Origin of the sequence: Amycolatopsis endophytica (assembly GCF_013410405.1) — a bacterium.
GTDB lineage: Bacteria > Actinomycetota > Actinomycetes > Mycobacteriales > Pseudonocardiaceae > Amycolatopsis_E > Amycolatopsis_E endophytica.
Map to the genome: position 1 here is coordinate 1,598,353 of NZ_JACCFK010000002.1, position 57,671 is coordinate 1,656,023.

Genomic DNA, 57,671 nt, shown 5'->3' on the forward strand with positions numbered 1-57,671 from the left:
GTGCCCGGCCGAGGATGCCGAGCATGTCCGCGACCTGCGCCTCCCGCACGGCGGGATCGGCCCGGTAGTCCAGGTGGGTGGCGTAGACGCGTACCGGCGCGCGCCGGACCGCGACGGTCACCTCCGCGAAGCCCGGCGCCGGGGCCGGTTCCGCGTCCGGGGTGAGCGTGGACCACCGCGTGATCTCGTGGTTTCGCGCGGCCAGGATCGGGTAGCGGCTGAGCACCGCGACGCCGTACTGGCGGCGCGGCGCACCGGGCGCGGGCGGCTCCAGGTCGTAGACCGGCGCGAAGAACACGTGCATGCCCAGCGCTCGCGCGAGTTCGCCCGCCTCGTCGCGGTACTCGCTGCGGGCGTCCCAGTGGACGTCGACCTCCTGCAGCCCGATCACGTCCGCGTGCAGATCGCGCAGTGCGGCGGCGGTGCGGTCCAGGTCGAAGACGCCGTCCTCCCCCGCGCCGGCGTGGATGTTGTAACTGGCGACCGTGAGCACGGGCCGGGGCGAAGCGGCGGCCGGAGCCACCCCGAGAGCCACCACCAGCGCGACGACCATCGCTGCGAGACGCATGAAGATCACCTTAGGGGCGCGAGGCAACCTTCGGGGTGTCCGGCGCGTGAACCTCCGGAAGGAGGGGGAGCGTCATGACAGCGGGCACGACGGCGACCGTGTTCTCGGACGCGGGCCTGGTGACGGCGGCCGCCGACGGGGACGCCCAGGCGATCACGGACCTGGTCGACGCCCTCACGCCCGTGCTGGTCCGCTACTGCCGGGCACGGCTCGGCCCGGCCGGGGACGACATCGCGCAGGAGGCGTGCGTGGCGATCCTGCACGCGCTGCCCCGGCTCGACGGCTCGTTCACCGCGCTCGTCTACGACCTGACGGCGGAGAAGGTGGACGCCGCGCACGTGCCGGAAGCGCCGTCGCCGGTGATGGCCCTGCCGCCGGGTGAGCGGGAAATCGTGGTGCTGCGGGTCGCGGTCGGGTTGTCGGCGGAGGAGACGGCGGAGGCGCTGGGGATGCCGGTCGCGGCGGTGCGGGTCACGCAGCACCGGGCGCTGGACCGTCTGCGCCGGTCGCTGGAGCAGTGACGTCCCGGAAGTCCGGGCCGGGCCCGTCGATGTTCCCGGCCGGGACGCGGCGATGGTCCGTTCGTTCACCCGGAAGGCGACGGGGTGGTCGTGCGGCGCTCCGGCGGGCCCGATGGTGGCGAGCCGCCCCAGCTCCCGCGCGCGGAGGTAGGCGCGCTCACGATCGGTGAAGGTCATGCCCACCAGCCCGGTACCTCCAGCTTGATGGAGGTCAATTCGGCGGGGTGGTTCCCGGCCGGAAACCGACGAGCACCCCGAGTGCCGCGATCAGCCCGGCGAGGAAGTACCACGCGTCCCCCAGCGCCGCCGACGCGATGATGGCCAGGACGAGGACACCACCGGCCGCGGCCCATCCCGAGACGTTCGGCTCCGCCATGACCTCCACCATCCTCCTCGGCGGGCGCCACCGCACCACTGATCGCCGAACTCACCCCGAAAGGGCAATTCGGACATGCGTGCCGGAGTGCACCGGGCCTCCAAGCCGAGGTAGCGCGCGACGCCGTGTTCCACCTCCGCCATCTCGTCGCGATCCAGGTAGCCGACCGGATCACCCTGGACGTAGGCGGCGTCGATCGTGTGGATCTGATCCACGAGGAACCGTGTCCGGGTCGCGCATCGTGGCCGCGGCCTGCCCGCCGTCTTCCGCTCGCCCAGAGCTTCAGATCACGCCCTCCTCCACCTCGGCACCAGCCCTGGCCAGCCGCTCGGCCAGCTCCCGGATGGTCGGCGCGGCAAAGAAGTCCGCGAGCGGGATCTCCTGCCGCAGTTCCCGGGCCGCCTGCTCGATGAACCGGATCGCCTTCACGCTGTCGCCGCCGAGGGTGAAGAACCCGTCGTCGCGTCCGACGGAGGGCACCTCCAGCACCGAGCACCACAACCGGGCCAGGCCGGTCTCCAGCTCGCCGCTCGGCGGTTCCGATCCGGGTGCGCTCCCGGCGACGGCCAGTGCCGTGATGCGAGCGCGGTCGATCTTTCCGTTGCCGCTCAACGGGATCTCGGGCAGCACCAGCAGCCGGGACGGCACCATGTGCGCGGGCAGCTGCGTCGCGGCGAACGTGAGCACCTCCGCCTCGTCCACCGCGGCCCCGGCCGGGACGACGGCGGCCGCCAGCGCGCCCGCGGCGACCACCGCGACCGCCCGCGTGACCGAGGGATGCCGAACCAGCGCGGCCTCGATCTCGCCCAGCTCGATCCGGTGCCCCCGCACCTTGACCTGGTTGTCGCGGCGGCCCAGGAACTCCAGCACCCCGCCGGGGTGGTAGCGGCCGACGTCCCCGGTGCGGTACCAGCGCGTGCCCTCGTGCACCACGAACCGTTCCGCCGTCAACTCCGGCGCGGCCCGGTAGCCGCTGGCGACACCGTCGCCGCCGATCCACAGCTCGCCCGGCACCCAGTCCGGGCAGTCGCGACCGAGCTGGTCGACGACGCGGTAACGCTGGTTGCGCAGTGGAAACCCGTAGGGCACCGAACGCCACGACGGGTCCAGGCCGGACACGTCGAACGCGTTGGACCAGATCGACGCCTCGGTCGCGCCCCCGAGCGCCACCAGCCGGGCCTCCGGCGCCACGGCGGCGAGCCGCCCGGGCAGGTCCAGCCCGACCCAGTCGCCGGACAACAGCACCAGCCGCAGGTCCGCGGGCAGCACCGGCGTGGCGCCCTCGGCCACCACCAGCAGCATGTCCAGCAACGCGGGCACCGAGTTCCACACCGTGACCCGGTGCTCGGCGGCCAGCTCCGCCCAGCGCCGCGCGTCGCGCCGGGATTCCTCCGGGATGGTGACCACCGCTCCCCCGGCCGCGAGCAGGCCGAACACGTCGTAGACGGACAGGTCGAAGTCCAGCGCCGACACCGCCAGCACCCGGTCGCCCGGCCCGGCGCCGTAGCGGCGGTTGACGTCCTCGATCGTGTTGGCCGCGGCCCGGTGGGTGATCTCCACCCCCTTGGGCTCGCCCGTCGACCCGGACGTGAAGATCACGTAGGCCAGGGCGTCCGGATCGGCCGGCACCGGAGCCGGAAGCGGCTCACTGTCCAGCAGCGCCGCCACGTCGTCGATCACGAAGCGCACCCCGGCGGTGGCCAGGATCCGCTGCCGCCTCGGCGCGGGCTGGTCGACACCCACCGGAACGTAGGTCGCACCCGCGGCGAGCACGCCCAGGACCGCGACGATCTGGTCCGGCCCCTTCGGCAGGCACACCGCCACCGTGTCACCCGGTGCCACACCGCGTCCGGCAAGCGCACCCGCGACCCGCAGCGCCCGGCCGGTCACGTCCGCATAGGACAGCGCGGAGCCGTCCGGCGCGATCACCGCTGTCGCGTCCGGGCGGCGCTCCGCCTGCCGGAAGACGGGCGTGTGCAGCAGCACCTCGTCCTGCGGGTCGGCGGTGTCGTTGACCCGGCGCCGCGATTCGTGTTGTGCCGCAGGCAGCACCGCCGGGACGGGCGCGTCCCACGAAGCGTCGGCCAGCCACCCGGTCAGGGTCAGGTAGGCGTCGAACATCGCGTCCAGCACCCCCGGCGGGAACAGCTCCTCGACCGCGTCCCAGTTGAGGTCCACGCCGGTGCCGTCCGGCCCGGCGCGCTCGACCACCTGATGGTCCAGCCACACCTGCGGCGTCTGGGACACGCCCCACACCTGGTCGGTGAACGGGTGGCCGGGATCGGTGCCGCCGGGCACCCCGAGCGCGCTGGTCAACACCACCGGCATGCTCGCGCCACCCTCGCCGGTGCGGCGCGCCAGCTCACGCAGCACCCGCACCGCCGAGAAGCTCCGGTGGTCCAGCGCCTGCCACAGCTCACGCTGCACGTCACGAACACGGGCCGTCCACGCCTGTCCCCCCTCGGGCCGGTACCCCACCAGCAGCAGCGAGGTGAAGTCACCCAGTACGCGCTCGATGTCGGGGTGGACGTCGCGGCGGTCGAACAACGTGAGCGTCAGCGTCAGGTCGGCTCGCGCGCTCCAACGGCCGAGCACCTCGGCGAACGCGGTGAGCAGCACCGCAGAGGGCGTGACGCCGTGGGCGCGGGCCTTCGCGGTGATGCGCGCCCACCGCGCGGCGTCCAGGGTCGTCGTGCGGCGGGTGAAGACCGGCCGGTCCACGGTGGCCGGATCGATGGCCAGCGGCAGCTGCGGCGCCGGGGGCAGCGTGTCCACCACGTCCAGCCAGTAACGCCGGTCCTCCTCGCGCGGCTCGCCCGAGGCCAGAACATAGTCGCGGAACGACGGGCCCGGCGAGGGCAGCGCGGCGGCGGGATCGGTGTAGAGCCGGGCCAGTTCGGTGTAGAAGACGAGGATGCTCAGTGCGTCGAGCACGAGGTTGTCGATGCCGATGGCGAGCCGGGTGCGGTCACCGGCGCGCACCGCCGAGATCCCGAACAGCGGCCAGCCGGCCGGATCGAACACCTGGTGCGACAACGCTTCCCGCTGCGCGGCGAACGCCGCCTCCGGGTCCCCGGCCGCTTCGGTGACCTCGATGGTGAAGCGCGGCGCCTCCGGCAGGATCCGCTGGTTCCCGCGCTCGTCGAACACCGCCCGCAGCATCTCGTGCCGCGCGACCAGCCGGTTGACGGCCTCTTCCAGCCGCGCCACGTCGAGGCCGGTGACGTCGTACTCGCGGTAGAAGTGGCAGCCGATCCCGCCGAGCGTGAAGCCCTCGGCGCGGCCGAGCCAGTACGCCTGCTGCACGTCGGTCGGCGGGAACGGCTCGTGCCGCCGCGCGGGATCGGCGACCAGCGGCCGCGCGGTGTCGGCGACGCCGTCGTGCAGGGTCGCGGCGAAATCGGCCAGCACCGGGTGGGCGAACAGCGTGCCCAGCGCGGCGCCGTCGAGCCCGTCGGCCCGCAGCCGCGCCACCACCCTTGTGCCGAGCAGCGAATCGCCGCCGAGGCGGAAGAAGTCCTGCTCCCTGGCCGGTCCGGCGACGCCGAGCACGTCCTGCCACACGGCCGCGACCCGCCGCTCCACGTCGGTCCGGGGCGGAGTGCCGACGGCTTCCTCACGGGCCGTCAGTGACGCGGCGAGAGCACGCCGGTCGACCTTGCCGTTGGCGGTCAACGGGAGCGCGGGCAGCGCCGCGATCCGCTCCGGGAGCATCGCGGCGGGCAGCCGCTCCGCCACGAACCCACGGAGATCGCCGGGCACGCCCGGCGCCACCACGACCACGCCCAGGCGGCGGTCCGGCGTGAGCATCGCGACCGCCCGCTCCACCGCGGGATGTGCCCGCACCGCGCTTTCCACCTCGCCCAGCTCGATCCGGTGGCCACGGATCTTGACCTGGTGGTCGGTGCGGCCCAGGAACTCGATCACGCCACCGCTCCGGTAGCGGGCCCGGTCGCCGGTGCGGTACCAGCGCCTGCCCTCGTGCTCGACGAACCGGTCCGCGGTGCGCCCCGGGTCGCCGCGGTAGCCGCGGGCGACGCCCGCCCCGCCGATCCACAGCTCGCCGGGCACCCAGTCCGGGCAGTCCCGGCCCAGCTCGTCGACCACCCGGCAGGTGACCGCGCGCAACGGCGTCCCGTACGGCACCGCCGTCCACTGTGGATCGACGGTGGCGACTTCCTGGACGGTGGAGTGGATCGCGGTCTCCGTGGTCCCGCCCAGCGCGACGAACCGGCAGCCCGGCGCCTGTTCGGCGAGCCTGGCCGGCAGGTCCACGGTCACCCAGTCGCCGCCGAGCAGCACCACGCGCAGCGGCACCGGCTCGGTGAGGACGGTCAGGAGCATGTCCAGCAACGCGGGCACGCAGTTGAGCACGGTGGCCCGGTGGCGGCGCAGCAGCCGCGCCCAGGCGAGCGCGTCCCGCCGCTCCTCCTCGGCGACGCAGACCACCGCACCGCCGCGGCACAGCGGCGCGAACAGGTCGAACACCGACAGGTCGAACTCCAGCGCCGACAACGCCAGCGTCGCGTCGGACTCGCCGAGCCCGAAGCGCCCGGTCAGATCGGCGATCGTGCTCATCGCCGCCGAGTGGGTGATTTCGACGCCCTTCGGCTCGCCGGTCGAGCCCGACGTGTAGAGCACGTAGGCCAGATCGTCCGCCGATCCCGGCACCGGTGCCGTCAGCGGCGTCGCCGGGGCGGTCAGTGTCCCGGCGTCGAGCGCGACCCGTACCCCGGCGGAGCCGAGGATCCGCTCCCGCCGCGACGGGGGCTGGTCGATCCCGACCGGCAGGTAGGCGGCGCCCGCGGCGAGCACACCCAGCACCGCCACCACCTGATCGGGCCCCTTCGGCAGGGACACCGCGACCAGCTCACCCGCGGTCACACCGCGTTCGCGCAGCTGCCCGGCCACCGTCAGCGCGCGGCCGGCCAGCTCGCCGTAGGTCATCACGCCGTCCTCGCCCCAGCGCAGGGCAGGCGAGTCCGGGTGACGCTCGGCGCGCGCGAAGAAGCCGTCGTGCAGACGGGTTTCCGGGGCGGGGTGGTCGCCGGTGTCGTTGGCCGTCGCCCGGACCGCCGCCTGCTCCTCCGGCAGCGCTGAGGGCACCGGCACGGTCCACGCGCCGGGCTCGGTGAGCAACCGGTCCAGCAAACGGCTGTAGGCGGCGAACATCGCGTCCAGCACGCCGGGGGCGAACGCGTCCTCGCGGGCGTCCCAGTTGACCAGCACCCCACCGTCCAGCTCGGTCACCTGCGCGTCCAGCCATACCTGCGGGCCCTGCGAGATGATCCACGACGGTTCACCGAAGCAGGACCGCACGTCGTCGGCGAACAACGGCCCCAGGCCCAGCGCGCTGGTGTACACCACCGGCGCCAGGACCTGCTCACCGTGCAGCCGCGACGCGTCCCGCAGCACCTCGACCCCGGAATACCCGGCGTGCGCGACGTCGGCGTGGAACCGGCTCTGCAGGGCCGACGCCCGCTCGGCGAACGACCCCGGCGCCGCCCCGTCCCAGGCCAGCAGGACCGACGAGGTGAAGTCACCGACCAGCCCGGCCACGTCGGCGTGCAGGGGTTCGCGGTCGAACAACGGCAGGTTCAGCAGGAACCGCGGCTCGGCGCTCCACGCGGTCAGGGTTTCGGCGAACACCGCCGCCAGCGCCATCGCCGGGGTCAGCCCGTGCCGCCGGGACTCCCGGTCCAGCGCGGCGAATTCGTCCGGCCCGAGGAGCCGGTGCCTGCGCACGACCGTCGTGGCGTCATCGGTCGCGTGCGCGGCGGCGGGCAGCTGCGGCGCACCGGGCAGGTCGGGCAGGCGGTCCTGCCAGTACGCGCGGTCGGCGCCGGTGTCCGGGCGCGCGGCGGCCCGCTCCGCGAGGTAACGCGGATAGCTGTAGTCCAACGGCGCGGGCTCGCTCGTGCCCGCGTAGAAGGCGGCGAGATCGGCCAGCAGGACACGCAGGCTGAGCGCGTCCGCGGCGACCATGTCGAGGTTGACGTGCATGCGGGTGCCCGAGGGCAGCAGGGACAGCTGCACGTCGAACACCTCACCGGAGGAGATGTCGAGCCTGCGGTGGGACAGGGTGCGGCGCAACCGGTCCAGCTCGGCGGTCACCTCGGCGGGGCCGAGGTCGCGCAGGTCGTGCACCCGCAGCCCGGGCCACGGGCTGTCCGCCGCGATCCGCTGGGTGCCCTCGTCCGACACCCGCACGCGCAGCATGCCGTGCCGCGCCAGCAGGGCCCGCACGGCGCGGTCGAGCCGGGCCGGGTCGGTGCCCGCGCCGTCGAACTCGTGGTAGAAGTGCGCCGCCACACCGCCGAGCTGCTGGCCCGGTTCGCGGCCCGCCCAGTACGCGTGCTGCATCAGCGCCAGCGGGAACGGCGCCGTTTCGTCGACCGGCACCCGCGCCGGTGCGGCACGGGTTCCGGTGGCGTCGGCGACGAGAGCCGCCCAGGCCTTCACCGTCGGCTCGGCGACGAGGGCGGCGAACGGGATGCTCAGTCCCGCGCGGCGCCACGCACCGGCCAGCCGCATCATCGTGATGGAGTCCAGGCCGAGCCCGATGAGGTCGTCGCCCGGATCGATCTCGTCGGCGGGCAGGTCGAGCAGGTCGGCCACGACCGCGGGCAGGGCCGCGGGATCGGTCAGATCGTGGGACACGAGGGGGTTCCCTTCTCGGATCGGCGGGTCACCAGGCGACCGGCAGCGCGGCGGGGCCGCGGAAGAACATCGCGGACTTCCACCGCACCGGGCCGTCGAGGCGCAGACCGGGCAGGCGGCGCGCGAGGACCCGCACCGTTTCCTGGAGTTCGGCGCGGGCCAGCGGGGCGCCCAGGCAGTGGTGGATGCCGTGCCCGAACGCGAGGTGCCCGGCGCTGTCCCGCGCGGGGTCGATCCGCGCGGGCCCCGGATAGCGCCCGGGATCGCGGTTGGCCGCGCCGATCGCGACCAGGACCGGCTCGCCCGCGCGCACCAGCTGCCCGCCCACCTCGACGTCCTCGGTGGCGTAGCGGGGCATGGCCGCGGCCGCCGCCATCGGGACTCCCCGGAGCAGTTCCTCGACCAGCGGGGCGGCGTGATCCGGCTCGGCGCGCACCCGGTCCAGCTGGTCCGGGTGCTCGGTGAGCAGGACCCAGGCGAAGTTCGCGATCTCGGAGGCGGTGGTCTCGTAACCGCCGACGAGGATCGCGATGCACAGCTCCACCAGCTCGCGCGGGGACAGGCTCTCGCCCTGGTCCTCCGCCCGCACCAGCGCGCTGATCAGGTCGTCGCCGGGCTCGGCGCGGCGGGACTCGGCGAGCCCGGCCATGTACCGCGTCAGCTCGCCGGTGCTCTGGGCCGCCTCCTCCGGTGTCAGGCCGCTCGTGGACAGCACCGCCTCGCTCCACCGCCGGAACCGGTCGCGGTCTCCGGCGGGAACGCCCAGCAGTTCGCAGATCACCGTGATCGGCACGGGCAGGGCGACGTGCTCGACGAGGTCCGAGGGCGCCCCCGCGGCGGTCAGATCGTCGACGGCATGATCCACCGCCGAGCGGATGCGGGAGCGGAGCCGTTCGACACGGGCGCGGGTGAACGCGCCCGTCACGAGCCGCCGCAGCCGCGTGTGACCGGGCGGGTCCATGGCCACGATGCCGAGCGGTTTCTGCGGGGTGACCCGCGGTGAATCACGCTCCAGCGACGCGGCCCGGCCGAACCGCGCGTCCCCCAGCACGAACCGGGCGTCGGCGTGGCGCGTGACGAGCCAGGCGGGCTCGCCGAAGGGCAACCGCACCCACGGCAGGCCCCCGGTGCACTGGGCCCGCTCGTAGGCAGGCGCGAGGTCCAGTCCGGTGGGCGAGTTGAACGGGTAGGGAACCGGCTCAGGCACGGGCGCTCCTCTGTCCACTCCGGACGGCCAGGTCGGCGAGCACGACCCGGTCCACCTTGCCCAGCCCGGTGCGCGGGAAGGAGTCCAGCACCCGCACGCGGTCCGGCAGCTTGAAGGCCGCGATCCCCAGCGCGGTGAGATGCGCGACGAGGTCGGCCCGGGTCGGTGGCGTCCCGTGTGCCACGACGAAGGCGCAGCTGCGCTCCCCCATCGCCTCGTCCGGGAAACCGACGATCGCGACGTCGTGCACGGCCGGATGCGCCAGCAGCAGGTTCTCCACCTCTTCGACCGGGACCTTGTCGCCGCCGCGGTTGATGACGTCCCGGCGCCGTCCCTCGACCACCAGGTGCCCGCTGGGCTGCCGCCGCACCAGGTCGCCACTGCGGTAGAACCCGTCGGGTGTGAAGGAGCGCCGGTTGTGCTCGGGGGCACGGAAGTAGCCGCGCAGCGTGTAGGGCCCGCGCACGAGCAGTTCCCCCGGCTCCCCGTCGGGCACGGGGCGCCCGTCCTCGTCGACGAGCAGCACCTCGTCGTCGGCGGACAACGGACGGCCCTGCGTGTTCGCCACCAGCTCGTCCGGATCGTCGAGCCGGGTGAAGTTCAGCAGTCCTTCGGCCATGCCGTAGACCTGCTGGAGCGCGCAGCCCAGCACCGGGCGCACCCGCCGGGCGGCCTCCTCCTTCAGCCGCGCGCCACCGGCCTGCACCAGCCGCAGGCTGCTCAGGTCCGGCTCCAGGAATTCGGCGGCGTCGAGCCAGACCAGCACCAGCGGGGGCACCAGCGCCACGGTGGTGACCCGCTCGCGCTCGATGAGCGGGAACGCGGTCTCGGGATCCGCGCTCGCGCTCAGCACGACCGTGCCGCCCGCCCACAGCGTGCCCAGGACACCCGGGCAGGCGAGGGCGAAGTTGTGTGCCGCGGGCAGCGCCGCCAGGTACACGGTGTCCCCGGTGGTCGCCGACACTTCCGCGCTGGCCCGCAGGTTGTAGGCGTAGTCGTCGTGGGTGCGTGGAATCAGCTTCGGCAACCCGGTCGTGCCCCCGGACAGCAGCAGCACCGCGATGTCGGCGGGATCGGCCGCGTCCTCGCCATCGGGGTTTTCGGTCAGCAGTTCGGCGAACGATCCGGTGACGAACGCCCGGCGCACCGTGGGCACCCGCTCGGTGATGGTCGCGGCGAGCGCGGCGTCGTCGCTCACGCAGGCCACCGCTCCGGCGAGCGTGCCCAGGTGCTCCAGTTCGGTTTCGCGGTGGGCGGGCAGCGCGAGCACCGGCACGACCCCCGCGCGGAAGCAGCCGAACAACAGCAACACGAACTCGGCGACGTTGGGCAGGTGCACCAGCAGCCGGTCGCCGCGGACGAGACCTTTTCGGCGCAGCCCGGCGGCGACGCGGCCGGCGTCGCGGTCCAGTTCGGCGTAGGTCCACCGCCGCTCACCGTCGACCAGCGCGGTCCGGTCCGGACCGCGGCGGGCGCTGTCGTGGAGCAGGCCGCCGAGGGTGCGGCCCTGCCAGTAACCGAGGTCGCGGTACCGCCGCGCGAACTCCGGCGGCCAGCCGGTGAATCCGTCGAGCGTCACGCGGCACCTCCCAGACGCAGGGGCAGCGACTCCAGTCCGTGCATCGCCGTGCTGAACCGCCATCGCAGCGACTCCGCGGGCACCGCGGCCTCGATGCGGGGAAAGCGGTCGAGCAGCCTGCCGAACGCGATCTCGCCCTCCAGCCGGGCCAGCGGCGCGCCCAGGCAGTAGTGGATCCCGTGCCCGAACGCCAGATGACCGCCCACCGGACGGGTGATGTCGAGCCGGTCCGGTTCGGCGAAGCGGCCCGCGCGGTTGGCCGCGAGCCAGGACACCATCACGAACTGCCCGGCCGGGATCTCCACCCCACCGAGTTCGACGGGCTCGGTCGTGTAACGCGGCGAGGACAGGTTGTTCGGGGTTTCGAAGCGCAGGAACTCCTCGATCGCGCCGGGCAGCAGCGACCGGTCCGAGCGCAGCAGCCGCAACTGGTCCGGGTGCTCCAGCAACGCGAGCATCCCGCTGCTGATCAGGTTCACGGTCGTCTCGAACCCGCCGGTGAGCAGGACGACCGCGGTCGCGATCAGCTCCGGCCGGGACAGGCGGTCGCCGTCCTCGCTCAGGTGCACCAGCCGCGACAGCAGGTCCGCACCGGGCTCGGCGCGTTTGGCGTCGACCAGGTCGCCGAGGTAGGCGGCCATCCGCATGGACGCCGCGCCGATCTCCTCCGGCGTGCTCGCCGCGACCATCGTGTGCGACCAGGAGGTGAACTCGTCCCGGTCGGCGAAGGGGATGCCGAGCAGCTCGCAGATCACCCGGATCGGCAGCGGATAGGCGTAGGCGGGCAGCAGGTCCACGACGTCCTGCCCGGCCATCGCATCCAGCAGTTCGTCGGTGATCTGTTCGATCCGCGGGCGCAACGGGGCGACCGTGCGGGTGGTGAACGCCGTGGCGACGAGCTTGCGCAGCCGGGTGTGGTCGGGCGGGTCCAGGTTCAGCAGGTTCTTCGCCAGGTCCGGTGAGAAAGCGCTCTCCACGTCCTCGCCGAGGCGCAGCCGTTCCAGCCGGTCGTAGACGCCGTCACTGGACAGCCGGGGATCGGTCATGGCGGCGCGGGCCTCGGCGTAGCCGGTGACGAGCCACACCGGGAACCCGCCGGGCAGCAGGACGAACCGCACGGGAGCGCCCTCGCGCAGCGAGGCACCGACCGTGTGCGCGTCCTGGATGAAGTCTTCACCGAGAGGCAGCGGTTGCAGTCCGGTGTCGGTCATGGATCCTCCGGGTCAGGCCAGGGACAGGTGCGGGCGGTAGGTCAGCGCCCAGTGGTGGAAGTCGAGGAGGCGTTCGAGCCCGGTGCGCACGCCGAGCGTCACCGATTCGGCCGGGGCATCGACGACGTCACGCACCCAGGCGGGGTCGAACACCTCGAACGCGGCGCTGCCGGGTTCGGCGAGCACACCGCGCGCCTGCTCCTGCAGCGCGACCGCGTACGAGGTGTCCTGAGTGGACGGATAGGGGCTCTTCACCCGTTCGGTGACCGACCGCGGCAGCAGTCCGGCGACCGCCTGCCGCAGCAGTCCCTTTTCCCGCCCGTCCACCATCTTCAGCGCCCACGGCGTGTTGTAGACGTATTCGACGAGCCGGTGGTCGGCGAAGGGCACCCGCACTTCGAGCCCGACCGCCATCGACATCCGGTCCTTGCGGTCCAGCATCGCCCGCACGAGCCGGGTGATGTGCAGATGGCTGCTGGTGCGCATCCGCCGCTCGAACGCGTCGTCACCGTCGAGGTGGTCCACGCGGGCGATCGCCGTCGCGTACTCGTCGGCCACGTAGGTGCCGATGTCCAGTGCCTCGCGCAGCTCGGGCCGCAGCGGTGCGGTGCGGTCGGCGGTGTAGGTGTTCTGGAACGCCAGCCACGGGAACGTGTCGGCGTCGCGGGCGGCCGGGTGGTGGAACCACAGGTACCCGCCGAACAGCTCGTCGGCGAATTCGCCGGACAACGCCACCGTCGACTCCGCGCGGATCGCCTGGAACAGCAGGTACATCGAGCTGTCGATGTCGCCGAGCCCGATCGGCATGTCACGGGCGCCGACGACCGCGCCGCGCAGCGCGGGATCGGTCAGCGCCGTCGAATCGAGCACCACGTCGCGGTGCACAGAGCCGACGTGGGCGCTCACCTCGCGGATGAACGGTGAGTCCGGAGTCTCCCGCAGCTCGTCGGGGCGGAAGTTCTCCTCGTAGCCGGCGAAGTCCACGGAGAACGAACGCAGCTTGCCGCCCCGGCCCGCCAGGTCCCGTGCGGCGAGCGCGGTGACAGCGCTGGAGTCGAGCCCGCCGGAGAGCAGGACGCACTGCGGCACATCGGCGACCAGCTGACGCGGCACGATGTCGCCCAGCAGCTCGGCCACCCGGCCGACGGTGGCCGCCGCGTCGTCGGTGTGCTCGGCCGTTTCCAGCCGCCAGTAGGTGCGGGCGCGCGCGCCCGAGCGGTCCACGCTGACCACCGTGCCGGGCTCGACCTCGGTCATGTCCTTCCACAGCGACCAGCCGGGCGCCTTGGTGAAGCCGACCAGCTCCCGCAGGCAACCGGTGTCGACCTGCCGCGTGAACCGCGGGTTGGCCAGGATCGCCTTCGGTTCGGAGCCGAACAGCGCCCCGTCCGGGGTGCGGTGCCAGTACAGCGGTTTGACACCCATCCGGTCGCGCACGAGCACGAGGCGGTCTTCCCGCGAGTCCCAGATGCCGAACGCGTACATGCCGTTGAGCCGTTCGGCCACGGCGTCGCCCCACTCCAGGTAGCCACGCAGCACGACCTCGGTGTCACTGGCGGTGGTGAACCGGTGGCCGCGCCCGGTCAGTTCGGCACGCAGTTCGGTGAAGTTGTAGGTCTCGCCGGAGTAGACGATCACGACCGGTCCGTCCGGAGTCGACGCTTCCATCGGCTGCCGTCCGCCGGGCAGGTCGATGACGGCGAGCCTGCGGTGCCCGAGTGCGACGCGCGGGCGTACCCAGGTCTGTCCCGCGTCGGGTCCGCGCGCGGTGAGTGATGCGGTCATCGCGTCGATCGTGGTCTGGTGCCCGGTGAGGTCGTCGTTGAAGGCGACCCAGCCGGTGATGCCACACATATGAGTTTCGCTCCCTGTTGTCAGCGCCGCCGGGCACCGAAGATTCGGTGGCCCAGGCGTTCGAGTGGATGGCCCGGCGGCGGCAGTTCCAGCGCACGCTCCAGCCCGGCGCGGTCGAGCACCGCGTTCCACTGTGGCAGCGTGAGGAACGTGGTTCCGGTGCCGGCGCGGGCGTCGGACGGTTCGGTGAGCAGGAACGCCTGCGAGGTGAGCACCCACGGCTCCTCGGCGGTGGGTTCGGTCAGCACCAGCCAGCCGCCCGGGGCGAGCAGGCTCGTCAGGTACCCCACGCTGCGATCGGTGTCGGCCGCGGCGTTGAGGACTCCGCCGGCCAGCACGATGTCGAACGTGCCGAGACCCGGCGGCTCCTTGTCCACATCGTACAGTCCGTAACGGACGGTGTCACCGAACCGTTCCCGTGCCTGGTCGACGAAATAGCGCGACACGTCGGTGAACAGGTAGTCCACCCGGTGCGCTGCCAGTGCGGGCAGCACGACCGAGGTGGTGGCGCCGGTGCCGCCGCCGACCTCCAGGATGCGCGCGCCACCGCGGCGGGCCACCAGACCGGCGACCAGTGCCGCGACCGCGCGGTGCTGGTACCGGGCCGTGACGGCCTCCCGGTAGATCTCGCGCGCCAGGTCCATCCGCCCCTCCGGGAAGAGCAGCGGAACGGGATCGCACTCGCCGGACAGCAGCGCCGGCAGCGCGCGAGCACAAGCGCGGGCGTAGTCGACCGTGGCCGTCGTGCCATGTACCTCCCGCCACGTCCGTTCGGCGGACTCCCAGGCTTTCTCCGGTGATTCGTCCGGACCGAACGGTCCGTGCTCGTCGAGCGCGGCGGCCCAGCGGCGCAGCAGGCCGCGGTGCCGTGGCGCGGCCTCGCCGACGGTTTCCCGCATCGACAGCAGTGCCGCCCGGCTGACCAGGTCCAGAGCGGCGATCCCGCGATCGGGGCCGAGGACGGCGATCTCCGCGTCGGCCGCGTGCGCTGCCGCTTCCGCCGGGTCCGGACCGTTGTCTCCGCCCGCGGCCACCACGTCGACCCCGAGGGCGGCCCACGCCGCTGTGTCCTCCGGGGCGAGCGGGCCGTCGACGACGACCCGGCCGAGCCGGTCGAGATCGGTCAGGCCCGCGGCGGGAGCGTGGGGTAGTGATCGGGCGAGCCCGGCCGGGAGGACGGCGGTGGTGATTTCCTCGTCCTCCAGCAGGGCGAGCGCCTTCGCCGGGTGGGTGGCGGGGTCGGCACGCAGCACGGCGTCCGGGAAGAGCGCCGGGTCCGGGAGGAAGACCGCGATCCGCCCGGCCCCGTGCCCGAGCGTGTCCGGCACCGTCGCGCCCGTGCTGGTGCGCGCGTGGAACAACCGCTGCCCACCGGCTTCCGACGTGACGTCGGCGACGGTGAAACCCGCGGCGGCCAGCTCGGTGCGCCATTCGGCCTCGCTGAGGAAGAACGCGCCACCACGCGGCACGGGTGTCCCGGCCGGGGGCGAGAGCAGGAACTGCATCCCGGTGAGCACGGCCGGATCGTCGCCGGCCGACTCGGTGAACACCAGTGCCCCGCCGGGCACGAGCAGATCCCTGATCCGGAGCAGCGTCTGTCCGATGTGGACCGCGTTGTGCAGAACGTTGCCCGCCACGATCACGTCGGCCGAGCCGGGCGCGAACTCCTGCTCGCTGAACGGCCGGTTGAGGTCCAGCGGCCGGGCCTGGACCCCGAACCGTTCGGCCGCGGCGACGGTGAACAGCCGCGAGACGTCGGTGAAGACATACCCCGGCGGTGGGCCACCGAGCGCGTCCAGGACCGCGGCCGTGGTGCGGCCGGTTCCCCCGCCCAGTTCCACGATCCGCGCCGGGGCCGCCGCCCGCACGATCTCCGCGCACCGCGCGTTGAGCCGGTCGGTGAACACGTTGGTCTGGTACGCGGCGAGCGCGTCCGCCGCGTCGGTACCGGAGAACAGCAGGTCCTGGATGCGCACCTCGTCACGCAGCAGTTCCGGCAGCCGGTCCAGCGCCCGCGCGTGCAGCTCCGCCATCAGCGGCGGGAACCCGAGCCGCGCGTACGCCTCCGCCAGCTCGCCGCGCTCGACGGGCTCGGGTGCGACGGTGAAGCGGTATTCCGCGCCGTGACGGGAGAAAACGCCCGCACCGGTCAACGAGAGCAGCCAGCGCTCCAGCAACCAAACGTGCCGGGGCGCGACGCGCAGTGCCTGACCGAACTCCTCGGCCGTGCCCGACGTGCGGGCCGCGGTGAGCAGCCGGGTCATCGCGCCGAGCCCGGCCAGGCCGAGACGTCTCAGGTCCTCGCTCACAACACACCCTCCTCGACGGTGGTCGCCGCTTCGGCCAGGTACTCGACGTGGATCGCGGGATCCGAGGCCAGCAGGCGTTCGGGATCGAGCACCTCGGCCGCGTAGTGCCTGCCGGGCGGGACGTCACCGCGCAGCACGGCCTGTACCGCGAACGCGGCCACCGTTCCCGTCGCCGCCGCGTTGCCGGGCGCGGTCAGCACCGCGGTCCCGGATTCCGCGCGGGCGACGATCGTCACCGACGTCTCGCCTCCGGCGAGGTCCAGTTCGCTCGCCCGGCACAGCGCCGCCACGGCCTCGTCGCGGTCCACCGCGTGCACCCGGCCGAAGGCGGCGCGGACGTGCTCACCGTGGACGACCGACCACCACTCGCCCCGCACCAGACCCAGTGCCAGCGCCACCCGTTCGTCCTCACCGCTGAGCAGCGGGATCGCCGTCACGGTGCCGGGGAAGAACGGCAGTTCCGTGTCCTCGTGACGGGTCAGCAGGCCCGCCTTCGGGCCGTGGTCCCAGCCCGCGAGCACCCGCGCCGCCCCGGCGTCGAGGTATTCGGCCGCCGACACCCGCGTGAACCGGTCCCGGACACCGACCTGCAGGACGAGATCACGCACCGCGCCCGCCCGCGACGCCAGCGCCCGCGGGAGCAGGCCGGTGAGCCCCGGCCGCAACCCCGCCGAGAGCACCGCGCGAATTCCGGTGGAGCCGAGCCGCGCGTACAGCGGGTCGTCACCGGCGACGTCCACGTAGTCCGCTCCCGCGCGCTCGGCCCCGCGAACGAGGCTGTCCCCCACCGCACGTGAAGGACCGGCGCAGTTGAGCAACACGGCGCAGCCGTTCGCGAAAGTGTCCACCGAGGACTCGTCGGTGAAGTCGACGGCGGCGTGATCGGCGCCGAGAGTGGCGGCGAACCGCTGCGCCGCACCCGGATCCCGGCCCCCGATCCGGAGCGGCACCCCGGCGTCCGCGAGACGACGGCAGGCCGCCGCACCCACGTCGCCGTAGCCGCCGACGACCGCGACCGGGCCGGTCACCGGCCCTGCTCCGGCACCAGCCGCCAGCCCTGGCTGCGGCTGCGTTCCCGCCAGAACTCGGCATAGCGCCCGCCCGCGGCCAACAGGTCCTCGTGCGTGCCGCGCTCGGCGACCCGTCCGCCGTCGAGCACCACGATCTGGTCCGCGGCCACCACCGTCGGCAGCTGGTGCGCGATGACCAGCAGCGTCGAGGTCCGCATCAGGGTACGCAGCGCCTCGCGCACGTACCGCTCGTTCTCCGGGTCGAGCGCCGCCGTCGCCTCGTCCAGCAGCACGATCGGCGCCCGCTTGACCAGCGCCCGCGCGACCGACACCCGCTGCCGCTCCCCGCCGGAGAGCGCGGTCCCGCCTTCGCCGACCGGTGTCCGCCAGCCCAGCGGCAGGCGCGCGACGATCTCGTCCACCCCGGCCAGCCGCGCGGCCTCCCGCACCTCCTCGTCGGTCGCGTCCGCGCGCCCGACCCGGATGTTGCCCTCCAGGGTGTCGTCGAAGAGGTAGACGTCCTGCAGCACCACGGACAGCTGGCGCATCAGGTCCTCGGTGGACAGATCGCGCACGTCCACGCCGCCGACCCGGACCACGCCCGCGTCCACGTCGAAGAACCGCATCAGCAGGCGGGTGATCGTGGTCTTGCCCGAACCCGACGGACCCACCACGGCGGTCATCGTGTGCGGCGCGACGGTGAGCGACACGTCCGCGAGCACCGGCTCGCCCGGCCGGTACCCGAAGGTCACCGACTCCAGCTCCAGCTGTCCCGGCCGGGACAGCGGCGCGGACTCCGCCTTCTCCGGCAACGGTTCCTCGTCGAAGATCGCGGCCAGCCTGCGCAGGTCGTTGCCCGCCATCCGCAGCATCCCGCTGTGCCCGGCGGCCTCGGTGAGCGGGCCGACGAACCGCGCGGCCAGCGCGAGCAGCGCCACCAGTGACACCGGATCGATCGCCGAGTTCAGCACCAGCACCACGCCGACGGCGACGAGCGCGGCGAAGGCCAGCTGGATCACCAGCCCGTTGGCCAGCAGCTTCGGCATCGTCTCGGCCAGCATCCGCCCGCCGGCGACCTTCTGCGCCTCGATCGCCTCGTCCAGCGGCCGGTACCCGGACACGCCGCGGCCGAAGGCACGCAGCGTCGGCTGGGTGCGGGCGAACTCCACCACCCGGCTGCCCGCCGTGGCGCTCGCCGCGTCCTTCTGCTCCTCCGCACGGCCCACCCAGGTCGAGGACCACCGGTAGGTCAGGTACAGCAGCGGCGAGACCACCAGCGCGACCAGCCCGAGCCGCCAGTCCAGGACGAGCATCGCGACCGCGACGGTGGCCGGGGTGAGCACGCCGCTCACCACGGGCGTGAGCATGTGGGCGAACACGTTGGTGACCATGAACGTGCCGTTGGTGGCGCTGCGGGAAAGCCGCCCCACCTTCTCGGAGCTGAACCACCCCAGCGGCAGCCGCGCCACGTGGTCGCCGAGCCGTTCGTGCAGCGTTTCGAGCGTGACCAGCGCGAGCGCGAAACCCTTCATCGCCTGCTGGTAGCGGGCCACGCAGGTGACCACCACGGCGGCCGCGAGGGCGCCGGACCAGCGCAGCGCGCCCCCCGTGTCACCGACGAGCAACGCCCGCAGCACGGGCACCAGGAACGCCATCGCGATGCCCTCCAGCACCGCGTAGGCCACCAGCCAGGCCAGGTAGACGCGCAGCTCGCGCCGGTGGGCCGGGCCCAGAATCCTCGACAGGTGCCGGATCATGCGTCGTTCCCCTCGCCGTGGTGGGCGGACCACATCCGCGCGTAACGGCCATCGCGGGCCAGCAGCTGCCGGTGCGTGCCCCGTTCGGCCACGCGGCCTTCGTCGAGCACGACGATCTGGTCGACACCCGTGATGGTGGACAGCCGGTGCGCGATCACCAGCACGGTGCGGTCGCGCGCGATCGCGGACAGGGCGTCCTGGATCTCGGCCTCGGACTCCGGATCGGCGTGCGCGGTGGCTTCGTCGAGGACGAGGACCGGGGTGTCGGCGAGCAGCGCCCGAGCGATCGACACCCGCTGCGCCTCGCCGCCGGAGAACACCGCGTCCTCGCCGATCACCGAGTCGTAGCCGCGGGGCAGGCGCAGAATCCGGTCGTGGATGCGCGCCGCGGTCGCGGCCGCGACCAGTTCGTCCTCGGTGGCGGATGGCCGTCCCAGCCGCAGGTTGTCCGCGACCGTGCCGTGCAGCAGCTGCACGTCCTGCAGCACGAACCCGACGTGGCGGTACAGCTCCTCCGGCAGCACGTCACGGACGTCGGCCCCGCCGACCCGGACGGCACCGGCGGTCACGTCGTGGAAGCGGGGCACCAGCTTCGCGAGCGTGGACTTGCCCGCACCGGAGCTGCCCACCAGTGCGGTGACGGTGCCGGGACGGCAGACCAGGTCCACCTCGTGCAGCACCGGCGCCCCGTCGGCGTAGGCGAAGGACACCCCGTCGAACACGACCTCGGCGCCAGCGGGCTCGCGCGGCTGAGTGGACACGGGGAGTTCGGGCGTGGTGAGCAGGCTCGTGATGCGGCCCGCGGCCGCGACCGCCTTGCGCTGCGCGGTGAGTCCCTGGTTGATCGTCAGCAGCGTGGACGGGATGACCACCGCGACGAGCACCTCGGCCAGCACGTCCACCGGCTCGACCCACCCCGCCGCGACGAACCAGGTCCCGCCGAGAAGCCCGGCCAGCGCGATCACCGGCACCGACAGCGCCATCGACGTGAACGCCTCCAGCCGCAGCACGGGCCGCACCCACCCGGCATACTTCGAGGCGTACCCGGTGACCGCGCGACGGTAGCCCTCGTGTGCCTTGTTGGTGCGGCCGAAGACCTTGACCACCGCGATGCCGTGCACGAACTCGGCGATCGCCGAGCTGACCCTGGCGAACCCGGTGTCCATCGCGGTCATCTTCTCGGCGAAGCCACGCATCATGAACGCGTAGGCGACGAGGTAGACCGGCAGCGTCACGATCGCCAGCAGCGCCAGCCGCCAGTCCACCCACACCAGGTAGGCGAGCCCACCCAGCGGCAGCACGATCGCACCGGCCAGCTCGACGTCGTGGTGCGCGACGAGGTGGTGCAGGTCGTCGATGTCGTCGAGCGCGGCCTTGCGGACGGCGCCGGAGTTGGTGCCGCCGTACCAGCCCAGCTCGACCCGCCCCAGCCGCGCCACCATGCGGCGGCGCAGGATCGCCTGCAACTTCCCGTCGGCCACGTGGGTCACCGACAGGGCGGCGCCGGTGCAGCTCCAGCCGAGGACCAGTCCGATCGCGATCACCAGCGCGGTGGTGACGACGCGGCCGGAGTCCAGCGGCCCGGGGGCGAGCAGCACCCGGGCCAGCTCGGCGATCCCGGCGAACGGCACGAGCTGGGTCAGCGCACCGACCGCGCCGAGCACGACGCCGGTGACGGTGAGCCCGCGGACGGGGCGGCGAAGCTCCTTCAACGCGGCTGCCGTGGGCGCGGCGGGCGGGGGTTCGGTGGTGCTTGCCGCGGCGGGCCTCGCCGTCGCCTCGACGACATCGGTCACGGTCGTGCCTCCTCTCGGGGTCCGGCCGCGCGCAGCGGCGCGGCCAGGTGGTCCGCCACGGTGGACACGTGTGGCGGTTCGATCACGCTGAAGTGGTTGCCGGGCACGTCGAGCACCGTGAAGCGGCCCAGGCAGGCCCGCTCCCAGAACGGCGCCGCGAGGTGCCCCACCCCGGCGGAGATGCCGAACGACTGCTGTTCGGCGGCGCGCAGGAAGGTCATGTCCCCGGCGTAGGGCTCGGGGTCGAACCGCGCCGCGATCATGCTGTGACGGCACACCCGGAACAGCGCGGGCACCAGCTCCGGGTCCACCGGCACGCCCGCGCGTTCGGCCGCCGCCCGCGCGTATCCGGCGAGCCGTTCCTCCTGGGGCACGGCGGAGCGTTCCCGCGCCGCCGCCGCGACCGCGTCGAGCCCCGGATCGCCGCTCACCGCGGCCAGCGCTCCGGCGGGCACCCGGCCCCCGTGCTCGGTCATCAGCAGGTCGATCGCGCGGTAGACGTCCTCGGCGGCGACGGCGGGGCCGAACACGGTGGCCACCGGGTCGAGGTCGAGGTTCGGCACGAAGATCGACTCGAAGGCCAGTTCCTCGTCGGTCTCGACGAACATCGGGATGGAATCGACCAGCGTGAGATCGGTGACTTCCAGCCCGCGCTCGGTGAGCCGCCGCGCGACCTCGACCGCGAGCAGCCCGCCCAGGCAGTAGCCGATCAGCTGGAAGCGCGTGTGCCCCTCGTCGGCCAGGCGCCGCGCGTAGTCGTCGGCGACGGCGGGCAGCAGCTTCGACGGCGGGATCGCCACGTAGGTCTCGGCGTCCGCGACGGCCATGCCGGTGACGGGCCCGAGGTTCTGGTCCGCCAGTGCGCCGCCGATGGCCTGGAAGTAGTCCATGGTGCCGAGTGCGGCGTGGAACAGCACCCGCACCGGCCCCTCGTCCCCGCCGCCGAAGGGCACCAGCAGCGAGTTGCCGCGCGTGGCCCGTCGCGGCTCGGGCACGACCGTGCCGTCACCTTCGCGCAGGGCCCGCGCCAGGGCCGCCACCGTCGGCTCGTTGAGCATCTGCCGCAGCAGGGTGTCGTAGGCGAACCCGGCCGCCTCGGGCACCTCCTCCCGCAGGCGGCCCGCCATTCTCGCCATGATCAGCGAATCCGCGCCGCGGTCGTAGAAGCTCTCGTCCCGGCCGATCGCCGAGATACCCAGCGCGGCCGCCCACCGCGCCGACAACCGCTGCTCCAGCTCGTCGCCGGTCTCGGTGGACGCCGGACCCGTTTCGGCTTCCGCGGGCCGCCATCCGGCGAGCGTGCGGCGGTCGATCTTGCCGTTCGCGGTGACCGGGAGCGCGTCGACGATCTGCAGGTGCGACGGCACCATGTGCGCGGGGAGCCGATCGGCGAGGAAGGTGCTCAGCTGCCGCGGCGTCACCGGCTGTCTGTCCACTTTGACCCGGGCGGCGAAGACGTGCATCCCGTGCGGGGCGAGTGCGTGCCCGTCCTCGGGCAGGCACAGCACCTCACGTGCGCCGATGCCGTCGAGGAGGTCGCGCCACTGCCCCGTGGACAGCAGAGGAGCCTCGCCGTGGTCGCGGTCACCGCGGGCGGGTTCCATCATGAACCCCTGGGTGAGCAGGATGTTCGGCAGCTCGGCCGTCGGCTCGGTGAACACCAGCCAGCCCCCCGGCGCCAGCAGCTCCGTGACGGTGCGCAGCGCGGCGGCGGTGTCCCGCGCGCTGTTGAGCATTCCCGCGCACAGCACCACGTCGGCCGAGTTCGGGGTCAGTCCCTGCGCCCGGATGTCGCCATCCACATCGAACAGTCCGAACCGGACACCCGGATGCGTGCCGAACTCCCGCTGCGCCTCGGGCAGGAAGAAAGCCGTGAGGTCGGTGAACCGGTAGTCCACGTCGAACCCGTCCAGCAGCGGCAGCACCGACGCCGTGGTCGCGCCGGTGCCCGCGCCCAGTTCCAGCACACGCAACGGCCGGTCCTCGCGGTGCCCCGCGGCGATCCGGTGCAGGACCCCCGCGGCTCCGGCGTTGAGGTACCGCGCGGCGGAGTCGTCGCGGTACACCGCCCGCGCCGGGGCCGCGTCGCCCTGGGGGAAGAGCAGTTCGAACGGGTTCTGCCGGTCCTCCAGCAGCGCGTCGAGCCGGTCGGCGTGGGCCCGGTGGTAGGCGACGAAGTCCTCGGTGCACAGGCCGTCCGCGCGGTGGGTGGCGACCCGGTCCCATGCCGCGGCGAGGGCCCCGGCGTCGGTGACCACGCGCGGCAGGTAGCCCTCGGCGGTCCGCTCGACCAGTCCGCCCGCGGTCAGTGATTCCAGCCAGCGGCGCACCAGCCACCGGTGACGTTCGTGCACGCGGGCCGCGTCGAGCACCTCGTCCGCGCTCTGGGCCCGCGTGAGCGCGCCCCGGTCGCGCAGGACGTGCAGCATCGTCAGCCGGGACGCCCGGTGCAGGTCGTGCACGTACGCGCTGACCGAAGCGGGGTCGAGCGCCGCGGATGCCCGGTCGGCGAAGCGGGACACGGCACGGCGCAGACGATCGTCACCGGGCTCCTCGGGTACCCGGGTCGCGGGCACGGCGAACCCCAGCAGCGCGCGCTCCTCGCCGGTCACCACCGCGGCAGCGGCTCCGACGGCCGGGTGCGCCAGCATCGCGGCCTCGACCTCGCCGAGTTCGATCCGGTGCCCCCGGATCTTGACCTGCCCGTCCTCGCGCCCGAGGAACTCGATCGACCCACCGGGCAGGTAGCGGCCGAGGTCGCCGGTGCGGTAGAGCCGCTGCCCGTCGCGCGGGTGGGTGAGGAACCGCGCCGCGGTCAGTTCCGCGTCGCCGAGGTAGCCCAGCGCGAGTCCTTCCCCGGTGATGAACAGCTCACCGACAGCCCACACCGGACAGTCGCGGAAGGCGTCGTCGAGCACCCGGAAACCCTGGTTCCGCAACGGTTTCCCGTACGGGATGCTCGTCCACTCCGGCGGCACCTCCTCGACCGGGTGCGCGATCGACCAGATCGAAGCCTCGGTCGCGCCACCGAGGGAGACCACCCGCAGCCCGGGCACCAGTGCGCGGGCCTCGTCGGGCAGCGACACCGGGATCCAGTCGCCGGACAGCATCGCCAGACGCGGACCGGGCAGCGGCCGTGGTTCCCGCCGCAGGTAGTCGGTCAGCATCCCCAGCTGCGCCGGCACCGAGTTCCACACCGTCACGCCGTGCCGTGCGACCACCTCCGCCCAGTGCGAGGGATCGGCACCGCGCGCCGGATCCGGCAGCACCAGCGCCCCGCCGCGGCCCAGGAGACCGAAGATGTCGTACACCGACAGGTCGAATCCGAGCTGCGCCAGCCCGAGCACCCGGTCGTCCGCGCCGACCCCGAACCGGTCGGAGATGTCGTCGATCGTGTTGAGCGCGGCGCGGTGGCTGATCACCACGCCCTTGGGCTCGCCGGTGGACCCCGACGTGTAGATCACGTAGGCGGGCTCCGCGGGATCGCCGTCCGGCACCACGGGCACCGGAACCGGGGCCAGCCGGTCGACCTGGATGCCCTCGACACCGTCCACCCAGGACTGGGTGAGCACGTGACGCGCACCGGCCGCCCGGATCACCCGGTCCCGGCGCAGCGCGGGCTGGGTGGTGTCGACGGGCAGGTAGACACCCCCGGCGAGCAGCACCCCGAACACCGCGGCGACCTGCTCGGATCCCTTGTCCATCACCACCGCGACGCGATCGCCCGCACCGGCTCCGGCGGCACGCAGCCCGGCCGCCACCGCCGCGGCCCGCCCGGCCAGCTCGCCGTAGGTCAGCTCCCCCGCGGGCGACATCACCGCGACCGCCTCGGGCGTGCGTGATGCCTGCTCGAAGAAGTCGCGGTGCAGCAGGCGTTCCCGCATCGGCGCCGCCGTCGCGTTGACCTGCGCGCGTTCTTCGGCCTGCCATGCGGGCAAGGTGATGGGATCGCGGTCGGCCCACCGGTCCTCGTCCCCGGCCAGCGTTTCGAGCAGACCGGTGAAGGCGGCGAACAGGTCGTCGACCAGACCGTCCGGGAAGATGCCCTGGCGCACGTCCCAGTCCACGACCAGATCACCGCCACCGTCGTTGACCTGGCAGTCGAGGAACACCTGCGGGGTCTGGGTGATGCCCTCGCCCAGGCGCCGCCCGCTCGCCGGCGCGTCGCCGGGCCCGAGCCCGAGCGCGCTGGTGAACACCACGGGCAGCAGCGCCGACTCCCGTCCCCGCGACCGCGCCAGGTCACGCAGCACCTCGACACCCGAGTAGGAGCGGTGGTCGAGGTCGGCGAACAGCCGCGCGCCCAGGTTGCGGGCGCGTTCGTGGAAGGGCACGCCCGCCATCGCGTCGACGGCCAGCACGCTCACCGACGTGAAGTCCCCCACCAGCCGGTCCACCTGCTCGTGCAGGGGGAGCCGGTTCAACAGGGTCACGCTCAGCGAGAACCGGCCGTGCCTGCTCCAGCGGTCCAGGACCGACGCGTACGCGGCGAGCACCGTGTTGCCCGGCGTGATCCCGTACGCGGAGGCGCGCTCCCGCAGGCGCGCCCACTCACGTTCCGGCATCCGGAACCGGTGCCGCGCGAACCGGACCGGCTCCGTCGTCGCGGTCTGCGTGGCCAGCGGCAGTTCGGGTGCGCCGGGCAGGTCGTCCAGCCTGCCGCGCCAGTAGTCACGATCGCGGTGGTACCGCGCGGTTTCGCGCAGACCGCGCTCGGCGAGCAGGTAGTCCCGGAACGAGATGTCCAGCGGGGGCAGGGGTTCCCCGGCCAGCAGCGCGTCCAGCTCGTCGAACAGGATCGCCGCGCTCGCCCAGTCCGCGATCAGCGAGTCGAGGGAGAAGTGCAGCACATCGCCCTCGCCGGTGCGCGTGATGCGCAGTTCGAACAGCGGCCAGCGCGTGGTGTCGTAGACGCGGTGCCCCAGCTCCTCCCGGGCACCCGCCAGGTCCTCGCCCACGGTGACCCGGCACCGGGGCACCTCCGGGAGCACCCGCTGGTAGCCGTCCTCGGAAATGACCGCGCGCAGCATGTCGTGCCGGGCGATGAGGGTGTTCCACGCCTGCTCCACCGCGTCCGGGTCGAGCGCCGGGTAGTGCACCTCCAGGTAGCCGTGGCAGGCCACGCCCCCGTACCCGAACGGGGACCGGCGGCCGAGCAGGTACGCCGTCTGCACGTCGGTGAGCGGAAAGGGCTCGTACCGGGCATCCGGATCGGCGACCACCTCCGGGCGCTCGGCTTCGAGCAGGCCGCGGATCTCGTCCCGGTGCGCCTTGAGCGCGGAACGCCGCTGCTCGGTCAGCACCCCCTGCGGGGCGCGGAAGCGCAGCTGTCCCTCTTCGGCCCACAGCTGCACGCCGAGGTTGCGCAGTTCGGCGACGATGTCGCTCGCGGTCATGTCGTGGTTCTCCTCACGGATGGGTCGGGGACAGCGGGCGCGAGCCGCCCAGCAGCCGGATCACGGCCTGGTCGGGGTCCTCGTGCCCGGGCACCAGCTCACGGACCGGCCCGTCGGCGGTGACGCGGCCGTCGGCCAGCACCAGCAGCCGGTCGGCGGCCGACACCGCGACGGTGGCGTCGTGGGTGATCAGGACGACGGCGAGACCGTGCCGGGCCCGCAGTTCGCCCAGCAGGGCGAGGATTTCGGCGCCGGTGGCGGCGTCGAGCGCGGAGGTGGGCTCGTCGCAGACCAGCACCCGCGGACCGGCCGCGAGCGCGCGGGCGATCGACACCCGCTGCCGCTGCCCGCCGGACAGCTCCCCGGGCAGCCGCCCGGCGAACCCGGCGGGCAGGTGCACGGCTTCGAGCAGGCGCGTGATCTCGCTCGCGCGGGCTTCGCGGTCACGCATCCCGCGCAGCGTCCGGAGTGGACGGTCGAGCGCGGTGCGCACGGTCTGGCGGGGATGCAGGGCCTCGACGGGGCTCTGCGCCACCAGGCCGAGCGCCGCGCGCTGGGCCCGGCCCCGCCGGTGCACCACGTCGGGCAGCGCTTCGCCGTCGAGCAGGACGGTGCCTCCGCCGGGGTGCAGTCCGGCGATCCGCCGGGCGAGGGTGCTCTTGCCCGCGCCGGACGTGCCCAGCACGGCCAGGCATTCACCGCCGCGCACGGCGAAGTCCACTTCGGACAAGACGGTGCGTGGTCCGTGGGCCGCGGTGAGCGACCGTCCCTCCAGCACGATCCCGCCCGTGGTGGAACGCACCGCGGCGGGCCGGACGGGACCGGCAGTGCCGGGCACCACCCGTCCGCCCGCGAAGGCCACGACGCGGTCGGTTCCGGCCTCGACGGTCGCCAGGTCGTGGCTGATCCACAGCAGGGCGATGCCCTCGTCGCGCAGGCGGGCCAGCTCGCCGGTCACCTCCTGCTTGGCCACCAGGTCCAGTGCCGTGGTCGGTTCGTCGAGCACCAGCAGCCGCGGGGACCGCGCCAGCGCCGCCGCGATGACGACCCGCTGCTGCTGTCCGCCGGAGAGCTGGTGCGGATAGCGGTGCGCGAGTCCGGCGTCGAGCCCCACGCGCGCGAGCAGCCGGTCCACCTCGGCTGCTCCGCCCGCCATCACGCGCAGGAAGGCACCGACCCGCGCGTACGGGTTGAGCGCCGCGCCCGGATCCTGCCCCACGTAGCCGGTCACCACGCCGCGGATCCCAGGCGCCGGACGCGGCAGCATGTCCTGCCCGGTCACGAGCACCCGGCCGCCGGTGTGCCGCACGCCGGGGCGCAGGTGCCCGAGCACGGCGAGCGCGGTGCTCGTCTTGCCGGACCCCGACGGCCCGACGACACCCACCGCCTCGCCAGGGGCGACGGTCAGGTCCACGCCGTCGACGATCGGGCCGTCCGCGGTCGCGAGCGTGAGCCCGCGGATCTCCACCAGCGTCACGCGAGCACCCCCCGCGCGCGGGCGCCGGCGCCGTCGGCGAGCAGGTTCGCCGTGACCGCCAGCAGCGCCACACCGATCATCGGCGCCAGCAGGGCCCACGGCTGCAGCGCGGCCCCGGGCAGCGCTTCCACGATCATCAGCCCCCAGTCGGAATCACCCGTGCCCAGTCCGAGGAAGCCCGCCGCGGCGACCAGGTAGACGGCGGTCACGAACCGCAGCCCGAGGTCGGCCAGCAGCGTGCCGCCGACCAGCGGCAGCACCTCACGGCCCAGCAGCCACCACCAGCTCTCACCCCTCGCCAGCGCCGCCTCCACGTGCGCGCGTCCGGTGACCTGGTCGGCGGCGGCCCTGGCCACGCGCGCCGACAACGGCAGCCCGGACAGCACGACCGCCAGCACCAGCCCCGTCCGGCTGGGCAGCGCGGTGAGCACCAGCAGCAGCACGAGGATCGGCGGCACCGCGGCGAGCACGTCCAGCGGGCGCGTCACCAGCGGTTCGATCCGGGGGTGGCGGATCGCGGCGAGCGCGCCGGACAGCCCGGCGAGCGCGCCGAGCGCGGTGCCGAGAACCGCCCCGAGCACGCTCGTGAGCAGCAGCGGCAGGCTGCCGTGCAGCAGCCGCGCGAGCACGTCCCTGCCCAGCTGGTCGGTGCCGAGGGGCCCGCCGGTCCCCGGCGGCGAGAACGCGGGAGCGACCGGCGCGGTCGCCGGATGCGCGGCGATCAGGGGCCCGCACACGATCAGTGCCAGGAGCAGTACCGCCCCCGCCACCCCGGCACGACGTCGACGGGTCACCGGGCACCCCTCGCGCGCAGGCGGGGCGTCAGCAGGGTCGAGGCGAGGTCCGCCAGCACCAGCCCGCCCAACGTCAGCGCGCCGAGGACCAGTACCAGCGCCTGCACCACCGGCAGATCGCCCAGCTGGACCGAGGACACCAGCAGCTCGCCCAGCCCGGGATACCCGAACACGCGCTCCACCAGCACCGCTCCCCCGAGCATCCCGACCGCGGTCACCACCCACACCTGCACCGCGACCGGCAGCACCGCGGGCACCACGGCGCGCCGCAGCACCACCCGGCCCGGCACCCCGCTCAACCGCAGGAACTCCGCCTGCGAGGAGTCCACAGTGGACAAGGCGGTGCCGCGGATGACGCGCACCGCGTAGGCGAGCCCGGGCAGCATCAACCCGAGAACCGGCAGCACCAGGACCTCCGGACGGCTCAGCGGACTGCTCCCGGCGGGCACGAGCGACACCGCGGGCAGCAGCGGGAGCAGCACCGCGAACACGACGACCAGGCCCGAGGCGATCACGAACTCCGGCACCGACACCAGCAGCAGCGCCGTCGTGGACACCACGCGGTCGGTGGCGCGCGCGCGACGCCACGCCGCCACCACACCCAGCACCAGCGACAACGGCACCAGCAGGAGCAGGGCCAGCCCGGCCAGCAGCACCGAGTTGCCGACCCGGTCGGACAGCATGTCGCCGACCGGGCGACCGGTCGCCGACAGGCCGAAGTCGCCGTGCAGCGCCCCGCCCGCCCAGTCGAGGTAGCGGATCAGCACCGGCCGGTCCAGGCCGAGGTTCGCCCGCGCCTGCGCGACCCGCTCCGCCGACGCGCTCGGTCCCAGGTGCGCGGTCACCGCGTCACCGGGCAGCAGATCCACGCCCACGTAGACCACGAAGGACAACAGCACCAGCAGGACCGCGCTCAGGCCCAGCCGCCGCGACGTCCGTGCCAGCGCACCGGTCACGCCAGTCCCGCCTTGCCGAGGTAGGGGTACTGGGCCTGGTCGTGCACCTCGACACCGGCGACGTTCGCCTTCGCCATGCTCAGGATGTCGGCATCACCCCAGACCACGGTGTTGCCCTTGTCGAACATCAGGTCCTGCAGCCGCTGCCACGCCTGCGCGCGGGTGTCCTCGGACGTGGTGGCGATCGCCTCGGCGAGCGCGGTGGCGAAGTCCTCGTCGGGCAGCACCAGCGACGGGATCCCGCTGAGCCTGCCGTAGGCGACCGGCAACGGGTAGGTGCCCATGCCGAAGGTGACGGAGTGCGCCTCGGCCAGCGCCGACGGTTCGAAGAACTCCGACAGGCCGACCACCTGCGCCTCGACGTCGAGCCCGATCTCCTTCATCTGCTCGGCGAACAGCTGCGTCGCCGCGTTGTACCCGGTCTGGTACTCCGCCGTCCTGGCGAAGATCTTCACCCCGCCCGCCCCGGCTTCGGCCACCAGCCTGCGAGCTTCCTCGATGTCGCGAGCCAGCGGCGCCCGGTCGTCGTGGTAGCGGCTGCCGGCGCCGAACAGGTCGTTGCCCGGCACCCCGAACCCGAGGAACACGGTGTCCACGAGCGCCTGCCGGTCGACGCCCAGCCGCACGGCACGCCGTACCCGCGAGTCGTCGAACGGCGGCTTGGTGGCGTTGAGGACGAACGCGAACCCGGTGCGCGTGGCCGGGCCCGCGGTGCGGATCTCCAGGCCCGGGGCGGTCGTGCCGATCTTCGCCGTGGTGAACGGGATGTCGCCGGTGTAGTCGGCCTGCCCGGTGGTGACCGCGTTGACCTGCGCCTGGGCGTCGGTGAGGCTGAGCAGGACCAGCTCGTCGGCAGGCGCGGCCTCGCCCCAGTACCCGTCGAAGCGGGCCAGCCGGGTCTCGCGTCCCGCCTCGAACGCGGTCACGCGGTACGGGCCGGTGCCGTTGACCGTCTCCGCGGTGATGGACGTGGTGCCGTCCTTGACCATCTTCGCGGGAAAGGCGGCGAGCAGCACGGCCGGATCGCCGACGGGGGTCAGGGTCGGTACGCGCACCGTGGCGTCGTCGACGACCTCGACGTGGGCGAGGTCGAGGTAGCCGGTCAGCTCGCTCGGGTAGGCCCTGGCCGGGTCGCCCATGTAGCCGAAGCTGTAGGCGACATCACGAGCGGTGAACGCGGATCCGTCGTGCCAGCGCACGTTTTCCCGCAGGTGCAGCACGAACGAGCGGCCGTCCGCGGCGGTGTCGAGTCCGGTCGCCAGCGACGGCGCGGCGCCGCCGTTTTCCAGTACGAACAGCGAGTCGTAGATGACGTCGTTGCGGACGAAGTCGACGGCGGACCCCCCGGCGTAGGGGTCCAGGCTCTCCGCCGCGGCACCGCCGGTGAAAGCGGCGCGGAAGGTGCCTCCGCGGCGCGGGGTGAGCGCGTTCGTCATCTGGGCCGGCGCGGCGCCGGTCCCTCCGGTGCCGCAGGCGGCGAGCAGCGCCGCGGCGCCGGTCGCTCCCGCGAGGCGCAGGAGATCGCGGCGGGAGAACGGCATGGAAACCTCCGGGGTCTGGGAATCAGTGGGTGGCGGGGAGCACGACGGCGCCGTGGAGCAGTGCCGGGTCCGGCGGTTCGCGCAGGCCGGCGAGTTCGACGGCACGCACACCGGTGCGGTCGGCGGGCTCGATCCGGAACCCGGGATCGGTGCCGACGAGACGGCGCAGCGCGGGCTCGTCGCCGCTCGCGGCGCCGAGTACGACGGTCCGCAGCGCGGTCGCGCCGTTGGCGTGCGTGGTTTCCGGCGGGTGCTGCGGCGGGTCGTAGGGCGTGACGAAGAACGGGATGCGGTCGCGGCGGGGGTAGCAGAAGCGGAACCGGGTCCGGCCGCCGTCGGGCCGGGTGCGGGTCCAGCGCACCGCGCGTGCCGTCGCGACGCCGGACTCGCGCAGCGCCTTCCGCGTCGGGTCCAGATCGTCGTCGGCGACCAGGACCGCGACATCGCAGAACCCTTCGCCCTGCCGGGCCCACCGCACCATGCGGCGCCCGGCTCCGCGGCCGAACATCAGCGCCAGCGGCAGCCGGAGCAGCCGCGCGGCGCGGGGTGTGGTGAGCAGTTCGATGATCGGGCCGTCGGCGAACCATACGTGCGCGTGCAACGCCTTGGTCTCGTCGGTGGCGTAGTGCACGTCGAACCCGGCCGCGCGGAAGTCCGCCACGGCGCGGTGCAGATCGTGCACCCGCACCAGGACGTGGCTGCACCGGCTCACGAGAGCACCGCCATCGGCAGTTCGGCCGGTTCGCCGGGCCGGATCAGCTCGGGCACGCCGAGCGCGGCGGTCAGGTCCGACCAGGCCCGCGACACCGCGAGCGCCCACTGTCCACTGTGTACCCGACGCGCGGGCTCGGTGATATCGCCCGCGAGGCGCCGCAGCGACCGCAGCACCGCCCGGGGCCAGAGTCCGGCGAACACCTCGTGGTAGGTGCCGGGCTCCCCGCCGAGCACCGAGGTGGTGGGCACGGCCAGCCGTTCGGTGCCCGGCCCGGACATCACCAGGCGCCCGGTGCCGTCGCGGCGCGAGTGCAGCCGCGGGTTCCACAGCACGGGTCCATGTGTGTCGGCCAGTGACAGCACACCGCCCTCGGCGCCCGCCGAGATGCGGTGCAGCAGGTAGGAATGGTTGTCGGCGTCCTCGGGGTGGACCTGGTTCTGCACCCGCAACGTCACCGGGATTCCGCCGATCGCCGCGTGCAGGGTGCGGAACGGCTGCGCGGTCTCACTCGCCGCGCCGACGTCGGCCGGGACGTCGTCGGCCGGGCCGAACGCCCACGGCCGCAGCGTTGCGGTGATGCGGCCGAGCACGTCGAGCAGCGGGTAGGCGACCTGGCTGTTGCACGCCGCGTCCAGGTAAGCCAGCCCCTGTTCGCGGTGCAGCGCTCGCGCGGCGGTGATGAACCGGCGCACCGGTTCGATGTCGTGGTAGAGCGTGTTCACCGCGTACGCCGCGTCCGCCTGGCGCGCCACGCGCAGGGTCTCGGCGATCTCGCCCGTGTGCACGGGGTGCTCCTGCAGGACGTGGATCCCGCGCCGCAGGAACGCCCGCGCGAGGTCGGTGCCGGGACCACCGGTCGCGCCGGAACGCACCACGACGCAGGCGATGTCGGCGTCGGGCACCTGGTCCGGCGCGGTGTACACCGGCACCCCTTCACGCGCCGCGAGGTCCCGGGAGAAGTCGCTGCCCCGCGCGAGGATGCCGGTCAGTTCGAAGTCCTCCGGCGCGGCGCGCACCGCGTCGAGGTAGATCCGCCCGAACGCGGTTCCGGCGACGACCACCCTGAGCCGCGTCACGACGCCGCCCGCAGGGATTCCGCGGCCGGCACGAGGTACCGGCTGACGGCGGCGAGCTTTTCCCGGGTCTCCTCCAGTTCCCGCGCGGGAGTGGACGGGCCGACCACACCCGCGCCCGCCCGCAACCACGTCTCGCCGCGATGCCGGAACAAGCTGCGGAGCACGAGTGCGGCGTCCAGAGCACCATCGGAGTCCGCGACGACGATCGCGCCGCTGTAGAGTCCGCGCTCCCCCGGTTCGAGGCGGTGCAGGAGCTCGCAGGCCTGCGCCTTCGGGATGCCGGAGGCGGTGACGGCCGGGAACAGCCCGGTCAGCGCGTCCCACGCGCCGACACCGGCCCGCAGGTCACCCATCACCCGCGACGCGAGGTGCTGGACGCTGCCACGGCGCCGGACGTCCATGAACTCGGTGACCCGGACCGTGCCGGGCTCGCACAGCCCGTCGAGTTCCGCGGCGGCCAGGCGCACCGAGACGGCGTGTTCGAAAACCTCCTTGGGATCCCGCAGCAGCTCGGCCAGCGCGGCCGCGTCCCGGTCTTCGTCCCCGGTCAGCGCGCGGGTCCCGGCGAGCGGCTGGGTCGTCACGGTGCCGGAGGCGGTCACCCGCGCGACGATCTCCGGGCTGAATCCGGCGGCTTCCCAGCCGCCGAGCCGCAGCAGGAACGACCGCGCGGGGTCGTTGGCGCGGCGCCCCGCGAGGTAGGTCGCCGGCAGGTCCAGGTCGCCGGGCACGGGCACCGAGCGCGACAGGATGACCTTGTCCAGGTTGCCCGCGTGGATCTCGTCGAGCGCGGCGAGCACCGACTTCTCGTAGGCGGCCGCGCCGTGGTCGCGCGTGTCCACCTCGATCCGCTCACCCGGCAGCGGCGTGGCCGTCGTGTCGCCCAGCCGTCGTTCGAGATCGTCGAGTTCCGCGACCGTCGCGGCGTGCAGGGTGGCTTCGCCGCCGGAGATCCGGATCTCCCGCCGTGGCAGCAGGAAACGCGCGAGTTCCCCGCCCGCCGAGTCGAGGCACAGCTCGAACGCCACCCAGCCGTAGGCGCGTCCGCCCACCTCGCGCAGGACCGAACCCGCGGTCGCCAGTGGAGTGCCGTGCACCGGGAAGTCCCTGCGGGAGCCGGAGTTCACGAGCGAAACCCGGTCCCGGTACACCTCGACGCGGGCGAGTTCGCCTTCCGCCAGTGACACCCCCTCGGCGTCCTCGTAGAACAGGTATTCCCCGGCCGCCGACGCGCACAGGACAGCGCCGGCGGCGAGGGCGTCGCCCGCGAACGGGATAACGCGTCTCATTCGCTCACTTTCGGTCAGGAGGACAGGGCTCCGGCCGGCGACAGCCGGCGCAGCAGGTCGTGCACCGCGGCTTGCCGCGGCAACAGGTAGAAATGGCCGCCCGGCAGGGTGTGCAGGGTGAACGGACCGCGGGTGGTCTCGGCCCACCGTCCGGCCTGCACGGCGTCGACCTCGGTGTCTTCGGTGCCGATCACCGCGGTGACCGGACAGGTCAACGGCGGCCCGTGGCGGTGACGGTAGGTCTCGGCGACACGGAAGTCCGCGCGGATCGAGGGCAGGAACACCGGGCGCACGGCCGGATCGCGCAGCAGCTCGGTACCCACGCCACCCAGGCGGTCCAGCTCGTCGACGAGCGCGTCGTCATCCTGGCGGTGCAGGTCACCGCCCACTTCGTCCGCCGGTGCACGACGGCCGGACACCACGAGGTGCGCCGGGGCATGCCCGCCCAGCGTCCGCGCGGTTTCGTAGGCGATGAGCGCGCCCAGGCTGTGTCCGAAAAGGATCGTCGGCCGCTCGGCGAGCCCGGCCAGCGCATCCGCGACGGCCGCAGCCGTCGTCCTCGCATCCTCCTGGCCCGCCTCGGTGATCCGGTCCTCACGCCCGGGGTACTGCACGGCGAGCACCTCGATGCCGGATGCCAGTCCCCGCGCCCAGGACAGGTAGAAACCGGCTGTGCCTCCAGCGTGTGGAAAACAAACGAGCCGGACAGCTCCGGTACTTCCACGGCTGCGTAACCATCCGCTACGCGTCGTCATCGCATCCCCACTCCGTTCACCCGGTCATGTAAACCTTTTTGACAATGATTGTCAATCTCGTGAGTGCCGGTGATGCGAACGTTGTACGCGTTAGGCTAACCTAAGTCGCGTGGTGCGTGGGGTAATCGGCCGGAATGAGACGATCACGACATGGCATCGCAGTCCCCCGCACGCAAACCACGCCCCGGCCTGACACCGGCGATCATCACGGCCGCCGGCCGGAAACTGATCGAACGCGACGGGCTGGAAGCACTGACGATGCGGGCCGTCGCGGCCGAACTGAACACGGCCGCGACGTCCCTCTACCGCCACGTGGCCGACCGGGAAGCGCTCCTGCTGGCCGTGCTCGAAGAGGTCGCGTCCGGGCTGCCGGTCGACGTTGCCGGGCGCACGCCGAAGAAGCGGCTGGAGCGCCGTCTGGTCGCCACGCACGACTACATGGCCGACCACGTGTGGGTCCTGCACATCCTCATCCGCGGCGAGATGGTCGCGGTGAACGCGCTCCCCTTCGCCGACGCGTGCATCGGCGACTTCATCGCGGCCGGGCAGCGCCCGCGCGAAGCCTACGCCGCGTTCCTGGCGTGCTGGCACCTCACGATCGGCGAACTGCTCGACTCACACCCGCTCACCCCACCGCCGCAGCCGAGCCAGCGCTCGCGCGCGGTGGCCGGGATCGACCCTGACGAGCTCCCCGCGCTGGCGAAGGTGCGCGACCTCGGGCGGTCGGTCACGAAGGACTCGTTCCCCAGGACGATCGGCAAGCTGCTCGAGGCCCTGCTGTCCTGACTACCCGGCGAAGCGGCGCCGCACCTCCGGCCGCCGCGCCAGGCGGCCGGGGAAGCCCGGCCCCATCAGCATCCGGGTGTCGCCGGAGGTCAGCGGCTCGCGGCAGTGCGCGCACACCACCTCGGCGTGCGTGTCGTGGTCGCAGGCGTCGTGATGGAAGGTGATCGGCGGGCCGTCGTCTTCGGCGAGCCAGCGGTCTCCCCATGCGGACATCGCGACGAGCACCCCGAAGAAGTCACGGCCCTTCTCGGTGAGCACATAGTCGTGGCGCACCGGCTCGGTCTGGTAAGGCGTCTTCTCCAGCAGGCCCTCCTCGACGAGCCGCCGGAGACGCTCGGTGAGGGTGTTGCGCGCGATACCCAGCTCCCGCTGGAACTCGTCGAACCGGCGGAACCCGTAGAACGCCTCGCGCAGCACCAGCGGTGTCCACGCATCGCCCAGGAGATCGAGGGTGCGCGCGATGGAACACGGCCACCGCGCGAACGACGTGCGCCTCATCCTGGCAGCGTACTGCCCGGAACAGCCAACACGCCGCCCGCAACGGCAAACACGGTGCCCGGAACAGCCAACACGCCACAGCCCGCCGTGTTTGCCGCTCCCGGCGGCGTGTTTGCTGTTCGTGACGGCGTGTTTGCTGTTCGTGGCAAAATCACCCTGCCATCGTGCGCATGCGGGTGACCTCGTCGCTCTGCGAGGCGATCACGTCACCGGCCATCTCCTCCACGAACACGTCCGATCCGGCGCCGAGCACCTCCGACGCCATCGTGATCGCGCCCTCGTGGTGCACCGTCATCAGTTGCAGGAACTGACGGTCGAACTCCGGGCCCGACGCGGCCTCCAACGCGGCCAGCTGTTCCTCGGTCGCCATCCCCGGCATCGGCCCGTGGTCCGCCGCGTGACCGTGGTGCCCGGCGTGCTCGCCCGGCACCTCCAGCCCCCGCTGCCGCAACCAGGCGGTCATCGTCGTGATCTCCGGGCCCTGCGTCGCGGTGATGCGGGCGGCCAGGCCCTTCACGTCCTCGCGCGCCGCGCGGGCCGGTGCCAGGGAGCCCATCCGGATCGCCTGCCCGTGGTGCAGGATCATCCGCTGCACGTACGCGACATCGGCGTCGTTGTGCTGATTGGCGGGCACCGCGCCGCTCGCCTCGTCCGCGGGCAGCGTCCGGGCCGGTTCACCGGGCGCGCCGGGGACCACGACCGGCGGCGCCTCCGGCTCGGCCGAGCACGCCGCGACGAGCAACGCCACCAAGACTCCCCCGACGATCCGCCGCACCGGGCCCTCCTCCGCACTCGTCCGCTGCCGTGACCGTACACCCGGCGAACCGGACGAAAATCCTACTTTTGGCGCTGTTCGCACCACGGCCGATCCGGGCATAATTCGTGATTCTCCACAGGAAAGGGGATCGCCGCCGTGGCCATGGGGAACGCACGCAGACGTCTCTTCGCGCTCACCGGCGCGCTCGCCCTCGCACTGACCACGCTCGCCGCCGCACCGGCGCAGGCCGCACCCGGCATCCCCGCGGTGGACGAGGTCAGCGGCACCCGCAACATCGAGCACCTGGCCAACGTCCCGAAGCAGGCCCCGTTCGACAACGTGGACGCCTTCGGCACCGACATCGCCTTCACCGACGACCACGCGATCGTCGGCAACTACAACGGCTTCGTCGTCTACGACATCAGCAAGCCGAAGAAGCCGCGCATCGTCAGCCAGGTCCTCTGCCCTGGCTCGCAGAACGACGTCTCCGTCTCCAATGACCTGCTGTTCCTCTCGACCGACTCCTCACGCAGCGACAACTCCTGCGCCAGCGCATCCCAGCCCGCCACGGAGAAGAACTCGTGGGAGGGCATCAAGATCTTCGACATCAGCGACCTGGCGAACCCGAAGTACGTGGCCGCGGTGGAGACCAAGTGCGGCTCACACACCCACACGCTGGTGCCGGGCAAGACCGGCCGGGACGTCTACCTCTACGTCTCCTCCTACAGCCCGCGCGCCGAGTTCCCGGACTGCACACCGCCGCACGACCTGATCTCCGTGGTCAAGGTGCCGGTCCGCAACCCGGCCGCCGCTGCCGTGGTGAACGAACCCGTCCTGTTCCCGGACGGCGCCAACCCCGGCACGCCGGGCACCTTCCCCAACCCCTACGTCACGGCGACCTCGGGCTGCCACGACATCACCGCCTACCCGTCCAAGGATCTGGCGGCGGGCGCGTGCATGGGTGACGGTGTGTTGTTCGACATCTCCGACCGCGAGCATCCGCGGGTGATCGAGCAGGTCCAGGACGACACGAACTTCGCGTTCTGGCACTCGGCGACGTTCAACAACGAGGGCACCAAGGTCGTGTTCACCGACGAACTGGGCGGTGGCGGTCAGCCCGCGTGCACCCCGGCGATCGGCGCGGTGCGCGGCGCGGACGCGATCTACGACATCAGGGGCCGCGGCGACCACCGGAACCTGGAGTTCGCGAGCTACTTCAAGATCCCGCGCGAGCAGGCCCCGACCGAGAACTGCGTGGCGCACAACGGTTCCCTGATCCCGGTCAAGGGCCGCGACATCATGGTGCAGGCGTGGTACCAGGGCGGCATCTCGGTGTGGGACTTCACCGACTCGGCCCACCCGAAGGAACTCGGCTACTGGGAACGCGGCCCGGTGTCGGACACCGAACTGATCGTCGGCGGATCGTGGTCGGCCTACTACTACAACGGCCACATCTACTCCTCCGACATCCAGAAGGGCCTGGACGTGTTCGCCCTGCACGACCCGCGCACGGCGAGCGCGAAGTCGGTGCGGATGGACGAGCTCAACGCCCAGACCCAGGGCCGCTACCGCGGCTGATCGCCTGGAGCCGCTGGTCAGGTTGGCGCTGCGCGCGGCTTCTGCGCTGCGCGCGGCCGAGAGCGCCGGCTTCGCTTCGCTACGCCCCGATCGTGGTGGTGGGCCGCCCCGTCTTTCATCGTTTCGGTTGCCGAGACACCGCGTCAAGCCGGGAAAGCGTGGCTTGACCCGGCGGCTCGGCAACCGAAGTGGGCTGGGGATCGGGGCCGGGGGAGGTGAGGTCGACCTGGTGGGCGCGTGCCGTTGCTGGGTGCGGTGAATGGTCAACTCGCGGGGCGCGTCGGCGAGTCGGCCGCGGCTGATCCACTAGCACGACCGGACAATCGAAGGCAAATCCATCCTGCCGCCGATCACCATGCGGGACGTCCGTCCCTCGTTCCGGTGATCGTCGGCAGGATGGCGGCATGTCCGAAAACATCTCCGACGACGCCGTTCTCCCGGAAAAGCCCCGGAAGAAGCGGGGCCCGCTGATCGGCGTCACCCTCGCCGTGGTCGTCGTCCTCGTCGCCGTGGTCCTCGTCGTCGTGAACGCGACCTCGGACTCCGGGACCACCGCCGGCCACACGACCGTGAAGATCGGCGTCACCGACGCGAGCTCCGACTACTGGACCACCTTCCGCCGGATCGCCGCCGACAACGGCATCGACCTGGAGCTGGTCAACTTCTCCGACTACACCCAGGCCAACCCGGCGCTGGCGCAGGGCCAGCTGGACGTCAACCTGTTCCAGCACCTGCTTTTCCTCGCCAATTACAACGTCTCCGCGGACCAGACCCTGACCCCGATCGGCTCGACCTACGTGGTGCCGCTGAGCCTGTACTCGCGCAAGCACAACGCCGTGGCCGGGATTCCGCAGGGCGGCCAGGTCGCCATTCCGAACGACCCGACCAACCAGGCACGCGCCCTGCTCGTGCTGCAGTCGGCGGGCCTGATCTCGCTGCGCGGCGGCGGCACCGTGCTGTCCACCCCGGCCGAGATCGACCAGGCCGCCTCCAAGGTCACCGTGACCCCGGTCGACGCGTCCCAGACCGTCGCCGCGCTCCCCTCGGTCGACGCCGCGATCGTCAACAACAACTTCGCCCTCGACGCCGACCTCGACCCGACCAGCGCGCTGTTCAACGATGATCCCGCGAGCCCGTCCGCCGAGCCCTACATCAACACCTTCGTCACGCGCGCGACGGACAAGGACAATCCGACCTACCTCAAGCTGGCCGAGCTGTACCGCGATCCGCGGGTCGCGACCGAGGTGCAGGCCGAGTCGAAGGGCACCTCGGTGCTCGTCAGCCGGCCCGGCGCCGAGCTGCAGTCGATCCTGGGCCGCCTCGAAGAGACCGTGCGGGCCGCGAAGCAGTGAGCGCGCTGATCGAATTCCAGGGCGTCACCAAGAAGTTCGGCGACGTCACGGCCCTGGAAGATGCCGACCTGTCCATCGGCGCCGGTGAGATCTTCGGCATCATCGGCTATTCCGGCGCGGGCAAGAGCACGCTGGTCCGGCTGATCAACGCGCTGGAACCGGTCACCTCCGGCCGGGTCCTCGTCGACGGCGTGGACCTGACCACGCTCGGCGAGCGTCAGCTTCGTGACGTGCGAGCCGGGATCGGCATGATCTTCCAGCAGTTCAACCTGTTCCGCTCGCGCACGGTGTTCGGCAACGTCGCCTATCCGCTCAGGATCGCGGGCTGGGACAAGGCCCGCCGGCAGGCGCGGGTCGCCGAGCTGCTGAAATTCGTCGGCATCACCGACAAGGCGTGGCACTACCCGGACCAGCTCTCCGGCGGGCAGAAGCAGCGCGTGGGCATCGCCCGCGCCCTGGCCACGAACCCGAAAATCCTGCTCGCCGACGAGTCGACGAGCGCGCTGGACCCGGAGACCACCGGCGAAGTGCTGCGGCTGCTGCGGCGGGTCAACACCGAACTCGGCGTGACGATCGTGGTCATCACCCACGAGATGGAGGTCGTGCGCGCGATCGCGGACAAGGTCGCGGTGCTCGACTCCGGCCGCGTCGTCGAGCACGGCAGCGTGTTCGACGTGTTCTCCTCACCGAAGACCGAAACCACCCGCAGGTTCGTCGGCTCGGTGGTCCGGGACGCGCCCGGCGGCGCCGATCTGGAGCGCATCCGGTCCCGGCACGGCGGACGACTGGTGACCGCCCGCATCCACGACGCGGGGCGGCTCGGCGCCGTGCTGTCCGACGCCGTCGGCAAGCACAACGTGCGCTTCGAGATCGTCTACGGCGGCATCACCGCGTTGTCCGGCCGCTCGTTCGGCGGGCTCACGCTGGAACTGATCGGCGCCGAAACCGACGTCGAGGCGCTGATCGCGGATCTGCGCACCACCACCGAGGTCGTGGAGGTCCCGGCATGATCGACTGGGAAACCCTCGGCCCGGTGTTCTGGGAGGCGATCCTGCAGACGCTCGGGATGGCCGTGGTCACGCTCGTCGCGGGCGGCGCGCTCGGGCTGGTGCTGGGCGTCCTGCTCTACACCACGCGCGCGGGCGGACTGCTGGCGAACCGGTTCGTGTTCACCGTGCTGAACCTGCTGGTGAACATCATCCGGCCGATCCCGTTCATCATCTTCATCACCGCGATCGGCCCGCTGACGATCTTCACCGTCGGCACGTCGCTGGGCACCGTCGCGGCGACGTTCGCGCTGGTCATCGCGGCGACGTTCGGGATATCGCGGATCGTGGAGCAGAACCTGGTGACCATCGATCCGGGCGTCATCGAAGCCGCGCGGGCGATGGGCGCGAGCCCGATGCGGATCATCCTCACGCTGCTCGTGCCGGAGGCGCTCGGACCGCTGATCCTGGGCTACACCTTCGTGTTCGTCGCGATCGTCGACATGACCGCGGTGGCGGGCGCGGTGGGCGGCGGCGGCCTCGGCGACTTCGCCATCGCCTACGGCTACCACCGCTTCGACTGGGCGGTGACATGGCTGGCGGTGATCACGATCATCGTACTGGTGCAGGGCGCGCAGTTCCTCGGCAACCGGCTGGCGCGCAAGGCGCTGCGGCGGTGACCGTTACCCTTCGGGGCCGTCATCTCCCTACCGGGGCAGCGGTGCGCTGCCCCGGTAGCCGAACATCTGGTCGTCAAGATCCGTGCGGCGATCGCGGCGCAGGTTCAGCGTGAGGTCCTCCGCGCATCGGCTCGATCAGCACGAAGCATCGCGAAACGACTGTCCCTACTCCCTCGATCCCCAGAAACCCGCGACCAGGTCGTGGAACTCCTTGGCCCGCTCGATCTGCGGCATGTGCCCGGTGTCGGTGAACAACCGCGTCTGCGCATGCGGCAACGCCTGGTGCGCGGCCTCCAGGTGCAGCGCGGGCAGGATCAGGTCCCGGTCACCCCACACCACGAGCGTCGGCAACGCCTGGGCAGCCACCGCGTCCAGCAACGGCCGCCGCCAGGACTCGCTCACCCCGCGGAAGCCGCCCAGACCGCGGGCGGTCTCCAGCATCACCCGCGCCGCGTGCGGCTGCCGGGAAATCTCCAGTGCCTGCTCGATCCGTTCCCGGGTCGCATGGGCGCGGTCGAAGAACAGGGCCCGTTCGGTCCGCACCGCGCCCGCCACGCTCGGGCGCAGCAGCAGCTTTCCCAGTGGCCGCAACGCGAGCAGGCGCAGCGCGACCGTCACCTCGCGCCCGAAACCAGCGCTGTTCGCCAGAACCAGGCTGCGCACCCGCGACGGCGCGTCCACCGAAAGCCGCATCGCGACCGCGCCACCGAGCGAGTTCCCGGCGACGTGTACCGGCCGCGTCTCCCCCACCGCGTCGAGGAAATCCACCGCGAACGCCGCCAACGCCTCCAGGGTGTGTTTGCCCGGCAACGGATCCGAGTGGCCGAAGCCCGCCAGGTCGAGGCTGTAGGTCCGGTACTCGTCGGCGAGCAGGTCCTGCTGATCCGACCAGTCCCGCAGGCTCCGGCCGATCCCGTGCAGCAACAGGGCCGGTGGCCCGTCACCCGCGATCCGGTAGCGGGTCCGAACGCCCCGCACGTCCACGTAGTCCATCAGCGCAGCCGTCCCAGGAGACGGCTGTGCGCACCGGGCAGCAACCGCACCAGCAGGTCCGGGATCTTCGCGCTCCACCCGATCAGCACGCGGGGTTTGCGGTGCTCGATCGCGTCCACGATGGCCTCCGCAGCCGTCGCCGGAGGGATCCGCAGCACGCGCTCCCACTTCCGGGTGTCCATCCCGCCCGGCACCCCGCTGCCGACCCGCGCGGATTCGGCGATGCGTGTCCGGATACCGCCGGGGTGCACCGAGGTCACCCCCACCTTGCCCGCCAGTTCGTGCCGGATCGCTTCGGTGAACCCGCGCACCGCGAACTTGCTCGCCGCGTACGCCGACTGTCCCGGCGGCGCGATCAGGCCGAACACGCTGGAGACGTTGACGATGTGCGAGCCGCGGGCCGCCTTGAGCGCGGGCAGCAGCGCGTGCGTCAGCTGGACCGGGGCCCGGAAGTTCACATCCAGCACCCAGCCGAACTCCTCCAGCGTCAGCTGGTCGAACCGCCCACCCAGCGCGACCCCGGCATTGTTGACCAGCAACGTCAACCGCGGGTTCTCCGCCAGCACGCGCTGGGCGACCTCCGCCGTCTCCCGTTCCGAGGACAGATCCACCACGTGGGCCGACACGTCCACTGTGGAACCGACGGCCTTGGCCACCGCCGCCAGCCGGTCCGCGTCCCGGTCCAGCAACACCAGGTTGCTGCCCCGCGCCGCCAGCGCGTGGGACAGCGCTTCCCCGATCCCGCTCGCCGCGCCGGTCACGACCGCCGTGCCGCCGTCGAACACGTAGTCGCGCATCAGGCCACGCTCTCCTTCGCCGTCTTCGCCGCCCGCGAGAACCGCATCGCGTCGTCCTCCAGCGAACCGCGCCGCATCAGCAGCACGTCACGCGGGTAGTTCTGGAACAGGCGCCACGGCGCGGCTGGGCCCTGCTTGGGCAGCTTGTCGATGCTGCGCAGCACGTACCCGGACTTGAGGTCGATCAGCGGATCGGTCGCCTCGACCGACGGCGGCGGGACCGGCGTGCAGGTCGTCAGCCCGCGCGAGTCCAGGTGATTGAGCAGGCGGCACACGTACCCGGCCACCAGGTCGGCCTTGAGCGTCCAGGACGCGTTGGTGTAGCCGATGGTGAACGCGTAGTTCGGCACGCCGGAGAGCATCATCCCCTTGTACGCCAGCGTCTTCCCGATCTCGACCGGCTCACCGTCGACGACCAGTTCGAGTCCGCCGAAGGGCAGCAGGTTCAGCCCGGTGGCGGTCACGACGACGTCTGCTTCCAGCTCGCGGCCCGAGGACAGCCGGATGCCGTCCGGGGTGAACGTGTCGATGGTGTCGGTGACGATGCCGGCCTTGCCGCTGCGCACCGCCTTGAACAGGTCGCCGTCCGGGACGAAGCACAGCCGCTGGTCCCACGGGTCGTAGGACGGGCTGAAGTGGGTGTCCACCTCGAAACCCCGCGGCAGCTGGGCCGACACGCCCTTGCGCAGCAGTTTCCGCACCGCGCCCGGCACGCGGCGGCTCAGCTGGAAGAACAACAGCTGGGAGAGCACGTTCTTCCAGCGCACCACCGGATAGGCGACCTTGGGTGGCAGCAGCCCGCGCAGCCGGTCGGCCAGCGGGTCGGTGCCCGGCAGGGACAGCACGTAGCTGGGTGAGCGCTGCAGCATCGTCACGTGCTCGGCGTCGCCGGACATCGCGGGCAGCAGCGTGACGGCGGTGGCGCCACTGCCGATCACGACGACGCGTTTGCCGGTGTAGTCCAGGTCCTCCGGCCAGTGCTGCGGGTGCACGATGCGGCCGGTGAACTCGCTCTGGCCGGGGAACTCCGGCGTGTAGCCCTGGTCGTAGCGGTAGTAGCCGGAGTTGACGAACAGAAAGCCGCACGTCATCCGCACGCGCTCACCGGTGTCCGAGCGCTCCGCCTCGACCGTCCACAGTGCCTCCGCCGAGGACCATTCGGCCCGCACCACGCGGTGGTGGAAGCGGATGTGCCGGTCGATCCCGCGTTCGCGGGCCGTGCGCTGCACGTACTCGCGGATCGACTTGCCGTCGGCGATCGCCTTCGCCTCGGTCCACGGCTCGAACGAGTAGCCGAGCGTGAACATGTCCGAGTCCGACCGCACCCCCGGATACCGGAAGAGGTCCCAGGTGCCGCCGATCGCGCCGCGCGCCTCGAAGATCGCGTAGGACTTGCCGGGACAGTCGGCCCGCAGGTGCGCGGCCGCGCCGATCCCGGACAGGCCGGCACCGACGATCAGGACATCGACGTGTTCGAGCGGCATCGCTTCTCCCCGTTCCTCCGGTGTCGACCGCAACGTACCAACGGTATGTCGAGGGAGTCAACACGATGTCGAGAGCACCGACGCGGTGTCGGAACACCTGATACGGTGACCGCATGACGTCCGATCCCGCCACCCGGGCCCGCCCGGCCCGCGGCCGCCGCGCCCCACGGCCGTCCGGGGACGAGCGGGAACTGGCGATCCTGACCACTGCCGAGCGGCTGCTGGAGGAGCGCCCGCTCGGCGAGATCTCGATCGACGACCTCGCCCGCGGCGCCGGCATCTCCCGGCCGACGTTCTACTTCTACTTCCGCTCCAAGGACGCGGTCCTGCTCACACTGCTCGACCGGGTCACCGAGGAGGCGGAGCGCTTGACGTCGGCGGTGTTCGACGACCCCTCCCCCGTCCAGCGCTGGCGCCGCGCCCTGGACGCCATCTACACCACCTTCCGCGCGCACCGCGCCGTCGCGCTCGCCACCGCCGAGGCCCGCCACACGAACGCCGAGGTGCGGCAGCTGTGGGCGGGCATGATGGAGACGTGGGTCAGCCGCACCGCGGAGGCCATCGAGTCCGAGCGCGCCCGCGGCGCCGCGCCGGACGGGGTGCCCGCCCGCGACCTCGCGATCGCGCTGAACTCGATGAACGAGCGCGTGCTGTACGCGACGTTCAGCGGTGATTGGCCCGCCGTGCCCGAGCAGGACGTCCTCGGCGTGCTGCTCGACGTCTGGCTCACCACCATCTACCGCACCACCGAACCGCCGGCCTGCTGACCCGTTTCGGCGTGCCGTCGCCGGGTAGCCCCGGTCCATGGAACGCAAGACCCAGCGCGACGAGGAACTGCGCGAGGACCTCCCCGACGCCGACGACGCACCGCGGGACGAGCAGCAGGTCCAGCGCGGCGAGCAGGGCACTTCCTCGGGTGATCCGCACGACGACTTCGACCCGCAGCAGGGCCGGTAGCGCGGGTCAGGCGACCCGCCTCGAACCACGCGAGTACGGGCCCGGGTGGCATCCTGGGCGGCGTGGACCGCCTCGCCCGATTCGAAGCCCACCGTCCGCGCCTGCTCGGCCTCGCCTACCGGCTGCTCGGCGAAGCCTCCGAAGCCGAGGACGTCGTGCAGGAGACCTACCTGCGCTGGGACGCCGCGACCGGCGTCGAGATGCCCGAAGCGTGGCTGACCAAGGTGGTCACCAACCTGTGCCTGAACCGGCTGACCTCCGCGCGCGCCCGCCGTGAGACCTACACCGGGCCGTGGCTGCCCGAGCCGGTCTTCACCGACCGCGGCGAGCTGGGTCCACTGGAGACGGCCGAGCAACGCGACACGCTCTCGCTCGGGATGCTGGTCCTGCTGGAGCGCCTGACCCCGCCGGAGCGGGCCGCGTTCGTGCTGCGGGAGGCGTTCGGGTACAGCCACCGCGAGATCGGCGAGATCCTCGACCGCGACGAGGCCCACGTCCGCCAGCTCTGCCGGCGCGCGCGGCAGCACGTCGGGGAGGGCCGCAAGCGCTTTCCCGCCTCGCCGGAGGACCGCCGCCGGATCACCGAGCGGTTCCTCGCCGCCGCCGTCGAAGGCGATGTGCCCGCACTGGAACGGTTGCTCGCGGCCGATGTGGTGGCGTGGTCGGACGGCGGCGGCAAGGTCACCGCCGCGCGGCGACCGGTGTCCGGACGGGACAAGGTGGCGCGCTACCTCACCGGTCTGGCCCGCGATCCGCGGATGGCGGCCATGACGGTCGAACCGCGCTGGGTCAACGGCGAATGCGGTGTGGTGATCCGCCAGTCCGGCACGCTGTTCGCCGTGCTGGTTCCCGAGCCGGGAGAGGACGGGCTGGTCGCGCTGCACACGATGCTGAACCCGGACAAGCTCACCTTCGCCGGCTCTCAGAAAGCGTGAGTCAGTCGTGTCGCGGGTACGGGATCGTGTTCGCGCCCGCGCGCCGGGCCGCGACCACCAGGCAACGCTCGCACGGCATACCCGCGGGGCCGTCGAGCACGTCCAGCTCACCGGGCCTGCCCTCGAATCCGCAGTAGGCGACCAGCACACCGGGCCGGTCGGCGGGCAACGGGAAGACGTGCGCGACCCGGCGGGTCTCGCCCACCACCCCCGCGCGCGGCCGGGCCAGGACGAACGCCCCGCTCAGGCCGCCTGGCTCGTCGTGCACCTCGGGCACCTTCACCCATCCACTCACGGTGAGCCTCCTCCCCGGTGCACCCCGGCGGGTCCACTCCGGATACTCGAGCCGATGGTTCCCTGGTCCCGGTGCACGGCAAACTCGCGTGCCGGGTTTTCACCCGACAGTGATCAGTCCACTGTGGCTCGCGCGGTCAGGCGCGAACCGCCGCGTCCAGGAGCGGCCCCAGTTCTGTCACCACCGCGTCGAGCGGGCCGACGTCCTCCTGCCCGCGGGCCAGCACGATCGCGCCCTCCAGCGCGCTGATCATCACCACCGCCAGCGAACGGCTCCGCTCCTCCGGCACGCCCATCCCGCGCAGGCCCTCCCCCACCGGCCCGAGCCAGGTTTCGAAGCCCTCGCGCACGGCGGCACGGATCTTTTCGTTGACGGACACCACATCCGCGGTGGTGGCCACGAGCGGGCATCCGGCGGTGAACCCCGCGTCGCGGAACTGGTCCCGCCACTGCCCCACCATCGCCGCGAAGAGTTCCGCCGGTGTCGAGGCCCGGGCGGCGTAGCGTTTCACCCTGCCGCCGGCGAACTTCCCGGTCCACGCCACGGCTTCGCGCACGAGCTGGTCCTTGCCACCGGGAAAGTAGTGCTGCAGCGAGCCCCGGGACCATGCGCTCACGGGGACCGCGCTCGCTGGTCATACGGCCTCCGGCATCGTCAGCTCGTAGTGGTACTCGCCGTCCTGCCTTTCTCCCAGCCGGAAACCCTGGCGCCGCAACAGGGCCTTGGCCGCGGTGTTGTCCGCTCGCGTCACCGCTCGCACCGTCCACCCCTTCCACCGTCCCGATGCCCGCAGCCAGTTCGCCATGCCGGTCGCGATGCCCTGCCGTTGCCACGGGTCCGCGACCATGATGCCCAGTTCCGCTTCGCGTGCGTCGACGGCCACCAGGTTGAGGAGGCCGACCGCGGTGTCGCCGTCGACCGCCGCGAGGGCGATTCCCGGCGCCGTGTTGGCCGCTCCGGTCACCGTGTTGGCCGCTCCGGTCACCGTGTTGGCCGTTCAGCGACGGGGGCGAGGGCCAGGTGGAGCGGAAGAGAGCGCGGTGCCCCTCACCCGGGACCGGAGGCGACCTAGACTGACCGGCATGCGGCGATGGGTGTCCCGGGTCGACCGGCGGATGTTCGCGCGGGTGGCGGCGACCGATTCCGTGCTCCTGGACCGGGTTCTGCCTCGCCTGGGAAGCACGGCCAACTACGGTGCGTTGTGGTGGGCGGTCAGTGGCTCGCTCGCCGCGACCCGCAGCCGCCGGGCGCGACGGGCCGGTCTGCGCGGGATGCTCGCACTCGGGATCGCCAGCGCCACGGCCAACGTGGTGAGCAAACGCATCATCCGCCGCACCCGGCCCTCCACCGCCGCCATCCCCGCCGTCCGCCAGTTGCGACGGGCGCCGTGGACGACGTCGTTCCCGTCCGGGCACTCCGCGTCGGCGGCGGCGTTCGCGACCGGCGTCGCCCTGGAGTGGCCCGCGCTCGCCGTGCCGGTCGGGGTCCTCGCCGCCGGGGTCGCGACCTCCCGGGTAGCCACCGGCGCGCACTACCCGTCCGACGTGCTCGCCGGGATCGGGCTCGGGCTCGGCGCGGCCGTCGTGACGCTGTCCTGGTGGCCCCGCACCCGCGCGGCCCCCTCGGATGCCGGACCGTGGCCGGTTCCCGCACTGCCTGCCGGTGACGGGCTGGTCCTCGTCGTCAACCCGTCAGCGGGCAGCGCCGATTCCACGGTCCTGGACCGCGTCACCACCGAGCTGCCCCAGGCCAAGATCATCGAACTCGGTGACGGCGAGGACCTGGCCGACGCCCTCACCGAGGCCGCGCGGACCTGCCGGGTGCTGGGTGTCGCGGGCGGGGACGGCACGATCAACATCGCCGCGCGGACCGCCGCCGACCACGAGGTTCCGCTCCTCGTCTTCCCCGCGGGCACCCTGAACCACTTCGCCCGCGACATCGGTGTCGAAACCGCCGAGGACGCGATCACCGCACTGCGCGCGGGCACCGCGGTGCGCATCGACCTCGGCGGTCTCGGTGATCAGGTCTTCGTCAACACCTGCAGCACCGGCCTCTACACCGATCTCGTCCGCTACCGCGAGAAGTGGGAGAAGCGGATCGGGAAGTGGCCGGCCATGCTCGTCGGGCTGGTCCACGTGCTGCGCCGCGCGAAACCGCAGGAACTCGTCGTGAACGGCGAGCCGCGCAAGGTGTGGATGATCTTCGCGGGCAACGGCGCCTACCGCCCGCGCGGCTTCGCCCCCACCTACCGCCAGAGCCTGGACGACGGGCTCCTCGACATCCGCGCCGTCTACGCCGAACGCCCCTACGCCCGCACCCGCGTCGTCCTCGCCGCGCTCACCGGAACGCTGCGCTGGTGCCGCCCCTACCAGGACCGCCCCGCCGCGCCGCAGCTGCACGTCACCGCCCCGTCGGGCCTGCTCCACTTCGCCATCGACGGCGAACTGACCCAGGTATCCCCGGACATCACGCTCCGCAAACGGCGCGGCGCGCTGGTCGTCTACCGCTGAGCGCACACCGGCCTCACCTGACCCGACTCGCCCGAGCCGCGTTGATGAGCCTTCGCCCGAACGCGATGGCGGGCTGTTCCACCCAGCGCCGGAGGCCGCAGGCGAACAGCAGCGCGACCGCCGACGTCGCGACGGCCTTGGGCAGGCCCGTCGGCAGCAGGACCCCGGCCACCGCCGCGGCTCCGGTCTGCGCCAGGTACAGCGCGTAGGACCGGTCACCGATGTAGGTGAGCGGGCGGCTCGCGAGCACCCGCCGGACCGGCCCCCGCGCGATCACCGCCACGAGCAGCAATGCCGCTCCCACGGCGTAGAACGGGACGACGAACTGCCAGTTCCCGCCGAGCGCCTGCACGAGCGGCTCGACCGACAGCTGCAGCACGCAGAACCCCAGCGCGACCAGCACCGCCGCCGCCGGGCTGGTCAGCGGTCGCAGCACCGCGAACCCGCGCGGGTGGTGCAGCGCGAGCGCGAGCAGGCAGCCGACGACCAGCGAGCCGTAGTGCACGGTCAGGCTCGCCCACTGGTGCGCGGGCGCCAGCGGCAGCACCGCGAGCACGAACCCCACCGCCCCGATGCCGAGCATCAGGCGTAGCGCGGTCCTTCCCGTCCGCGCGAACGACGTCAGCACGAGCAGCGCGGGCCAGACGAGGTAGAACTTCTCTTCCACGCCCAGCGACCACGACGTCGGGTACGGCGTGTTGTAGTCGACGACCTCGTTGAAGAACGTCAGGTAGTACGGCATCGCGTCGCCGAGCCTGCTGCTGTGGTACGTGCCCGCCAGTGTCATCGCCAGCGTCGTCAGGCCGAGCAGCAGGAGGTACACCGGTATGATCCGGAAGACGCGGCGGAGATAGAAGTCACGCAGCGAAATCCGGTCGGTGCGGTCCTCTTCGCGCAGCGCCAGCGTGGTGATGAGGAACCCGGACAACACGAAGAACAGCTGGACGGCGATCCAGCCCTGCAGCCGGTCGACGACGGGGCCGCCGTAGTGGAAGAACACGACGGCCAGCGCGGCGAGCGCGCGCAGGCCGGCCAGGCCGGGGAACCACGACGACGCCCGGTATTCCGCGTGGTCGAGCGGCCGCCAGGAGAGGATCATGCCCGCAGCGTCGCGCCCGGACGCTGAACCGGACCTGAAGCCGGCTTAAGACGTCTTCAGCTCCGGCAACCGGACGACGAACCGGCTGGCCCCGTCGAGCCCGGCCGTGCCGCCGTGGGCGCGGGCGATGTCGGCGACGATCGCCAGGCCCAGCCCCGATCCACCGTCGTCGCCTGCCCTGGCGTCGTCCAGGCGCACGAACCGGTCGAAGACGCGCTGACGGTCCGCTTCGGGAACGCCGGGCCCGTCGTCGGTGACCGCCAGCACCGCCCAGCCGTCCACAACGGACACCTCGACCACGATCCGCGACGCCGCGTGCCGCTCGGCGTTGTCGACGAGGTTGCGGACCAGCCGTTCCAGCCGCGACCGGTGCCCGCGGACCACGGGATTCCCGCTGACCGCGATCTCGGCTCGCCCTGCCGCGACGGCATCGACCACTTCGGACAGTGGAACGGGCCCGAGGCGGCCGGGACCGGCGTGGTCGAGCTTGCCGAGCAGCACGAGGTCGGCGACGAGGTCCTGCAGCCGGGTGATGTCGAGCAGCGCGTTCCGGCAGGCGTGGCGCCAGTCGAAGCGGTCGGGGTGGGCCAGCAGCACCTCGAACTGCGTCCGCAGCGACGCGAGCGGGGTGCGCAGTTCGTGCGACGCGTCGGAGGTGAACCGGCTCTGCCGCGTGACCGCCTCGTCGAGCCGTTCGAGCATCGTGTTCATCGTCCCGGCCAGACGCGCGATCTCGTCGCCGGTGCGCGGGTCGGGGACTCGCCGGCTCAGGTCGTGCGCGCCGATCTCGGCGACCTCGCCGCGGATGGCTTCGACCGGGCGCAGCGACCGGCGCACGGCCAGCCACGCGATGACGCCGATGAGCAGCGCGACGCCGGGAACGCCGAACGTGAGCACGGTTCGGACCGAGTCGAGCGCGGCCTGGCCTTCGCGATCGACCCGGGCGGCGGCGAAGATCTCGTACTTGCTGTCGCCGCTGTCGGCGTGGACGACCTGGAGCGAGAGTTCGCCGTCGAGCGCACGCAGCTCGGGCAAGCAGCCGACGGACGCGCGGTCTTCGGCGTCGAACTGGAAGGGCCGCAGGATCACCTCGGCGCCGGCGGTGGCCAGGGTGGTCTCCCGCAGCACCGGGCAGGAGGCGAGAGAGGTGCCGCGGGAGTCCTTGACCTCGTAGATCGAGTCGCGCACGAGCAGCCACAGATCGGCGGGCCGGGCACCGTTGTTCATCAGCTGGACGATGGCATCGGCGTGGGCGTCGGCGAGCTGCGTGGCAGCCTCGTCGAGGCGGCGCTGTTCCTGGAGAACGAACCACACCGACACCGCCCCGAGCGCCACGCCGGACAGGACGCAGGCCAGGACCGCGACGCGAAAGCGCGTCGAGCGCCAGAAACTAGGCACCCGCCGCCACCACGTGGTAGCCGGCGCCGCGAACCGTCCGGATGGTTTCGGCGCCGAAGGGCAGGTCGATCTTGCGGCGCAGGGCGCTGACGTGGACCTCGACGAGATTGGCCGTCGCGGTGGCGGCGAAATCCCACAGGTTGTCCAGGAGTTCGGCCTTGGTCACGACCTGCCCTGGCCGCTGCATGAGGTAGGCGAGGAGGGCGAATTCCTTGCCGGTGAGGACGATGTCGGCGCCGCCGCGCCGGCAGGTTCGGCCGGCCTGGTCGAGTTCGAGGTCCCCCAGTTTGAGGATTCCCGGCCGGGTGGCGCCGCCGCGGCGGATGAGCGCGCGCAGACGGGAGAGGAGGATGTTGTAGGAGAAGGGCTTGGGGAGGAAGTCGTCGGCGCCGGTGTCGAGTGCCTCGATCTCGTCGTCCTCGCCGTCCTTGGCGGTGAGCATCAGGATGGGAGTGCTGTTGCCCTGGTCCCGCAGGCGGCGGCAGACGCGGTAGCCGTTGAGGCCGGGCAGCATGATGTCGAGGATGATCGCGGCGTAGGGGTGTTCGGTGGCGTGCCAGAGCGCGTCCCGCCCGTTGTGGGCGACGTCGACGGCGTACCCCTCGGCGATGAGCCCGGCCCGCAACGCTTCGGCCAGCCGCCGCTCATCCTCGACGAGCAAGATCCGCATCGCGTCACGATGCCACAGCCCGGCCCCGTGACCCGGCACGGGCCTCGTCCCCGAACCACGCACCGGAGTCAGGTCAGGGCTGTGGCCAGGAACGTCGTGACGAGCGAGCGCCATGTCCGGCTGCGGCGGAGCATGGTGTGCCCGCTGCGTTCCACCGGGTACCACGGAATCCCGGCCCGCCGCGCGTAGGCGTGCGAGGCACGCGGATCCGTCCACCGGTCGGACGTGCCGTGGGCGATCACCGCCCTGCCGGGCGCCCGGCACACCGGTTCGCCCGGGACGATCCACGGCGCGAGCGCGCAGACACCACTCACCTGGTCTCCCAGCCGGAGCCCGACCCGGCCGCCCATCGAATGCCCGATCACGACGACGGACGTCCCTGGGCGTTCGGCGGCCAGCTTCCGCATCGCCCAGTGCGCGTCCGCCAGTGGATCCGCCTCCCCGTCGTTCCAGCCGCGGAACCGGTACTGCAGCTGCAGGAACGGCACCTCCGGCGCGGACCGCGCGACAGCCCGTCCCAGGGCGGCCACCCGCAGGTACGCCAGCTGGTGGCGATGGACCCGCTGGTGGCTGCGGGCCCGGCCGCCCGGCAGCATCAGCACCACGGTCCGCGCCGACGGGTCACCGCGCCGCAGCCAGTTCAGCCGGGGGGCGAGCTCGGCGGCATGATCGGAAGACACACTCACGGGTGCCATTCGTCGTCGGCGCTCCGCCGGATTGCCGGTGCGGGGCACCGCGCCGCCCGCCCCGGAGCCTGATCAGGCCAGCTTCACGTCCGCCGCGACGAGCGCGGCCCGGAGCGCCTCCCGCTCGGCCGCGGACACCGGCGTGAGCGGCGAAAGCGAGTGCCCGCCGTCGCGGCCCTGCAACGCGAGCGCGACCTTGATCCGTGCGGTCATGTTCGGGCCGTCGATCGCGCGCCACACCGGCAGCTGCTTGTTGTGCAGGTCGAGCGCGGCCTGGTGGTCGCCGCGCCGCACGGCGTCCCACTGCGCCAGGCACAGCTCGGGCACGACGGTGAGGGTCGCGCTGATCGCGCCCCGCGCGCCGAGCAGGTAACTCGGGTACAGCAGGTCGTCGACCGCGGTGAGCACCGCGCCGCCTTCGGGCGCCATGTGCAGCAGGTCGGCGAGCTGGTGGATGTTGCCACCGGACTGCTTCACGCCGACGACCTCCGGCACCTCGTTCAGCACGCGCGCGACCGTGGTGGCGGGGATGAGCGCGTACGGGATCACGTTGTAGATCACGATCGGCTTGCCGGTCTCGCCGGCGATGCGCCGGTAGTACTCGACGGTCGTGTCCTCGTCCGGCTGGAAGAGGTAGTGCACCGGGGTCACCTGCAGCGCGTCGACGCCGGTGGCGGCGATCGCCTTCCCGTAGCGGATCACTTCCTTGGTGCTGTCCCGGATGATCCCGGCGATCACCGGCACGCGGCCCGCGGTCTCCTCGACCGCCGCCGCGGCGAGGGCCACCGAGTCCTCGGCCGACAGCATCTGGCCGTCCCCGGTGCTGCCCGTGACGCACAGGCCGTGCACGCCGAGGTCGAGGTGGTAGCGGACCTCCGCGCGCAGGGCGCCGAGGTCCGGCTCCTCGGCCGCGGTGAACGGGCTGACCAGCGGCGGGATGATGCCGTGCAGATCGAGGGTCATCGAGGGTCCTTTCGTGGGAACGGGGCGAACAAGAATGTAACCGGTGACATTTTCTACCTTGAGCGACCGGGTCCGGTTCTGTCAAGGCATCAGCGCCGCGGGCGGTCGCATGAGCCGCGGACGTGGAACTTCGTCGGGAGCACCACGTCTTCGCCGCCGGTCTCCGCGCCATCGAGCAGTGCGAACAGCACCCGCCCCGCCTGCGCCCCGATGTCGTGGGCGGGCTGCTCGATCGCCGTGATCGGCGGGTCGACGAACGGGAAGAGGTCGGTGTCGTCGAAGGTGACCAGCGACAGGTCGTCCGGGATCCGGACGCCGCGTTCCCGCACCGCCTGCAGGGCGCCGATCGCCAGCACGTTGTTGAAGGAGAACACCGCCGTCGGCCGCCGCCCGAGGTCGAGAACCTCGCACATCGCCCGGTAACCGCCCTGCCTGCCGAGAAATCCCTCGCGCACGCACTCGGGGCGGACGGTGAGCCCGGCCGACTCGCAGGCTTCGCGGAACCCGGCGAGCCGCTGCGCCGCCGTCGGCATCCCGTGCGGGCCGGAGATCATCCCGAGATCGGTGTGCCCCAGGTCGATCAGGTACCGCACGGCTTCGCGCGCGGCACTGAGGCTGTCGGTCCGCACCAGCGGGATGTGGCCGAGGTCCGGCGGCCGCCGGTCGACGAACACCGTGGGAATCCCGTTGCGCACCAAGCGGGCGACCCCTTCGCCGACCCCGCTGGAGGACAGCAGCGCCACGGCGTCCACGGTGCGGCGCGCGAAGGAGGTGAGCACCTGCGCTTCGCGCTCGGAGTCGAAGTCCGAGCTGGCGATGAGCACCTGGTAGCCGTGCCGCACCGCTTCGTCCTCCAGACCGCGCGCGACCTGCGCGGTGAACGGGTTGGCGATGTCGGAGACCAGCAGGCCGACCAGCTTCGTGCGGCCGCGGGACAGGCTGGCGGCAACGCCGTGGCTGACGTAGTCCAGCTCCTCGACCGCCCGCAGCACCCGCTCCGTGCGGTCCGGGCTGACCGGCGCGCCGCCGTTGAGGACGCGCGCGACCGTCGCGGTCGACACGCCGGCGGCCTTCGCCACGTCCCGGATGCTCGCCATGCCGTTCCTCCCGCCTTCCCGGACATTATGTCGCTCCGCCCGTTGACAGACCGACGGTGTCCAACCCAGACTGTGTCGCATGATGTCACCGGTTACATTTCCTTCCGGTGGCCCCCACCAGGCAAAGCACAGCGAGGTGCCAGGATGGCAGTCGAAAGCAGCACCGGCACGGAGCGCGCCGCCCCGCCCCGTCCGCGCGGACGGAACGTGCGCTGGGCCGTGATCAGCGCGGTCACCGTGCTGACCATCACCAGCTACCTCGATCGCGGCAACCTCTCCGTCGCCGCACCGGTGATCCGTGACGACCTCGGTTTCAGCGCCACGCAGATGGGGCTCGTGCTGTCGGCGTTCGTGTGGCCGTACGCGATCATGAACCTGCCCGCGGGCTGGGCGATCGACCGGTTCGGGCCGAAGATCATCATGTCCGTCGCGGCCGTGATGTGGTCGATCGCGGGCGCCGTCACCGGACTGGCCCGCAGCGTCGCGTCGTTCGTCGGGCTGCGGGTGCTGCTGGGCGTCTCCGAGGCGCCACTGTTCCCCGGCGCGCTGAAAGCGACCGACGAATGGTTCCCCGACCACGAAAAGGCACGCGCCACCAGCGTCTACATCGCGGCGACCCAGGTCGGGCTGGCGATCGCGCCGCCGATCACCACCGCGCTGCTGATCGCGGTGGGCTGGCAGATGATGTTCGTGCTGATCGGCGGGCTGGGCCTGATCGGTGTGGCGTGCTGGTGGTTCGCCTACCGGCACCCGGACCGGCATCCACGCGTCAGTCGCGAGGAACTGGCCTACATCAAGGAGAACCAGCGCGGTGGCGGCGCGGCGGCGGAATCCGCGGCGGCGCTGGGCAAGCAGTGGGTGAAGCTGTTCCGGTACTCCACGATCTGGTGGATGATCATCGGCGGATTCTGCCTGCAGTACGTGTTCTGGTTCTACATCACCTGGCTGCCCAGCTACCTGGAGTCGGCGCAGCACTTCTCGATCAGCGCGGCCGGCTTGCTCTCCGCGCTGCCCTACATCGCCGGTGGTGTCGCCGTGGTGATCGGTGGCCGGTTCTCGGACCTGTTGGTGCGGCGGGGAATGCGCGCGATGGACGCCCGGCGGCGCACGATCGCGGCCGGTTCGCTGCTCACCGCGATCGCACTGGCCGCCACCGCGATGAGCAGCGGCGCGGCCATGGCGATGACGTTGCTGACCATCGGGATGTTCACCTACAGCCTGACCACCGCCTCGTACTGGGCGCTGGCCTCCGATGTCGCGCAGACGTCCACGATGGTCGGTTCGATCGGCAGCATCCAGAACTTCGGCGGTTTTCTCGGTGGCGCCTTCGCGCCGATCGCGACGGGCATCATCGTGGACCGCTTCGGCGGGTTCGTCCCCGCGCTGATCGTGGCGGCCGTGCTGTTGCTGGTCAGCGTCGTGTCCTACGGTCTGCTCGCGCGGAAGCGGCTGCCGGTATGACCCCGGATGTCGTGGTGGTGGGCGGTGGTTCGGCCGGGGTGGCGGCCGCCGTGTCGGCCGCGGAGGAAGGCGCGCGGACTCTGCTCGTCGAGGCGTCCGGGGCGGTCGGTGGGACGTTGGCGTGGCAGTGGCTGGAACATTCCGCGGGCTTCCACGACGTGCACGGCACGCAGGTCACCGGCGGGATCGGGCAGCGGCTGGTGGACCGGCTGGTGCTGGCCGGTGGTTCCCCGGGGCACGTGCCCGACGACGTCGGCTACACCGCCACCCGCACGCCGGTCGACCACGCGACGCTGGCCCTGACCCAGTCGATCCTGCTCGACGAGGCCGGGGTGGAGGTGTGGTTGCAGTCGATGCCCTGTGGTTTCCGGGACGGTTCCCTGGTCGTGCGGACGCCGGCGGGCTCGCGGACGCTGCGTGCTCCGGCGCTCGTCGACGCCACCGGCGATGCCGCTGTCGCCGCGCTCGCCGGAGCGCCGATGCAGCCCGACACGGCGGAGACACAACCGGCTTCACTGGCGTTCAAGGTCGGCGGGGTGGATGTCCCCGCCCTGCTGGACTACCTCCGCGCACACCCTTCGGAGGTCCGTGCGGGCAGCGTGATCGCGGACGCCGACGCCGAGCACGCGAACGTGTGGGGTCTGGGCACGCTCCTGCGCGAGGGCCGGGACCGTGGCTTGCTTTCCTTGCATCGCACGGAGTTGCACCTGGCCGCGTGGTCCCGCCGGGGTGAGGTGGTGCTCAACCTGACCCGCACCCCGGTCGCGGCGGGAGACGGCTGGCTCGGCGCCGCGCATGCCCGGCTTTCCCGGCAGGTGCTGGACATCGTGGGCTGGCTGCGC

At 72.4% G+C, this 57,671-nt stretch carries 46 protein-coding genes (2 of these 46 only partly in view); 12 read left to right on the forward strand and 34 right to left on the reverse strand.

The genetic code is table 11. From position 1 onward, the window contains the following. Positions 1 to 577, reverse strand: the 5' portion of a protein-coding gene (locus tag HNR02_RS33140; RefSeq protein WP_312861264.1) for an endonuclease/exonuclease/phosphatase family protein. The gene continues 242 nt to the left of window position 1, outside the view; 577 of the gene's 819 nt are visible here — the first part of the coding sequence; the start codon lies at positions 575 to 577; the stop codon falls past the left edge of the window. Between the two features lie 65 nt (positions 578 to 642). On the opposite strand from HNR02_RS33140, the gene HNR02_RS33145 reads away from it, so the two are divergent. After that, on the forward strand, positions 643 to 1,089 hold the full coding sequence (locus HNR02_RS33145) for a sigma factor-like helix-turn-helix DNA-binding protein (RefSeq protein WP_179777541.1): 447 nt from the start codon (positions 643 to 645) through the stop codon (positions 1,087 to 1,089). Positions 1,090 to 1,300: 211 nt separating this feature from the next. Here the strand turns inward: HNR02_RS33145 and HNR02_RS33150 are convergent, their stop codons facing one another. The 19 genes from HNR02_RS33150 to HNR02_RS33245 form a co-directional block, all read right to left on the reverse strand. Then, on the reverse strand, positions 1,301 to 1,465 hold the full coding sequence (locus HNR02_RS33150) for a hypothetical protein (RefSeq protein WP_179777542.1): 165 nt from the start codon (positions 1,463 to 1,465) through the stop codon (positions 1,301 to 1,303). A 282-nt stretch (positions 1,466 to 1,747) separates the two neighbouring features. Continuing rightward, on the reverse strand, positions 1,748 to 8,125 hold the full coding sequence (locus HNR02_RS33160; protein ID WP_179777543.1) for a non-ribosomal peptide synthetase: 6,378 nt from the start codon (positions 8,123 to 8,125) through the stop codon (positions 1,748 to 1,750). Positions 8,126 to 8,153: 28 nt separating this feature from the next. Continuing rightward, positions 8,154 to 9,332 (reverse strand): cytochrome P450, encoded by a 1,179-nt coding sequence (locus HNR02_RS33165; RefSeq protein WP_179777544.1) that lies wholly within the window; start codon positions 9,330 to 9,332, stop codon positions 8,154 to 8,156. Next, entirely contained in the window at positions 9,325 to 10,911 is a 1,587-nt protein-coding gene (locus HNR02_RS33170) for a (2,3-dihydroxybenzoyl)adenylate synthase (RefSeq protein ID WP_312861265.1), read from the reverse strand. Before HNR02_RS33170 ends, HNR02_RS33165 begins: the two co-directional genes overlap by 8 nt. Continuing rightward, positions 10,908 to 12,122, reverse strand: coding sequence for a cytochrome P450 family protein (locus HNR02_RS33175; protein WP_179777546.1), 1,215 nt, complete (start codon positions 12,120 to 12,122; stop codon positions 10,908 to 10,910). The genes HNR02_RS33170 and HNR02_RS33175 overlap by 4 nt, the downstream gene beginning before the upstream one ends. 12 nt (positions 12,123 to 12,134) lie before the next feature. Then, the gene (gene asnB / locus HNR02_RS33180; protein ID WP_179777547.1) at positions 12,135 to 13,976 is read right to left on the reverse strand and encodes an asparagine synthase (glutamine-hydrolyzing); all 1,842 of its coding nucleotides are present in this window, start codon (positions 13,974 to 13,976) and stop codon (positions 12,135 to 12,137) included. Positions 13,977 to 13,996: 20 nt separating this feature from the next. Further along, entirely contained in the window at positions 13,997 to 16,285 is a 2,289-nt protein-coding gene (locus tag HNR02_RS33185) for a class I SAM-dependent methyltransferase (protein ID WP_179777548.1), read from the reverse strand. After that, complete coding sequence (locus HNR02_RS33190) at positions 16,282 to 17,313, reverse strand: saccharopine dehydrogenase family protein (RefSeq protein ID WP_179777549.1); 1,032 nt, start codon at positions 17,311 to 17,313, stop codon at positions 16,282 to 16,284. Before HNR02_RS33190 ends, HNR02_RS33185 begins: the two co-directional genes overlap by 4 nt. Then, complete coding sequence (locus HNR02_RS33195; RefSeq protein WP_179777550.1) at positions 17,310 to 19,052, reverse strand: ABC transporter ATP-binding protein; 1,743 nt, start codon at positions 19,050 to 19,052, stop codon at positions 17,310 to 17,312. The genes HNR02_RS33190 and HNR02_RS33195 overlap by 4 nt, the downstream gene beginning before the upstream one ends. After that, a complete protein-coding gene (locus HNR02_RS33200) occupies positions 19,049 to 20,848 on the reverse strand; it encodes an ABC transporter ATP-binding protein (protein ID WP_179777551.1) in 1,800 nt (599 codons plus the stop codon). Before HNR02_RS33200 ends, HNR02_RS33195 begins: the two co-directional genes overlap by 4 nt. Further along, positions 20,845 to 26,244 (reverse strand): non-ribosomal peptide synthetase, encoded by a 5,400-nt coding sequence (locus HNR02_RS33205; RefSeq protein ID WP_179777552.1) that lies wholly within the window; start codon positions 26,242 to 26,244, stop codon positions 20,845 to 20,847. Before HNR02_RS33205 ends, HNR02_RS33200 begins: the two co-directional genes overlap by 4 nt. A gap of 13 nt (positions 26,245 to 26,257) precedes the next feature. Continuing rightward, positions 26,258 to 27,721, reverse strand: coding sequence for an ABC transporter ATP-binding protein (locus HNR02_RS33210; protein WP_179777553.1), 1,464 nt, complete (start codon positions 27,719 to 27,721; stop codon positions 26,258 to 26,260). Next, positions 27,718 to 28,515: an ABC transporter permease gene (locus HNR02_RS33215; RefSeq protein ID WP_312861266.1), complete on the reverse strand. Its 798-nt coding sequence runs from the start codon at positions 28,513 to 28,515 to the stop codon at positions 27,718 to 27,720. The genes HNR02_RS33210 and HNR02_RS33215 overlap by 4 nt, the downstream gene beginning before the upstream one ends. Further along, positions 28,512 to 29,471 (reverse strand): ABC transporter permease, encoded by a 960-nt coding sequence (locus HNR02_RS33220; protein ID WP_312861267.1) that lies wholly within the window; start codon positions 29,469 to 29,471, stop codon positions 28,512 to 28,514. Before HNR02_RS33220 ends, HNR02_RS33215 begins: the two co-directional genes overlap by 4 nt. Continuing rightward, positions 29,468 to 31,012: an ABC transporter substrate-binding protein gene (locus tag HNR02_RS33225; protein WP_179777554.1), complete on the reverse strand. Its 1,545-nt coding sequence runs from the start codon at positions 31,010 to 31,012 to the stop codon at positions 29,468 to 29,470. The genes HNR02_RS33220 and HNR02_RS33225 overlap by 4 nt, the downstream gene beginning before the upstream one ends. A gap of 22 nt (positions 31,013 to 31,034) precedes the next feature. Further along, positions 31,035 to 31,724, reverse strand: coding sequence for a VOC family protein (locus HNR02_RS33230; RefSeq protein ID WP_179777555.1), 690 nt, complete (start codon positions 31,722 to 31,724; stop codon positions 31,035 to 31,037). Then, the gene (locus tag HNR02_RS33235; RefSeq protein ID WP_312861268.1) at positions 31,721 to 32,803 is read right to left on the reverse strand and encodes a Gfo/Idh/MocA family oxidoreductase; all 1,083 of its coding nucleotides are present in this window, start codon (positions 32,801 to 32,803) and stop codon (positions 31,721 to 31,723) included. Before HNR02_RS33235 ends, HNR02_RS33230 begins: the two co-directional genes overlap by 4 nt. Continuing rightward, positions 32,800 to 34,092, reverse strand: coding sequence for a salicylate synthase (locus HNR02_RS33240; RefSeq protein ID WP_179777556.1), 1,293 nt, complete (start codon positions 34,090 to 34,092; stop codon positions 32,800 to 32,802). The genes HNR02_RS33235 and HNR02_RS33240 overlap by 4 nt, the downstream gene beginning before the upstream one ends. 14 nt (positions 34,093 to 34,106) lie before the next feature. Continuing rightward, positions 34,107 to 34,847 carry a thioesterase II family protein gene (locus HNR02_RS33245; RefSeq protein WP_179777557.1) on the reverse strand — a complete coding sequence of 247 codons (741 nt, stop codon included), beginning with the start codon at positions 34,845 to 34,847 and terminating at the stop codon, positions 34,107 to 34,109. Positions 34,848 to 34,997: 150 nt separating this feature from the next. On the opposite strand from HNR02_RS33245, the gene HNR02_RS33250 reads away from it, so the two are divergent. Further along, the gene (locus tag HNR02_RS33250; RefSeq protein ID WP_179777558.1) at positions 34,998 to 35,633 is read left to right on the forward strand and encodes a TetR/AcrR family transcriptional regulator; all 636 of its coding nucleotides are present in this window, start codon (positions 34,998 to 35,000) and stop codon (positions 35,631 to 35,633) included. Here HNR02_RS33250 and HNR02_RS33255 read toward each other — a convergent pair whose 3' ends face one another. Continuing rightward, on the reverse strand, positions 35,634 to 36,131 hold the full coding sequence (locus tag HNR02_RS33255) for a winged helix-turn-helix transcriptional regulator (RefSeq protein ID WP_179777559.1): 498 nt from the start codon (positions 36,129 to 36,131) through the stop codon (positions 35,634 to 35,636). 151 nt (positions 36,132 to 36,282) lie between these two features. Further along, a complete protein-coding gene (locus HNR02_RS33260) occupies positions 36,283 to 36,906 on the reverse strand; it encodes a DUF305 domain-containing protein (protein ID WP_179777560.1) in 624 nt (207 codons plus the stop codon). Positions 36,907 to 37,050: 144 nt separating this feature from the next. On the opposite strand from HNR02_RS33260, the gene HNR02_RS33265 reads away from it, so the two are divergent. From HNR02_RS33265 to HNR02_RS33280, 4 genes are all read left to right on the forward strand, one after another. Further along, positions 37,051 to 38,466 (forward strand): LVIVD repeat-containing protein, encoded by a 1,416-nt coding sequence (locus tag HNR02_RS33265; RefSeq protein ID WP_179777998.1) that lies wholly within the window; start codon positions 37,051 to 37,053, stop codon positions 38,464 to 38,466. 404 nt (positions 38,467 to 38,870) lie between these two features. Beyond that, entirely contained in the window at positions 38,871 to 39,818 is a 948-nt protein-coding gene (locus tag HNR02_RS33270; RefSeq protein ID WP_179777561.1) for a MetQ/NlpA family ABC transporter substrate-binding protein, read from the forward strand. Further along, entirely contained in the window at positions 39,815 to 40,828 is a 1,014-nt protein-coding gene (locus tag HNR02_RS33275) for a methionine ABC transporter ATP-binding protein (RefSeq protein ID WP_179777562.1), read from the forward strand. The genes HNR02_RS33270 and HNR02_RS33275 overlap by 4 nt, the downstream gene beginning before the upstream one ends. Then, the gene (locus HNR02_RS33280) at positions 40,825 to 41,484 is read left to right on the forward strand and encodes a methionine ABC transporter permease (RefSeq protein ID WP_179777563.1); all 660 of its coding nucleotides are present in this window, start codon (positions 40,825 to 40,827) and stop codon (positions 41,482 to 41,484) included. Before HNR02_RS33275 ends, HNR02_RS33280 begins: the two co-directional genes overlap by 4 nt. Before the next feature lie 165 nt (positions 41,485 to 41,649). On the opposite strand, the gene HNR02_RS33285 is transcribed toward HNR02_RS33280, so the two are convergent. The 3 genes from HNR02_RS33285 to HNR02_RS33295 are packed head-to-tail and all read right to left on the reverse strand — an operon-like array spanning position 41,650 to position 44,758. Next, entirely contained in the window at positions 41,650 to 42,477 is an 828-nt protein-coding gene (locus HNR02_RS33285; RefSeq protein ID WP_179777564.1) for an alpha/beta fold hydrolase, read from the reverse strand. Further along, positions 42,477 to 43,274, reverse strand: a complete 798-nt coding sequence (locus HNR02_RS33290) for an SDR family NAD(P)-dependent oxidoreductase (RefSeq protein ID WP_179777565.1) — start codon at positions 43,272 to 43,274, stop codon at positions 42,477 to 42,479. Before HNR02_RS33290 ends, HNR02_RS33285 begins: the two co-directional genes overlap by 1 nt. Further along, positions 43,274 to 44,758 carry a flavin-containing monooxygenase gene (locus HNR02_RS33295; protein WP_179777566.1) on the reverse strand — a complete coding sequence of 495 codons (1,485 nt, stop codon included), beginning with the start codon at positions 44,756 to 44,758 and terminating at the stop codon, positions 43,274 to 43,276. The genes HNR02_RS33290 and HNR02_RS33295 overlap by 1 nt, the downstream gene beginning before the upstream one ends. Before the next feature lie 113 nt (positions 44,759 to 44,871). On the opposite strand from HNR02_RS33295, the gene HNR02_RS33300 reads away from it, so the two are divergent. The 3 genes from HNR02_RS33300 (at position 44,872) to HNR02_RS33310 (ending at position 46,650) form a co-directional block, all read left to right on the forward strand. After that, the gene (locus HNR02_RS33300) at positions 44,872 to 45,525 is read left to right on the forward strand and encodes a TetR/AcrR family transcriptional regulator (RefSeq protein WP_179777567.1); all 654 of its coding nucleotides are present in this window, start codon (positions 44,872 to 44,874) and stop codon (positions 45,523 to 45,525) included. A 37-nt stretch (positions 45,526 to 45,562) separates the two neighbouring features. Further along, on the forward strand, positions 45,563 to 45,715 hold the full coding sequence (locus HNR02_RS33305) for a hypothetical protein (protein ID WP_179777568.1): 153 nt from the start codon (positions 45,563 to 45,565) through the stop codon (positions 45,713 to 45,715). Between the two features lie 62 nt (positions 45,716 to 45,777). Continuing rightward, a complete protein-coding gene (locus HNR02_RS33310; RefSeq protein WP_179777569.1) occupies positions 45,778 to 46,650 on the forward strand; it encodes an RNA polymerase sigma-70 factor in 873 nt (290 codons plus the stop codon). 1 nt (position 46,651) lies between these two features. Here HNR02_RS33310 and HNR02_RS33315 read toward each other — a convergent pair whose 3' ends face one another. The 3 genes from HNR02_RS33315 to HNR02_RS33325 all read right to left on the reverse strand — a co-directional run bounded on the left by HNR02_RS33315 (position 46,652) and on the right by HNR02_RS33325 (position 47,930). Beyond that, positions 46,652 to 46,945, reverse strand: a complete 294-nt coding sequence (locus tag HNR02_RS33315) for a hypothetical protein (protein WP_312861269.1) — start codon at positions 46,943 to 46,945, stop codon at positions 46,652 to 46,654. Between the two features lie 136 nt (positions 46,946 to 47,081). Beyond that, a complete protein-coding gene (locus HNR02_RS33320; RefSeq protein WP_312861270.1) occupies positions 47,082 to 47,561 on the reverse strand; it encodes an LmrA/YxaF family transcription factor in 480 nt (159 codons plus the stop codon). 18 nt (positions 47,562 to 47,579) lie between these two features. After that, positions 47,580 to 47,930, reverse strand: coding sequence for a GNAT family N-acetyltransferase (locus tag HNR02_RS33325; protein WP_312861271.1), 351 nt, complete (start codon positions 47,928 to 47,930; stop codon positions 47,580 to 47,582). A gap of 97 nt (positions 47,931 to 48,027) precedes the next feature. Between HNR02_RS33325 and HNR02_RS33330 the strand changes: the two genes are divergently transcribed. Further along, positions 48,028 to 49,455: a bifunctional phosphatase PAP2/diacylglycerol kinase family protein gene (locus tag HNR02_RS33330; RefSeq protein ID WP_179777570.1), complete on the forward strand. Its 1,428-nt coding sequence runs from the start codon at positions 48,028 to 48,030 to the stop codon at positions 49,453 to 49,455. A gap of 13 nt (positions 49,456 to 49,468) precedes the next feature. Here HNR02_RS33330 and HNR02_RS33335 read toward each other — a convergent pair whose 3' ends face one another. From HNR02_RS33335 to HNR02_RS33360, 6 genes are all read right to left on the reverse strand, one after another. Beyond that, on the reverse strand, positions 49,469 to 50,554 hold the full coding sequence (locus HNR02_RS33335; protein WP_179777571.1) for an acyltransferase family protein: 1,086 nt from the start codon (positions 50,552 to 50,554) through the stop codon (positions 49,469 to 49,471). A 45-nt stretch (positions 50,555 to 50,599) separates the two neighbouring features. Next, positions 50,600 to 51,952 (reverse strand): ATP-binding protein, encoded by a 1,353-nt coding sequence (locus HNR02_RS33340; RefSeq protein ID WP_179777572.1) that lies wholly within the window; start codon positions 51,950 to 51,952, stop codon positions 50,600 to 50,602. After that, positions 51,945 to 52,622, reverse strand: a complete 678-nt coding sequence (locus HNR02_RS33345; RefSeq protein ID WP_179777573.1) for a response regulator transcription factor — start codon at positions 52,620 to 52,622, stop codon at positions 51,945 to 51,947. Before HNR02_RS33345 ends, HNR02_RS33340 begins: the two co-directional genes overlap by 8 nt. A 68-nt stretch (positions 52,623 to 52,690) precedes the next feature. Beyond that, positions 52,691 to 53,308, reverse strand: a complete 618-nt coding sequence (locus HNR02_RS33350; protein WP_179777574.1) for an alpha/beta hydrolase — start codon at positions 53,306 to 53,308, stop codon at positions 52,691 to 52,693. A 72-nt stretch (positions 53,309 to 53,380) separates the two neighbouring features. Then, the gene (locus HNR02_RS33355; protein WP_179777575.1) at positions 53,381 to 54,271 is read right to left on the reverse strand and encodes a dihydrodipicolinate synthase family protein; all 891 of its coding nucleotides are present in this window, start codon (positions 54,269 to 54,271) and stop codon (positions 53,381 to 53,383) included. An 89-nt stretch (positions 54,272 to 54,360) separates the two neighbouring features. Then, positions 54,361 to 55,368: a LacI family DNA-binding transcriptional regulator gene (locus tag HNR02_RS33360; protein WP_179777576.1), complete on the reverse strand. Its 1,008-nt coding sequence runs from the start codon at positions 55,366 to 55,368 to the stop codon at positions 54,361 to 54,363. Between the two features lie 144 nt (positions 55,369 to 55,512). Between HNR02_RS33360 and HNR02_RS33365 the strand changes: the two genes are divergently transcribed. Both HNR02_RS33365 and HNR02_RS33370 read left to right on the forward strand, forming a co-directional pair. Beyond that, positions 55,513 to 56,829: an MFS transporter gene (locus HNR02_RS33365; protein WP_179777577.1), complete on the forward strand. Its 1,317-nt coding sequence runs from the start codon at positions 55,513 to 55,515 to the stop codon at positions 56,827 to 56,829. Beyond that, positions 56,826 to 57,671 carry the 5' portion of an FAD-dependent oxidoreductase gene (locus HNR02_RS33370; RefSeq protein WP_179777578.1) on the forward strand. 471 nt of this gene lie beyond the right edge of the window, so 846 of the gene's 1,317 nt are visible here — the first part of the coding sequence; its start codon is at positions 56,826 to 56,828; its stop codon lies off the right edge, out of view. Before HNR02_RS33365 ends, HNR02_RS33370 begins: the two co-directional genes overlap by 4 nt.

What these genes read in the sequence shown, in the direction of transcription:
- HNR02_RS33145 (WP_179777541.1), top strand. Translation starts at nt 643, where the DNA reads ATGACAGCGGGCACGACGGCGACCGTGTTCTCGGACGCGGGCCTGGTG.
- HNR02_RS33150 (WP_179777542.1), bottom strand. Translation starts at nt 1,465, where the DNA reads ATGGCGGAGCCGAACGTCTCGGGATGGGCCGCGGCCGGTGGTGTCCTC.
- HNR02_RS33175 (WP_179777546.1), bottom strand. Translation starts at nt 12,122, where the DNA reads ATGACCGACACCGGACTGCAACCGCTGCCTCTCGGTGAAGACTTCATC.
- asnB (WP_179777547.1), bottom strand. Translation starts at nt 13,976, where the DNA reads ATGTGTGGCATCACCGGCTGGGTCGCCTTCAACGACGACCTCACCGGG.
- HNR02_RS33195 (WP_179777550.1), bottom strand. Translation starts at nt 19,052, where the DNA reads ATGATCCGGCACCTGTCGAGGATTCTGGGCCCGGCCCACCGGCGCGAG.
- HNR02_RS33205 (WP_179777552.1), bottom strand. Translation starts at nt 26,244, where the DNA reads ATGACCGCGAGCGACATCGTCGCCGAACTGCGCAACCTCGGCGTGCAG.
- HNR02_RS33225 (WP_179777554.1), bottom strand. Translation starts at nt 31,012, where the DNA reads ATGCCGTTCTCCCGCCGCGATCTCCTGCGCCTCGCGGGAGCGACCGGC.
- HNR02_RS33240 (WP_179777556.1), bottom strand. Translation starts at nt 34,092, where the DNA reads ATGAGACGCGTTATCCCGTTCGCGGGCGACGCCCTCGCCGCCGGCGCT.
- HNR02_RS33245 (WP_179777557.1), bottom strand. Translation starts at nt 34,847, where the DNA reads ATGACGACGCGTAGCGGATGGTTACGCAGCCGTGGAAGTACCGGAGCT.
- HNR02_RS33250 (WP_179777558.1), top strand. Translation starts at nt 34,998, where the DNA reads ATGGCATCGCAGTCCCCCGCACGCAAACCACGCCCCGGCCTGACACCG.
- HNR02_RS33255 (WP_179777559.1), bottom strand. Translation starts at nt 36,131, where the DNA reads ATGAGGCGCACGTCGTTCGCGCGGTGGCCGTGTTCCATCGCGCGCACC.
- HNR02_RS33265 (WP_179777998.1), top strand. Translation starts at nt 37,051, where the DNA reads ATGGGGAACGCACGCAGACGTCTCTTCGCGCTCACCGGCGCGCTCGCC.
- HNR02_RS33270 (WP_179777561.1), top strand. Translation starts at nt 38,871, where the DNA reads ATGTCCGAAAACATCTCCGACGACGCCGTTCTCCCGGAAAAGCCCCGG.
- HNR02_RS33280 (WP_179777563.1), top strand. Translation starts at nt 40,825, where the DNA reads ATGATCGACTGGGAAACCCTCGGCCCGGTGTTCTGGGAGGCGATCCTG.
- HNR02_RS33285 (WP_179777564.1), bottom strand. Translation starts at nt 42,477, where the DNA reads ATGGACTACGTGGACGTGCGGGGCGTTCGGACCCGCTACCGGATCGCG.
- HNR02_RS33290 (WP_179777565.1), bottom strand. Translation starts at nt 43,274, where the DNA reads ATGCGCGACTACGTGTTCGACGGCGGCACGGCGGTCGTGACCGGCGCG.
- HNR02_RS33295 (WP_179777566.1), bottom strand. Translation starts at nt 44,758, where the DNA reads ATGCCGCTCGAACACGTCGATGTCCTGATCGTCGGTGCCGGCCTGTCC.
- HNR02_RS33300 (WP_179777567.1), top strand. Translation starts at nt 44,872, where the DNA reads ATGACGTCCGATCCCGCCACCCGGGCCCGCCCGGCCCGCGGCCGCCGC.
- HNR02_RS33305 (WP_179777568.1), top strand. Translation starts at nt 45,563, where the DNA reads ATGGAACGCAAGACCCAGCGCGACGAGGAACTGCGCGAGGACCTCCCC.
- HNR02_RS33330 (WP_179777570.1), top strand. Translation starts at nt 48,028, where the DNA reads ATGCGGCGATGGGTGTCCCGGGTCGACCGGCGGATGTTCGCGCGGGTG.
- HNR02_RS33335 (WP_179777571.1), bottom strand. Translation starts at nt 50,554, where the DNA reads ATGATCCTCTCCTGGCGGCCGCTCGACCACGCGGAATACCGGGCGTCG.
- HNR02_RS33345 (WP_179777573.1), bottom strand. Translation starts at nt 52,622, where the DNA reads ATGCGGATCTTGCTCGTCGAGGATGAGCGGCGGCTGGCCGAAGCGTTG.
- HNR02_RS33355 (WP_179777575.1), bottom strand. Translation starts at nt 54,271, where the DNA reads ATGACCCTCGATCTGCACGGCATCATCCCGCCGCTGGTCAGCCCGTTC.
- HNR02_RS33360 (WP_179777576.1), bottom strand. Translation starts at nt 55,368, where the DNA reads ATGGCGAGCATCCGGGACGTGGCGAAGGCCGCCGGCGTGTCGACCGCG.
- HNR02_RS33365 (WP_179777577.1), top strand. Translation starts at nt 55,513, where the DNA reads ATGGCAGTCGAAAGCAGCACCGGCACGGAGCGCGCCGCCCCGCCCCGT.